Origin of the sequence: Bifidobacterium saguini DSM 23967 (genome assembly GCF_000741715.1) — a bacterium.
Taxonomy (GTDB): domain Bacteria; phylum Actinomycetota; class Actinomycetes; order Actinomycetales; family Bifidobacteriaceae; genus Bifidobacterium; species Bifidobacterium saguini.
Genome location: NZ_JGZN01000017.1, coordinates 1 through 57671 on the forward strand (window position 1 = coordinate 1; position 57671 = coordinate 57671).

Below are 57671 nucleotides of genomic sequence, written 5' to 3' on the forward strand. Positions count from 1 at the left end.
CTGCCCGTAGTACGAGAGGACCTGGGTGGACGAACCTCTGGTATGCCGGTTGTCGCGCCAGCGGCACGGCCGGTTGGCCACGTTCGGAAGGGATAACCGCTGAAAGCATCTAAGCGGGAAGCCTGCTCCAAGATAAGCATTCCATAGGCCCTCGGGCCTTGAACCCCCCATGTAGAACACGTGGTCGATAGGCCGGACGTGGAAGCCCCGCGAGGGGTGGAGCCGACCGGTACTAACGGGGAAAGGCGAAACCTTCACGCCGACACCTTCGATTGTCGGCGACCGTGCTGCGCACAGTGACACGCGGACGACAATGACGGCACTATGGTCGGTCACCGCGGTCGGAAAACGAATACCAATGACAGCGTCCACCATCCGGTCCCCAAACCACCACTAGGCCGGCCAAGACATGGTCTTGGACCGTATAACAGAAGATTTGCGGCGGTCATGGCCCAGGGGAGACGCCCGGTCCCATTCCGAACCCGGAAGCTAAGGCCTGGCACGGCGATGGTACTGCACCCGACAGGGTGTGGGAGAGTAGCACACCGCCGCATACACACGTCACACAGGCCCGGTAGAGCACACGCTCCCGGGCCTCAACTTATATCTAGACATTTGTGGTTCGTCCGTATAATGCACGAACCACAAATGTTCAAATGTTCTTTCTATATGTCAATGCGTTCTTTACACTAAGAGATTGCTATGCATTACTTCACCCCCAAACGTTGCGCCACCTCGAACAAAATCATGTACCACGACAAGGTACAGGCGCAGCGTGCCGCCGATCAAAGTTTTATTGAGCGCGGGGCGGAACTCTGGGTGTATCGCTGTGAATATTGCAATTGCTGGCATTTAACCCATCGTGATCCACAACTTAGCTACAAGCATGTGCCACTCAACCAAGAATTAAAGCCTCACAGCCGCAAACGTGGCTATAAGCCTCGTCGCCGCTAACTACGTTATCCTCTGATATGCAGCAGTTTTACCAATATTGCCAAACGAAACAGTCAGCGTATACGCAATAAATGTTTGCACCGATTGGTCGATTTCCACGCTTAAGGCGAATACAACAGCAACGGATTACTTAGGGAAATCGTTAGAACGCGGCTGAGGGGACATCCAGTGTGCGGTCTCACACAATGAGACCGAACACTGGAGCATGAGGTTACATTGTTGGGCTTATATATTATTTATCTCTCTACTTATCCAGTTCGAAGCCTTGTGCTGCGGCCTTTGGCAGCAGTGTCTGGCGGCTGACATCCTGACCGCTGACCGTGGCAATCTGATCACTGAATGCGTCCACCGGGCGGTCGGTCTGACGCAAATCGTAGTACTGATGCACTTCGGCATCGAAATCATCGAGTGCGGTAAGAGTATCAGTAGCTGCATCATCAGCCGGATACATGTTCTCGAAGAACTGCATCTCACGCGGCATACGCGGCTTCAATGCCGGCTCCTGATCAGGCTTGCCGATAGCCAAGCCCAGCACCGGATACGTGTACTTCGGCAGCTTCAGTGCGTCGATAACACCCGGAATATCGTTCAGAATCGAACCAAGAATCACGCAACCGAGCCCCAACGAATAAGCGGCAGTTTCCATCGCATGCAGTGCCAGCACGGCGTCATTCTGCGCCTGAGTGAAGCGATAACTGTACTTCAAGTGGAATGCATCAGACGCAGGATTGATGCCCTTGCGCTCAGCAATGCGGGCGTTGCGGTGCTCGTCGATTACGAACACGTACAGCAGTGGAGCTGTGGCGATATACGGCTGATGGCCGAATTCAGCCATCTTGGCCTTGAGTTCTGGATCGGTGATGCGAATGGCAGACCAATCATTCAGAAACTGGCTGGATGCAGCATGCTGGGCAACGGTTTCAAGAGTGGCAACGGTATCGGCATCGATGACCTCATCCTTGAACTTACGAATGGAACGACGGTTCAGCAGCGTCTCAATAGTGGAATTAGTAACCATACCTGCAATTGTTGCACGCAGGGCCGCGCCTGAACATGTGGATGCTCTCAGAGCGAATTACTTGCCGGCCTTGCGATGCATGCGGTCCACAAATGCTTGAGAACTATGATCGGAAAGCTGGGAAACCACGGCTCCAAATGCTGCAGAGATTGCAGCGAACGCCAAACTCAGCAGGAAGCCCTGAGGTGCATCGGCGGCAAGTCCTTTACGAATATTGCGGCGGGCCACACCCTTGTTCCACACCATTTGCAGCATTTTGCCGGCAATAAGACCAGCCACAGTCGGTACTGCGGACTTGATGAGCTTATCTCCCAATGAATCCGGGTCACTGAGCCTGCGCTCGCGTGCAGCGTTGACGGCATCGTCGACGCGGTGCAGCCCCTGGACCACCTGATCGGCTTCAGTGGAAAATGCGGAGTTCGGTTCATCACTCATAGTCACCAGTCTAAAACACAGTCGAATCATACTGAATCATAAAAGGCGTGTGGCGTGGGTAGAGTCTCGGCCTGACGAAGACTACAGTGGAGGCATGAGCGAACAGAATGTGAATGGCACCGTCGCCGTTGAATCATCTCGTGGTGGGTCAGGTTTTTTGGTGTTGTTGCGCCACGGGCAAACCGTGTGGAGCGAATCCGGGCAGCATACAGGTCGCACGGATATTCCGCTAACCGAAGTTGGCCGTCAGCAGGCCGTGGACGCGGGGGAGCGCTTGCGTGAGGCTTTCCCGGATGGGTTTGCGCCGGATTGTGTGTTCTCCAGCCCGCTTAAGCGCGCTCGCCAGACCGCTGAATTGGCCGGATTCGAAGGTTGTGGTGTGCTCGATGGCATTGCCGAATGGGATTACGGTCGAGCTGAGGGACGCACACGCCAACAGGTGAGCGAAGCCAGCGGCTTTACATGGGATATTTGGCGCGATGGGCCGCGCTCACTGAACCCTGATTTGGAGGGGGACTGGGTGGAGACGTTGCCTTCCGGCGAGCGGGTTCCCGTGCACAATGGCGAGGGTGAGACCTTGGACGAGGCTGCTGCTCGTGCCAAGGGCGCTATTGACGAGGTGCTGCCTCGGCTGGAGAGCGGCCATAATGTGCTGCTGGTGGCGCATGCCCATATTCTGCGTATTCTGACCTCGCAGTGGCTGGGTGTGGATCCGCATTTCGCGCGCCTGCTGCGTCTTGATACTGCGCATTATTCGGTGCTGAGCGTATACAAAGGCGATCATGTGATTGAGCGGTGGAACGCTTGATTGTGATGCTGCTATGTAGTGCTGCGCGCTGATCGGTGTGCGCGGCTGCTGCGCGCGCTAGTGTATGTGGCCGTTGTGCATTTGTGCTCGCGTGAATTCGTAAGCCCGCTGTATAGGCGGGCTTTTGCTGTATTGAGGTGGTTGTTTTCTGCATTTGCGCGAGGGGCAATGCGAAAGGGGTGCTGTCTGCAATGCTTCTTCTGTGCTCGTATGCGTAGGTATTGCTGGGATGTGACGGATTTTAGCGGCTTGGATTGCAAACGATGGCGGTAAGTGCCGATAGTTGACGAGAACGTAGTCATTTTTATGTGATTTGTCTATGTTTGCGCTCTCATTTATTGCGAACGCTTGCATTCTAGAGCTTTGTAATAAACCCTTGAAAAATTAGTGTTTCTTCAGTATTTATGCGTTCGCCGAGGTTCTTTAATGCAATTTAGGCGCGCCGGTAATGCCATCGTTTGCAAAAAGAAGCAAACCGTTGCACAATAGTGCATGTCGATAGTTGTGAAGGTGCTGCTAACGGCATCGCTTCTAACCGGAACCCGATTGGAAGCCTCGATGAAAGAGAAAGGTTCGAAGATGAATCGCACAATCAAGTCTGCGGTTGCAGTAGCGGCTATTGCTGCAATGTCTCTGGGCACTTTGGCTGCCTGCGGAAGCTCCACTTCCGGCGATGACGCCAAGGGCAAGGTCTACTACCTGAACTTCAAGCCGGAAGCCGCCGATCAGTGGGTTGCTCTGGCCAAGGAATACACCAAGGAAAAGGGTGTAGAAGTCAAGGTGCAGACCGCAGCCTCCGGCACTTATGAGCAGACCCTGAAGTCCGAAATCGCCAAGACCGAAGCCCCGACCCTGTTCCAGGTCAACGGCCCGGTTGGCTACCAGAACTGGAAGCGCTACACCGCTGATCTTTCGAACACTGACATCTACAAGGAGCTCACCAACCAGAATGTGGCTCTGAAGGATGGCGACAAGGTTGTGGGCGTGCCGTACGTGATGGAAACCTACGGCCTGATTTACAACAAGGACATCCTCAACAAGTACTTCGCTCTGGACGGTGCCAAGGCCACGTCCATCGACGAGATTGACAACTTCGATACGCTGAAGGCCGTGGCTGACGACATGCAGGCCCGCAAGGATGAGCTCGGCATTCAGGGTGCGTTCACCTCCGCTGGCTTCGATTCCAGCTCCGACTGGCGTTTCAAGACCCACCTGGCCAACTTGCCGCTCTACTACGAGTTCCAGAAGGACAAGGTCACTGAGCAGCCGGCCACCATCAAGGGAACCTACCTGCCGAACTACAAGAAGATCTTCGATCTGTACATCACCGACTCCACCACTGATCGCACTCAGCTGAGCGCCAAGACCGGCGATGATGCCAACTCCGAGTTCGCACTCGGCGAGGCCGCCTTCTATCAGAACGGTACTTGGGCTTGGACCGACCTGCAGAAGGCCGGTATGAAGGCCGAATCCGTGGGCATGATGCCGATCTACATCGGCGTCAAGGGCGAAGAGAAGCAAGGCCTGGCCACTGGTTCCGAGAACTACTGGTGCATCAACGACAAGGCTTCCGATGCCGACAAGAAGGCCACTGAGGACTTCCTCTCCTGGGTGATTACCTCCGACGCCGGCAAGAAGGCCCTTTCTCAGGACATGGGCTTCACCACCCCGTTCAAGACCTTCGATGATGTCAAGTTTGACAACCCGCTGACCGAGGCCGCCGTCGAGGACCAGAAGTCCGGTAAGACCCAGGTTTCCTGGAACTTCACCATGATGCCGTCTGAAGAGTGGAAGAACAAGGTCGGCCAGGCCCTGCTCGGGTACGCTCAGGGCACCGGCAACTGGGATGCTGTGAAGACCGCCTTCGTGGACGGTTGGGCTTCCGAGTACGCAGCTTCTCACTGAGTTTTTCACTGAGTTGATTGGGTGATTCCCCCGAATCGCCTAATCAACAACTGTGAGAGTCGCAATAACTGCAATAACTGAACATTAATAACTGAAAAAACGGCGGCACCTTGTGCCTTTCCCCTCCTTCGCATGAGATGCCGCCCATTCTCTTACTCCACTTCATGTGTCTCCTTCTCCTTAAACGTGTGGGCCCGTCGCTCTGAATGAACGACGGGCCCACACGCGTTGTTAGACGGGGTTGTTGGGCGTTGTTAAGCGGAAGAGCCAGATGAAAGACTGTAGGTTTTCTAACACTGACTGTAGGTTTTTGAACAAAAAACGTTGGAAATCCTACAGTTGGCGTCCAAAAACCTACAGTCTTTATATAAATCCCTACAGTCAGTGTTGGGAAACCTACAGTCAGCGTTCAAAAACCGTCAGTCATGGGAGGGATGGTAGGTTTTGTGCGTCTACTTAACGCGCGACGTTGACGCGCGAACCACCAGATGCGCCGGACAGCTTACGAACGGTTGCTCGATGGTCTTCTCCTCGATAAGATCAAGCGTCATGCGGGCGGCCTTGCGTGCCATATCCACTGGATCCTGTCGAATCGTAGTCAGACCAATGTCGTCGGTGTAGAAGCTGTCGTCATAGCCGATAAGCGATACATCGCCAGGCACGGAGAAACCGTTGCGTTCCAGCTGGAACAGCAGCGGAAGCGCAATACCATCTTCCTGACAGGCGATGGCAGTGGGCATTTCATCCAAACTTATCAACTGAGTGACCACATCGCTGATTTCATAATGACCGTCCGCATTCACCTTGCAGACGATGACCTGCGGCTCGATGCCTTCCTTGCGGCAGCAGGCGGTAAAGGCGTTGAATCGGCTCTGCACGGAGAAGCTCAGTGAAATCTCGCGATCCGTGCTGATATACGCAATGCGGCGGTGTCCAAGAGTAACCAGATGGCGCGCGGCCAGCGTAGAGCCTTGTGCATCATCAATGTTGACGGCTGCGGTGAATCCGCGGGCTTGTGCATCAACCGAGTTGATGCCGACAATTGGCACATCCACTGAAGCAAGCTGTGCGATTTCATTGTTGTCGATATCGAACGACACCACAATCACGGCGTCCGCATTGCGGCGCACGGGCAGCATTTCAAAGAATTCCTTGCGTTCCTCAATACTGGAGATCTGGAAGATTGAAATATCGTATCCCTCCGCGTGAAGCACTTCGTTGAGGCCTTCAATCACGGAAGCGGTGAACCACAAGCGAATGTGGCCGCTCATCAGCACTGCGATGCGCAGCGAACGACCGGATTTCAGTGCGGCTGCAGAGCGGGAGAGTGAGAAATTCAATTTATCTGCGATAGCCAGCACGCGCTCGCGGGTTTTGGCCGAGACCAGGTCCGGTCTGGTGAACGAGCGGGAGACGGTGGAGATGGAAACCCCGGCTTGTTGTGCGACGTCTTGGATGCTCGTGGACATTCGTGCCCCTTTGCGTGAGGAAACTGGTTTGGATTCGACTTCTTAAGTGTACATGTGATTTCCATACGACAAGAAGATGAAAACGATTGTATTGCAAACGTTTGTAATACCGAATCAATAATAAAGAAAATGGCTTAAATAAGCCGTTTTATGGACTGAAAAGGTAGTCTATGCAAGTGATTGACAAAGCTGGGAAACGCGATAAATGACAACGTTTGACATATTGCTGTGCAGCATTTACGATATTCGTAGGCTTGAACAAGGGCGAGACTGAGCGATCAGTACCCGTTCGGCGGGCTGATACTGAGAATGTTCCGCTTCGACGCACGATGTAGTGCAGCGGACTCAAGGAGGAGGAAAGTCATGATCAGCATGGCTGGTAAGGCGATACGCAGGTGGTGGGCGCTATTCGCGCTACCTACGTTTGCCGCATTCATTATCGGATTTTTGGTGCCGTTCATCATGGGCGTGTACCTGAGCTTCTGTGAGTTCACCACGGTTACCGACGGTGAATTCGTATGGTTGAAGAACTACACCAAAGCGCTGAAGGATCCGGAATTCCTGCATGCTCTTGGCTTTTCTACGGCGTTCACCATCGTGACCACCATTGTGATCAACGTGGTTGCATTCGCCATCGCCTACATGCTGACCAAGGCCATTAAGGGCTCCACAATCTTCCGTTCGGTGTTCTTCATGCCGAACCTCATCGGCGGCATCATTCTGGGCTACATTTGGCTGCTGCTCCTGAACGGCGTGCTCGCCCACTGGGGTCGCGCCCTGACCTACAAGGCTTCCTACGGCTTCTGGGGCTTGGTCATTCTGGTGTGCTGGCAGCAAATCGGCTACATGATGATCATCTACATCGCCGGCCTGCAAGCGCTGCCCACCGACGTGCTTGAGGCAGCTGCCGTAGATGGCGCGAACGGTACCCAGACTATGTTCCGCATCATCATCCCGCTGATGATGCCGTCCATCACCGTGTGCTCCTTCCTCACCGTGACCAACGGTTTCAAGCTTTACGATCAGAACCTCGCTTTGACCAACGGCGCACCAAGCAACATGTCTGAAGGTTTGGCATTGAACATCACCCGTACCTTCTACGGCCGCATGGGTTGGGAAGGCGTCGGCCAGGCAAAGGCTGTGCTGTTCTTCATCCTGGTGGCGATCATTGCACTTATTCAGAACAAGCTCACCACGAGCAAGGAGGTGGCAGCCTGATGAACGAGAACAAGCCCGTGAAGCATGGCCCGGTCTGGACTGCTCTGTTTACCGTCGTTTCACTCTTCTGGATTTTCCCGATTGTTCTGGTCTTGATCAACTCCTTCAAGCAGAAGGCGTACATCTCCAAGAACGCATTCTCCTTGCCGACCGGCAAGGCATTCGTGGGATTCGAAAACTATACGCGTGGTGTTGAAACCACACAGTTCTTCGCATCCTTCGGCTGGACCCTGCTCATCACCGTGGGCTCTGTGGTGCTGATTTTGGTGTGCACGTCGATGTGCGCATGGTGGATTGTGCGCGTGAACAATTGGGCAGCCAAGTTGCTCTACACGTTGTTCCTGTTCAACATGATTGTGCCGTTCCAGATGGTGATGTTCACCCTCTCCAAGATTGCCGATATGTTGAAGCTCAACACTCCGTGGGGTTTGTGCATCGTTTACCTCGGTTTCGGCGCCGGCCTGGCCGTGTTCATCTTCACCGGTGTGATTAAGGGCATTCCGCAAGAGCTTGAGGAATCCGCCATGATCGATGGTGCTTCAGTACCGCGCATCTTCTTCCAAATCGTGGTGCCGATTATGAAACCGTCGATTGTGTCCGTGGCCATCCTTGAAGCCATGTGGATCTGGAACGACTACCTGCTGCCGTACCTGACTCTCGACCTCGGCAAGTACAAGACCATCTCTGTGGCCGTGCAGTACTTGAAGGGTGGTTACGGTTCTGTGGATATGGGCGCCATGATGGCCTGCCTGGTGCTCGCCATCATCCCGATCATCGTCTTCTACCTCGTCTGCCAGAAGTACATTGTGAGCGGTGTTATGGCTGGGGCTGTTAAGGGATGATGACTAGTGTCATCATCCCTTAGGGGGAAGTCCGGTGGACTTTCCCCAAGCCCCAGCCTGAGCGAGGCGGTAGCCGAGCGAAGGTGATGTTGAGCCTCGCCATAGGCGAGTCCGTAATTGCAGGGCCGTCAAGGGCTGAGCTAAGGACTGAGCTTAGTCGTTGGCCGAGCGCAAGAAATTCGGGTAAATAGAGGCATCTTCCCGAATTTCTTGCGTTGAGCATTAGTCAGTGCAAAGAATTCGGGAGAATAGGGTTGCTTTCCCGAATTTCTTGTAGTGAGCGGCTGTCAGTGCAAGAAATTCGGGAGATAGCCAGTAATTTCCGGAATTTCTTGCGCGTTGATGATGTGGCGCTGACGTGTAGCGTCATAATGCAAGAGGTACGTATTTAATAACGGCTAAAAGGAGACTTGATGAACTGGCTTGCGCCCGATTCCAAATTTATGCGTGCGTGGGGCAATCTGGTGGACGGCGTACTCGTCAATCTCCTAATGTTGGTCACTTCCATCCCCATCTTCACCATCGGAGCTGCGCTCGCCGCCGGGCAGAGTGCCAGCCGCAAAGCCTTGGAGGGCGAAGGCAAAGGTGTCGCCGCAAACTACTTCAAGGCATTCAAATCGAACTTCGCTAAAGCCACACTGTTGTGGCTGCCGTTCTTAGTCGTACTTATCGGACTGGTTTATTCGTGGATTGTGTTGCAGATTACGCCACTGCTTGTGCCCAAGTTTGCGCTGAGCATCCTGTGGATTATTGGTTTTGAATGGGTGTTCGCACTGCAGGCTCGATTCGAAAATACGGTGGGCGGCACATTGAAGAACGCCTTTATCTTCGGTATCTCCCATATTATTGCCACGATGATTTTGGTGGCTATCGATGCAGTATTCGTGGCATTACTGGTCGCCAGCTGGTTCTATATGCCCGGTGGATTATTTCTGTTGGTGGTGCTGGGCTACGGATCAATGTTGATGATTCATGTGCCCATCACCGAACGCGTCTTCAAGCCGTATTTGACGGCATAATTGCGTATTTTGTCTCGGTAGCTTGTAAGCGCTGGAATTGCGTTACCGGGGCCGAAAATCTTGTCTCGGTAGCGCAACTCATCAGGCAATTGCGCTACCGAGACAAGAGAGACCCATAAATTACTTCTTAGCCTGCGTCAGCTGATAGGCCACGAACAGGATGGCCAGCCAGATCACGCCGGCGATGACGGCCACGCGGTAGCTGGCGGAGAAGCACATCAGCACCACCACAAGTGCGAGGAACGCCAATACGACCCACGGGGTCACTTTGGCGAACGGCAGCTTAAAGTGAATGGAATCCAGCGCTTCCTGGCCGGACTTGCCAGACAGCTCGGTATCCTCAGGGGCTCCACCAGCGGCAACCACCTTGCGGAACTTCATCTCCGTGAACATGATCATCGTCCAGTTGATGATGCCGGCGATCGTGGCGATTGACATCAGATAGTTGAACGCAAACTCAGGCCAGACGAACACCACGACCACAGCAATCGCGGTAATCACGGCGGACGTCAGCACGCCGGCCACCGGTACGCCCTTGGAATTCAAACGACCCAGGTATGCGGGCGCGTTGCCCTGCTTGGCCAGCGAGTACAGCATGCGGGAGTTGGCGTACAGGCCGGAGTTGTAGACGCTCATCACGGCGGTGAGGCACACGAAGTTCAAAATGCCGGCGGCTGCATGAATGCCCACGGAATCAAAAATCTGCACAAACGGGCTGGACTTGCCATCGATGGTGTTCCACGGCACCACGGCCATAATCACGCCAAGAGCGCCGATGTAGAAGACGAGGATTCGCCAAATGATGTCGTTAGTGGCGCGTGGGATCGTGGTGCGCGGGCCCTCGGTCTCACCTGCGGTGATGCCGATCAGCTCGGTGCCGCCGAAGCTGAACATCACCACGACCAAAGCCATCAGCAGGCCGGTCCAGGAGCCATCGGAAGCGCGTCCCATCAGACCATTCGGGAAGAATCCGCCGCCCACGGTGAACCAGTTAGCGAAGCTTGCCTTGATGCCAGATGCGGTAGGCAAGGCGAACACAATCACGGCGAGGCCGCCGATAATCATGGCGATCACAGCCACAATCTTGATAATGGCGAACCAGAACTCGAATTCGCCGAACTTGGAGACACCGAGCAGGTTCGCTGCGGTAATCAAAACCAGGAACACGGCGGCCGAAACCCACGTCGGGATAGCTGGGAACCAATAGTTCACGAAGCTGCCCACCACGGCCAGCTCCACCATAGACACCAGAATGTAGTTGAACCAGTAGTTCCAGCCGGAGATGAAGCCGGCTCGCTTGGACCAGTAGCGGGTGGCGTAGTAGCTGAATGCGCCGGCCTTCGGGTCTTCCACCGACATTTCGGACAGCGCGCGCACGATCATGAAGATTGCAAAGCCACCGATTAAGTAGGCCAGCAGAATGGATGGGCCTGCCAACGCGATGGATTCGCTGGAGCCGTAGAACAGGCCGGTGCCGATGGCACCGCCGAGGGCAATCAGCTGAATATGGCGGTTTTTCAAGGATTTACGCAACGTTGCCGGCACTGGCACGTCGTCGGTTTCGCGCGGCTTGGTGCTGGGCGCTTCATTCGTACTCATAGTGATTCCTGTTTCTCTCAGTTCTCATGCTCGCGTATATATGGCGCTATGCCATCGTGCAGCCCGCCAATATGCGCAATGCGGGCCATTGTAAGCCGATTTGATTACGATTGCGCGCCAGCATGGGTTGTCATGGACGGCGAAGATACGTTCAATCATAAAAAGTTCAATTTATGAAGCTGGAAATTGAACTTTTTGCAATTGCTGACATACGCCAATATCGCTGCTTGAACTCATGTATCGCACTGGTAAACGGCATGGTGCTAAAGTTTGAACTTGCATTGAACAAGCGGGCGAGGCTGGAACAGCCAAACGCCAGGAAGAGAAACATACGCATGGTCGAATCGAAAACAGCCGCCAGCAGCGGTACTACTAGCGCGGCAAACGCTCCGGGCAGCGGTTCTGGCGAGCTTAAATCCGTAGAAAGCTTGGATCACAACAATGAGATGGCTCGAGGCCTGAACAATCGCCACGTACAGTTCATCGCCATCGGCGGCACCATCGGTACCGGCCTGTTCTTGGGGTCGGGCAAATCGATTGCGTTGACTGGTCCGAGCATCGTGTTCGTGTACATCGGTGTGGGCATCATCATGTTCCTTTTGATGCGCGCCATCGGCGAGCTGATGTACCGCGACCCGAGCCAGCACACGTTCATCAACTTCATCACCCGCTACCTTGGCAACGGTTGGGGCAAGTTCGCCGGCTGGTCGTACTGGATTGTGCTTGTGCTCATCGGCATGAGCGAAATCACGGCCGTCTCGACGTATTTCATCACATTCTTCGATACGTTCGGTATGGATCTTTCGCATTGGAAGTGGCTGATTGAGCTGTGCTTCCTTGCGGCGCTCGTGACTATTAATTTGATTGCCGTCAAAGCGTTCGGTGAGGCTGAATTCTGGTTCTCGATGATTAAAATCACCCTGATTTGCGCGATGATTGCCACCGCTGTGGTCATGGTGGTGATTGGCTACCATTACGATGCCGTGCAAATCACTGGTCAAGACGGTGTTTCGCCTGCAGGCCATGCTGGACTCGACAACATCACCAATAACTTCTCGATTGCGCCGAACGGCTGGCTGAGCTTCCTGATGAGTTTCCAGATGGTGTTCTATGCCTACGAAATGATTGAGTTCGTGGGTGTGACCGTTTCCGAAACGCAGAACCCGCGCAAGGTGTTGCCGAAGGCTGTGAACGAGATCATTATCCGCGTGCTCATCTTCTACGTGGGCGCACTGCTGGCCATTATGGCGATTGTGCCGTGGACCACGTTCAAGCCGAACAAGGACGGCTCCTTCGCATCCCCGTTCATCATGGTGTTCCAGTATGCCGGCCTCAAGTGGGCTGCCGCGCTCGTGTTCTTCGTGGTGATCACTGCAGCGTCTTCTGCGTTGAACTCGCTGCTGTACTCCGCTGGGCGCCACCTCTACCAGCTGGCTGCAGACTCCGAATCGCCTACATTCCAGAAGATCGGCGTGGTCTCCAAGCGCCAAGTTCCGGCCCGCGCAATCCTGGTGTCTGCGGCACTGATTCTGCTTTCTCCGATCATCAACTCGATTCCTGGCATTTCCAGCGCGTTCGTGCTGTTCGCCTCCGCCTCCAGCGCCGTGATCGTATTCATTTACGTGCTCACAATGGTGGCTCACCGCAAGTACCGTCGCTCCGCCGACTTCATCGCCGACGGCTTCGTGATGCCGGCTTGGAAGGTGCTCAATACCTTGGCGATCGCGTTCTTTGTGTTCGTCTACTGCACGCTGTTCCTCGCGGACGATACGCGAGGTTCCGCCATCGCCGGCTTGGTATGGCTGGTGGTGTTCGGCGGGTACTGCCTGCTGCACGACCGCTTCCAGAACCGCGATTTGAAGGAAGCGTTGAGCAAGTAAACCTGCTAGCTTGTTACGCTCATAAAAATCGGCTTCACGTTCGTTCGTGAGGCCGATTTTTGTTTGCGATTGATATGCTTGCCGGGTCAGCTGTGTACTGGGCGAGCCGAGTACTGCAATGCTCCATGCACCAGTGCAGACGTGAAATGCATATTGCACATGCCTGCTTCTTCTGCTTCATGTGTGCAGCCGGCTATGCTGCAGAGCAGCACCTTATGAGTACGATTCATCATGGTCCCCCTTCATTGGAGATGGCTTCAGCGCCATCATGTAGCTTTCAGCATAGACGTAGTTCGTTACAAACGCTAGAAAATAAGGCGTTTCTGCCTTGGATGTGTGGTTGTGGGTGCTTATTGAGACATGCGGAACAGCAATGCTGCATCTTATACACTTTTGTTTATAGTGTGAGATATTATTGGTGGCGGTTGCGGGCGGTGTGGTGCTGAGCTCAGTAATGGCTGCGTCTGCATCTGGATTGTGTATTTACGGTTCTGTATGCAAAGGAGGCATACCGTGGGCTATGAGGAAGAGGCGGTGGATGAGCTGTGGCGCGATGTGTGGTGCCACCGGTCTCAGGTGCAGCGCGACCTCAATCATGGTGCGGGTGAGTCCTTTGTGATTCGCATGCTGGCCCATCGGGGCACCTCGTCTCCCTCGCAGATTGCCGATGCCATGCATGTGACGAGTGGACGCATCTCCGCGGTTCTGTCCGCATTGGAGAAAAAAGGCCAGATTGTGCGGTCTGTGGATCCTCAAGATCGTCGTGCAGTGCGCGTGGAGCTCACTGATGCGGGCCGGGAGCGTGGGCGTAAGGACATGCAGGAGATGCGTAGCGCCATTTGCTGGATTTTCTCGCAGATGGGGGAGCGGCGCACGCGAGAATTCGTGGACTTGGCGCGCGAATTCTCCGTCTACATGTCGCTATGCAAGCCGGGCAAGCCTCGGCCTACTCCTGAGGAAGTGCGCAAGGCGTTCGAGAAGGATTCCAGAGATTCGTAAAGCACGCGTAACGCCATTCATCGCAGGCTAAGCGCATCCTGATTCTGCTCATAGTGAATTTTTGGATGCCGTTCAGTCGCACATAATATCTTACAGTGTAAGTAATAAATACTAGAAATAATTAAGTACTTTGATTGCTTCCCTGGGGCAGCAATCTCAATAATCAACAACGCAAGGGGAAACAATGCTTCGCATCATGAAATATCTCTCCAAAGCGGAGATAGGCCAGATGCTGCTCGCACTGGTGACCATCGTGGGGCAGGTCTTCTTCGACCTGAAACTGCCCGATTACATGGCAGACATCACCACGTTGGTTGAAACACCGGGCAGCAATATGCAAGACATTTGGATTGCGGGCGGCAAAATGCTGCTCATATCACTCGGCTCCGTAGCATGCGCCATCATCACCGGCTACATCGCCGCACGCGTCGGGTCCTCGTTCACGCAACGTTTGCGCTCACTGGAATTCCGCCAGGTCGAATCATTCGGCCCGGCCGAAATGAACCACTTCTCCACCGCGAGCCTCATCACCCGCTCCACCAACGACATCACACAGATTCAGATGTTCATCACTGTTGGCTTGCAGCTGATCGTCAAATCGCCGATCATGGCGGTCTGGGCCGTGGCCAAAATCGCGGGCGAAGGCTTCGAATGGACGCTGGCCACTGGCATTGCCGTTGTGATTCTGCTGGCTGCCATCACGGTGATGATGGCTATGGTTATGCCCAAGTTCAAGGCCATGCAAACCCTCACCGACAACATCAACCTGGTCGCCCGTGAGAACCTCACCGGTCTCAAAGTCGTGCGCGCCTACAATGCCGAGGATTATCAGGAAACCAAGTTCACCAAGGCGAACAAGGAACTCACCGAAACCCAGCTGTTCACCAACCGAACTATGGCTTTCATGATGCCGTTGATGAACACCATCATGAACGGCCTGATGCTCGCCGTCTACTGGATTGGCGCCTATTTGATTAATGCCGCTGCACTCACCGACAAACTCACCCTGTTCTCCAACATGGTGGTTTTCTCCAACTATTCCGTGCAGGTCATCATGAGCTTCCTCCTGATGAGCATGGTGTTCGTGCTTTGGCCTCGTGCCGACGTGTCCGCACAGCGCGTGCTCGAAGTGCTCGATACTGAGCCGATGGTGGAAAACGGCACTAAGACCGCTGCCGACATCGCCAAAACCGGCCAGCACGGCACTGTGGGGTTCAAGAACGTGAGCTTCACCTACCCAGATTCGCGCGAAGCCATGCTTGAGAACATCAGCTTCAGCGCCAAGGCTGGGCAGACGGTCGCGTTTATCGGCTCCACCGGTTCAGGCAAATCCTCACTAATCAATCTAGTCCCGCGTTTCTACGACGCCACCCAAGGCCAGGTGCTGGTCGACGGCGTGGACGTGCGTGACTACGACCTCAAGACCCTGCGTGACAAGATCGGCTATGTGCCACAGCGGTCGGTGCTGTTCAAAGGCACTGTGGCCTCCAATGTGAGCTACGGCGACAAGCCGGGCGACTCCAAGGCTGCCGAACGTGCCGGCATATCCGCGGAACAGATGAGCCGCATCAAAGCGGCTGCCGACGTGGCACAAGCCAGTGAATTCGTCAACCGTATGGACGGCGGATTCGAAGCATCGATCGCACAGGGCGGCTCCAATGTCTCCGGCGGCCAAAAGCAGCGTCTCTCCATCGCGCGTGCAGTCTATCGTCACCCGGAAATCCTGATTTTCGATGATTCGTTCTCCGCGCTGGACTTCAAAACCGACCGCGAAGTGCGCGAAGCGCTTGCCTGCGAAGCCAAGGACTCCACCAAACTCATCGTGGCCCAGCGCATCGGCACCATCATGAACGCCGACCTGATCGTAGTGCTGGACGACGGCAAAATCGTCGGCCAAGGTACCCACAAAGAACTCATGGAAACCTGCGAGGTCTACCAGCAGATTGCCGAATCCCAGCTCAGCAAAGCCGAGCTGATGGCCTGACCAAAAGAGTCAACGAAAGGACTTACCAATGCCAAGAGGACCTATGGGGCACGGGCCGGGCGCAGGACGCACGGTCGAAAAGCCCAATGATTTCGGCAAAGTCATGGGCAAACTCGTTGCCTACTGCCGTAACTACATTCCAGTCATCATCATCGCACTCATCTTGGGTGCAGCCGGCACCGTCTGCCAAATCATCGGGCCAGACAAGCTCAAAGACATGACCAATGCCATCGTCAAAGGCCTGCCCGCCATCGTGAACGGACGTCCGGTCATGCGTGCGATCGACCTCGCTGAAGTCGGGCGCATCGCCTGGCTGCTGGTCGCCCTGTACGTGGGTTACGCCGTGCTCAGCTACATCCAAAGCTGGATGATGGCCAACGTCACCCAGCGCACGGCCCAACGTTTGCGCGAATCCATCTCCATCAAAATCAACAAACTGCCGCTCAAGTACTTCGACAAAGTCAGCTACGGCGACGTACTTTCCCGCATCACCAACGATGTGGACGCCATCGGCCAGACGCTGGGGCAGAGCCTCGGCTCGCTGATTACTTCGGTGACACTGTTCGTGGGTGCGCTCGTCATGATGTTCTACAACAACGTAATCATGACACTGTGCGCCATCGGAGCCAGTCTGCTCGGTATGGTCTTGATGATGCTGATTATGAAGGCTTCGCAGAAGTACTTCGCGCAGCAGCAAGCTGCACTGGGTGACGTGAACGGTCACGTGGAGGAGATGTACGCCGGGCACGTGATTGTGAAGGCGTACAACGGCGAAGCTGATTCGATTCGCCGCTTTGAGAAGTACAACGCGGATCTGTACGAATCCGGCTGGAAGTCGCAGTTCCTCTCCGGCCTGATGATGCCGCTCATGAACTTTGTGGGCAACTTCGGCTACGTGGTGGTGTGCGTGGTGGGCGCGGCGCTCGCTATGGATGGGCAGATTGAATTCGGCGTGATCGTGGCGTTTATGATGTACATCCGCCTGTTCACCCAGCCGCTCTCCCAGTTTGCGCAGGCCTTCCAGAATCTGCAGCGTTGCGCGGCCGCCGCCGAGCGCGTGTTCGGCTTCCTCGAGGAGCCGGAAATGGCCGACGAATCCGCCAAGCCGGCGTTGCTGGGGTCGGATGGGCATAAGGTTCGTGGCGACGTGGAATTCAGCCATGTGCAGTTCGGCTATGAGCCGGGCAAGCCGATTATCCATGATTTCTCGGCCTCCGTGGCGGCTGGCCAGAAGGTGGCCATCGTGGGTCCGACCGGCGCGGGCAAGACCACGATGGTGAACCTCTTGATGCGCTTCTACGAAATCTCCGGGGGCTCGATTTCCATTGATGGTGTGGACACCGCAAGCGTGCCGCGTTGGAATGTGCACGACCAGTTCTCGATGGTGCTGCAGGACACGTGGGTATTCCGTGGAACAGTTCGTGAAAACATCGCATACGCGCAGCCAGGCGTGACCGATAAGCAGATTGAGGACGCTTGCAAGGCTGTCGGCTTGGACCACTTCATCCGCTCCTTGCCGCAAGGCTATGACACGGTTCTGGACGATAAGTCTTCGCTCTCGGCGGGTCAGAAGCAGCTGCTGACGATTGCTCGCGCAATGGTGCAGGATGCCCCGATCCTGATTCTCGACGAGGCGACCTCTTCCGTGGATACTCGCACGGAAGAGCTGATTCAGAAGGCTATGGATGCGCTAACCGTGGGCCGCACGTCGTTCGTGATTGCGCACCGACTCTCCACCATTCGCGACGCCGACATGATTCTCGTCATGAACCACGGTGACGTGATTGAGCGCGGCACTCATGAGGAGCTGCTTGCGGCGGGCGGGTTCTACGCTGATCTCTACAACTCCCAGTTCACTCTCACCAGCTGATGGAATTTGTGCGCCACGGTAGCGCATTGAGGGCCGATTTGCGCTGCTGTGGCATTGCCGCGTGCCACAGCAGCGCCATTTGAGCCCTAATTACAGAGGCGTGGCGCAAAAATCGCTGAAATCCGGTGAGTTTATGCGGGCGGATGTGCCATGCGACTGCAATTTGGGTGTATTTGCATTGGTGTGACATTAAGACTGGGGATGAGGCCGCAAAACCGGTCGTTGCACTCTCGTTCCTCCCATTTATGCCGTGAAAAAGCCGCCCGGGAAGTTTGGGGACTGGGCGGCGGCGCGGTCAGCGCGGAGTATCGCGCAATCAAAATCAAAATACCGGCGTAATTGCTCGGCTGGAGTAGTGAATAGGGCGGTGGCCAAGCCGTCGGCGATGGCGGTTGGACGTGACACGCTGCCGTCGAATTGATTTACAGCAACCCATGTGGCCGCAACGTCATCGACAGGCAGCCCATCGATGGCATTGAGGAGATGATGCAGCTGATGCCCGGCCGCCTCGCCCCAATGGCGGCGGCTGGGTGAGCTTGCGCAGAATGCGCCATCGCTCACAGCTGCTGTGCCCACTGCACTACTCGGATCTGCCGGATCCTCAAGTGCAATGGTGACGGGCTCGGCCATGTGAATCAACAAATCGCCGCCCGCGTCAATCACAAAGGCATCAGTATGCGATGCCAGTACTCCCGCAATCAAATCCACTAGATATCCCTTTCCGCATGCGCCAAAATCAAGCGCGACCGGGCGGTGTGTGACCAGCGTAGTGCCGTGGCGTTCCACGTCATTGCGCCATGTTGGGCGGCCATGAATCGAGCCGAGATGCCCACCATCATTCCCCAAAGTATCTGGCGCAACGGTAAACGAATATTCGGCGTCATAGCCCAGACGAATCAAATCCTCGCCAACGCACGGGTCAATGGCCCCCTCGGTGGCTTCAAACAGTCGGTCATACAAATCGAACAAGCCGGTGCACCAATCGGGAAAATCAAACGCGCCGCCATGCTCGGCCGTGCGCATCTGAGACACCGGCGAATGCGGTCGGAAACGGGAAAGTGCGGATTCGTAGATGTCAATGAAGATGTCGATGGCATCGTACAGCGAGATAGTTTGGTCGGAGTTGGACTCTGATGCAGCCGCATCGTTGCCGCTGAACAACAGTGGGGGCACAGTAATGGGGGTTTCTGCGGATGCTGTGGATTGCACTATCAGCCCTGTGCCAAGGGCGTGCGGGAATGCCATCGTGTACGGCAGCTGTTCATCGAGACTGGTCATGGCTACTATCGTAATGGGCATGAGTGTTGGCTGAATTTGCAGTGATACACTGCTATTGACATAGCGTCAACAAGGAGGTTTGGCTATGAGCGGTTCTGATCGAATTTCCATTGATGCGCAAGCCGGTGCATCGGCGATTTCGACAATCAAAGACTTACCCATCGCCAAAGTATGGGCGTTCGCGGTCGGCCAGTTCGGCTGGGCGCTACTTTCTGGCATCATTTCAAACTGGCTTGTGTACTTCTATCAGCCTGATCAGGAAACCATCTCACAAGGCCAAACTGTATTCGTGCCTCAAGGCTTGGTAGTACTCGGCATCGTGACCGTGGTGGGCGGTATTACCGCGTTCGCGCGATTCTTTGACGCATTCGTAGACCCAGCTGTAGCCTCACTCTCCGACCGGTGCAATGCCAAAGCCGGCCGCCGCATGCCTTTTCTGAAATTTGCGGCCGCACCGCTGGCCATCATCACCGTGCTCGTGTTCTGGAGCCCGATTAATGGCACAAGCTGGATTAATGGCGCGTTCCTGTTCGTCACTGTGATTGGCTACTACATTGCGCTTACGTTCTACTGCACCCCATACAACGCGTTGATCGCCGAGCTTGGGCATGATTCCAAGCAGCAGCTCACCATCTCCACCGCGATTTCATTCACCTGGGTGGCCGGCACTGCCATCGCTTATGTTGCGCCAGTGATTTGGGGTGGATTGGTGCCAGATCTCGGTCGCATCACTGCCATTCGTGTGACCTTCACCATCATGGCCGCCGTGGCGTTCGTGTGCATGCTGGTGCCGCCACTCGCCATTCGTGAGAAGGACTACGTCAACTCCCAGCCAACCTCTGAATCCACGATTGAATCCCTGAAGCAGACCTTTGGCGACGGCGAATTCCGTAAATTTGTCTGCTCGGACGTGGTGTACTGGGTGGCCATCACCACCTTCCAAACCGGCCTGCCGTTCTTCGTCACGAGTTTGTTGAAGCTGCCGGAAACCACTACGACCATATACTTCGTACTGATGACTGGCGTTTCCGTGCTGTTCTATGTGCCGGTCAATATTTTGGCCAATAAGGTCGGCAAGAAGAGGCTGCTGCTGGTGGCCTTTGTGATTTTCACCTGCGCGTTTGCCTTCGCTGGCGCACTTGGTTCAGGTGCTCTCGGCTTCCTGCCGGCAATGGCGCAGGGCTTGATTCTTTCGGTGGTGGGTGCCATCCCGATGGCGGCGTTCGGTATTCTGCCGCAGGCCATCGTGGCGAATATTGCGGACGCCAGTTCGAAGACCACTGGTCAGGATCGCCAAGGCATGTTCTATGCGGCCCGTACTTTTGCGATGAAAATGGGTCAGTCTGTAGCCATGCTGCTGTTCACCGGTGTTTCCACCATCGGCATGGCATCCGGTGCCGGCTACCGTATCGCAGCCGTATGCGCCGCGGTATTGTGCGGCTTGGGCGGCATTGTGTTCGCGTTCTACAACGAGAAGAAAGTGCTCACGGTACTCGAACAGTAACACCGAGCCTCATACGGCTTCCCAGAACGTGCATGCCGTTGGGGAAGCCGCATGGCCTTGAATTGCGTTTGACGGCACATCGTACTATATTTATGCGAGTTGCTTTGCGCAGCAGGGCAACAATCCAAGGGGCTGTAGCTCAGTTGGTAGAGCGCTTCGTTCGCATCGAAGAGGTCGCGGTTTCGACTACCGTCAGCTCCACTTGGGTCGCTTGCATTCATTCCACCGCGAGCGGCCCTTTTCTTTTTTCTTCTGATTTCTGATTGTGATTGTCAATCGAGCGATTAACTCCGTGGGGTGGGGAATACTGGAGATATGACAAGCGCAGAGAACATGGCAGACGAGATGATTGAGCAGACCGCTGAGGAGCAGACGGTGCTGGCCACGGGAAATGCCGCTGAGAGCGCGGACTCTCAGGCTAATGAAACTAGTGCGGTGGATGCGCGTGCTGCAGCGGTAAACATTCCAACCGGCACTGTGGTACTTGCTGCTACGCCTATCGGCAATATTGGTGATGCTTCCGCCCGCCTAGTAGCGCTGCTGGAACGTGCGGATATCGTGGCCGCGGAAGACACCCGCCGACTCTACGATTTGGCCCGTCGCCTTGGCGTTTACGTATCCGGTCGAGTGGTGGCCTATCACGATCACAACGAACGCAGCAAGGCCGATGGCTTGCTTGATCAAGTGGAAACCGGCGCAACCGTGCTCGTGGTTTCCGATGCGGGCATGCCGACCATCAACGATCCCGGTCTTGCTATCGTGCGCCGCGCCATCGAACGCGGCCTGCCGGTAACCTGTGCGCCCGGTCCCTCTGCAGTATTGGACGCGCTCGCGCTCTCCGGTCTGCCTACTGATCGCTTCTGCTATGAAGGATTCCTGCCGCGCAAACATTCTGAACGTGTGCAGGCATTGCGCGCGTTGCTGCCCGAGCGTCGCACCATCGTGTTCTATGAAACGCCTCATCGCATCGCCGATTCGATGGATGACCTGCTGGATGCGTTCGGCCCGAACCGTCCGATGGCATTGTGCCGCGAACTCACCAAAGATTATGAGCAGGTGCGCCGCGGTTCGATTGGCGAGATTCGTCAAAGCGTGATTGATGAGCCGCCGCGCGGTGAAATGGTACTGGTGATTGGTGGTGCTTCCGATGAGGAAGCGGAAGCCGCCGCGCCTAATTCCTTAAGCGTTGAAGATTTGGCTGTGCTGGCCATCGACCGAGCATTGGAAGATGGATTGCGCATTAAAGACGCGATTGCGCAAGTAGTGCAGGAGCATCCGCTGCCTGACGGTTCATTGGCAAACCGCAAGCAAGTGTATGCGGCTGTGCTTGAGATGAAGAGCTGACAGTCGTTCATTCATCATCGCTATTATTTTCCAGCGATTCGAGCAGTACCTCCAACGCCTGCCGAACTCCTGGCCCACCTGCCTGCGAGATGAATTCGAGCAGACTGGCATCGGCGGCTGGATTCGCTACAATCCAGCGACGCAATTGCGGCACATGCTGTGCGATATGCCAGAGCACGTCAATATCCGTATCTGGCGAACAAGCCACTTGAGGATTCAAAACGATGGGTGGAGCCGGAGGCGTAGTCAAGTCTGCAATTGGTGATGATTGTGTCTCAGTTTCCGGTTCAGGCAACCGATGCGCGCGCTGCAGTTTGCGCAGTCGCCGGGTAGCCGGCAGCTGTTGTATGGTTTGCAGCCAACTGCTCATACATATCGTCCCGCCGTCACATTATTGATTTCCCGCTGAATCGCATCAAAAAATTCCCGCGCGCGGCCTGCGTACTTATGATGCCGATGTTCTTTGATGATCTGCAGGCAATCATTGGGGCGAAATTCATAAGCGGACATGAGCTGACACACCAGATTATTCAGGGTTGATGGATCCGGCTCATCATCAGGTGCCATAACAAGATCGCAAGCGGTTCGTGCCGGCGTGGTAATGGTCAACGGGCCGACTTTAATGATCTGTTCCGGCAATGTAAGCCGCTTGAATACACGAATTCGCCGCCCGGCGCATGATGATCGGAAATGAGACGTGGAAATAACGTCGATAGTGTCCGGGAAGTCGGTGCCGCCTAGCCAAACCCAGGCGGCCGTGCGTGTGCATGCCACAGTGCCGAATGGGGCGATTGCTGCGACGATGGAAGCGCGCCCATACAGTGTGCTGGCATGCTCAGACCAATACGCAGAGGATTCGTCGAGCTTGCTGACTGTGCCGAATTCAGCCAGCCAGTTCATGCTGAGTGGGCCAGGCAGGTCTCCGGTATGCAGCAATGGCGGAATGGTCGGCTGCGTGACTCCGGCGGAGGCGGCAGTTGACGCGATGATGCGTGCGGCGTTCGTCTTTGAACGAGATGTAGTGCTCATGCTCCTTACCGTGGCACAATCTCGTTGTAAGCGCCACCGACTTTGCGAAAACGGTGGATAAGTGGATAACTTATGCCAGTTCGCGCGGATTGTGGATAACGGTGGATAACTCGCGTGGTCCTGGGAGTAAGGACGGGCTTCGCCCGCGGCTTTCTGGCTTGACTGTCGTCGAGCACACGTTCGCTGGACAGCCCACTGGGCTGTCCCTAATGCGGCGTGGTCCCGCAATTATGGTCAGGCTTCGCCTGCGTTTTTCTGGCTTGACTGTCGTCGAGCACACGCCTACAAACAGCCCACCGGGCTGTTTGCTTAACGGCGTGTCCCCTGTACGCCCGATAATCGGGGTTTATGAGTCATGTTTTGGTGAATGTTGCTTGGCCGTATGCAAACGGCCCCCGTCATATTGGCCATGTCGCCGGCTTTGGTGTGCCGTCCGACGTCTACGCGCGCTACGAGCGCATGAAGGGCAACGACGTGCTTATGGTCTCCGGTACCGATGAGCACGGCACCCCGATCCTCGTGGAAGCCGAAAAGGAAGGCCTCTCCGCACAGGAGCTAGCCAACCGCTACAACCGCGTGATCGCCAAGGATTTGTGCGATCTCGGTCTGAGCTACGACCTGTTCACTCGCACCACCACCGGCAATCACGAGCATGTGGTGCAGGAGATGTTCAAGCAGTGCCTGAAGAACGGCTACATCTACAAAGGCACCCAGCAGGTGGCTATCTCCCCATCCACCGGCCGTACCCTGCCGGACCGTTACATTGAAGGCGAATGCCCGATCTGCCACGCCGAAGGCGCTCGTGGCGACCAGTGCGATGCTTGCGGCAACGAGCTCGATCCGGACGAGCTGATCAACCCGGTTTCCAAGATCAACGGTGAAACTCCGCGCTTCGAACAGACCGAACATTTCTTCCTTGACCTGCCGGCGCTTGCCGAAGCCAACAAGGCATGGCTGGAGACCCGTAAGGGCTGGCGTACCAACGTTATCAACTTCTCCCTTGGTCTGTTCAAGGAAGTTAAGCCGCGCGCCATTACCCGCGACATCGACTGGGGTATCCCGGTGCCGGTTAAAGACTGGATCGACAACCCGAACAAGAAGTTGTACGTGTGGTTCGACGCTGTGATCGGCTATCTGTCCGCATCCATCGAATGGGCCCGCCGCCAGGGCGATCCGGAGAAGTGGCGCGAATGGTGGAATGATCCGAGCTGCCCGGCCTACTACTTCATGGGCAAGGACAACATCACCTTCCACTCTCAGATCTGGCCTTCCGAAATGCTGGCCTACAACGGTCAGGGTTCCAAAGGCGGCGAAACCGGCCCGATGGGTCCGTTGAACATGCCTGAGCAGGTTGTGGCCTCCGAGTTCATGACTATGGAAGGCAAGAAGTTCAGCTCTTCTCGCGGCATCGTGATCTACGTGAAGGACATTCTCGCCCGCTACCCTGTGGACGCTGTGCGCTACTACATTTCCGTAGCTGGTCCGGAATCCTCCGATTCTGACTTCACTTGGGCCGAGTTCGTGCGTCACAACAACGAAGAGCTCGCCTCCTCTTGGGGCAACCTGGTGAACCGCGTGGCCAACCTGATTAACAAGAACTTCGGTGAGATTCCGGCTTTGGACGAGAACTCCATGACCGACGAGGATCGCGGCCTGCTGGAGGAAACCGCTGCCGCATTCGACGTGGTCGGCTCCTCCATCGAGTCCCATCACCAGAAGCACGCACTGGCTGAAGCTATGCGTATCGTTGGCGACATCAACAAGTACATTTCCGCCACCGAACCGTGGAAGATTAAGGACGACCCGGCTCGCCTCGGTACTGTGCTGCATGTGGCTGCCCAGGCTGTCTCCGATGCAAACCATCTGCTCGCACCGTTCCTGCCGCATTCCGCTCAGAAGGTGTGGGAGGCTCTTGGCGGCACCGGTACGTTCTCCCCGCTGCCTGAGTTGCGTGAAGTCGAGGACCTCGACAAGCCTGGCTTCAAGTACCCGATTATCACCGGTGACTACAAGCTCGGTGTGAACGTGCACCCGTGGAAGAGCGAGCCGATTGAAGTCGGCGCTGTGGTGCCGAAGCCGAAGCCGATCTTCGCCAAGATCCCGACCGAGGCTGTGGAAGAGGAGCTGGCTCGCTTCGACGAGGCACTGGCTGCTCGCCGCGCTGCCGAAGCCGAGCGCCTGGCTGCTGAAAAGGCCAAGCTGGCTGCCGAGCAGGCTCAGTGAGGATCAATATAACGAGTTCTTTGGAACTGAACTAGCGAATGCCGTGGATGCTGATACAGCTCCACGGCATTTTTGCTGATTGGGCAATCGGCGCTGTTGTGATGGGTAGCGTCACAAAGCCAACACAGTTTGCCAAGAAAACTCTCAGAAAAGCACATCGTATCGCCAAGGAATGGGCGGTTATATAGAACATGTCAACGGATGAAGTTCATACCGATGGCGAGGTTTTTCAAACCCCATAACTGAACCCTTCTTCTCTCTTCTCTCTCACCCGGCGCTTCTCACGCCGGGTTTCTTTTTTGGCATGAAGCCCGACGCGCTGCCGACGGTATCTAATACCCCCTTAGGAGGCAGATCTATGCTTTAAGGGCATAGGTTATCTGCTGAAATACGTGAGTGCTGTCTCGGTTGCCGAACGAACCGGTTTATGCGCGAACCGTGCCATTTTTCCTTGTCCCGGTAATTCATTTTGAATCTTTTTTGAGGAACCGAGACAGATTTCGACTTAAATCAAATCAACTCGATTACGCACGTCAAAAGAAAAAGCTTGAAATTTCAACGTTTTGGATTGTTGGTGTTCTCGTTGCTCAGGCAATATAGTCATATAGATTGTCTCGGTTGCTTGTAAAAGGGCGTAATTGCGAACCGGGACAGCAGGAAATGTCCCGGTTGCCCCGTTAATCGATTGACACAACTACCGAGACATGAACTTGGTCATATCCGGTCCTCGTTCAGGACATATACGGATATGCGCATTGAGATCAAGCCTGGTGCTCAAGTTTTGAGCTATTGCTTCTGCTTGCGCTGAGCAATTTGCGCGAGTGGAGTTTCGGTCACGGTGAAATTCGTGGAAGCCCCTCGTAACGTTAGTTGTCTGGCGGCATGATAAGCGAGCTCGGCTCGAGACGGCTCGTCGGCCAGATTCGAGGCGGTTGCGATAATGACAACCCAATCGTGATGCCGCAATTTCTCTCGTTTCTCTTGGTCTCGACGCCATTGTGCTTTGTCGGTGCGATGCTGGTCGCCGTCGTACTCGATTGCGACGCGGAACTCAGGCCACGCCAAATCTACCGTTATAGGCGAGCCGTTTTTGAAGGTTATGCCTGGAACCACATAATTGGTCACGGACTGTGGAAGTCCATATTTGGTGGTTGTGATTCGGATCTCCGATTCTTTTGGGGAGTCTACGTATGGTGCCGTGAACTTCAATGCAAGTAAACAGGATGATTTCGCATTGAACTTCGGCATGTTTCTTATGCATGCGGCCATGTCTCGCTGTATGCCTTCGGGGTTTCGCCCGTGAGCCAGGTTTGGTTGCCGTGCTATTGCGGTAATGATTGCGTCTGCGAGGATTATGAGAGATTCAAGTGAGCAATGCGATGCGAGTTGTGCCCAAGTGTGCACTAAATCTAATGCATATACGTATTTGTTGATGCGTACATTCCTGGCCATGTGAAGCGGCTTCCAAACATGTGGGACTGTTGGCAGACTTACAGTTCGCAATCTTTTCCTGTGGGAGCTGGATACGGTATGCAAAACGGTAGCGTCCATAGCGCATCCGCTTGGTACGGGTACTGATTGCAGTAGCAATGATGTGGTCATGCCGAAGAGCAAGGGTTGTTTGATTTGCTGCGCGGCGTCGGTGCAGCGCTTGATGGTGTCACGTTTTTGTTGAGCAAGATTTTCGTGCATGGTTGCACTTGAAGTATCGGTAATGATTGTGTGCCTCGGCTGGCGATACTCCGCCTCATGGCCGAGGATGCGCTCATCTTCGAATACTCCAGATGGAGGTGTGCTGTTCATAGTGCCACGCTAACGAAGAGCGAATTTCTGCGCCACCTGAATCGACTTATGTGGTTCGAGCTTCTGTGGATAACTCGAATGTGGATAACTGAAATATCCAGCCTGGCAAATAATGGCAAAGGGCGTCCGGGTGTCTGATGGCAAATTTTGGCAATTGCTCTGGGTAATAAGCTGAAACACAGGTGTATGGATGGCCTACCGCAATTGAAGCGGTGGGAACGACGAAGCCGTACGGAAAGGACGAACGATCATGGTAGATCAGGTTATTGTCGCGGGTGCAGTTCTTGCTGCAGATTGGCAGAATGCTTTGGTCTCTACCGGCAGTACGCTGGGCAAAGCCGCCGTCGTGATGGTAGTGGTCGGTATTGGTGGTGCTGTGATCGATGCCGTTGCCCGTTACATCAAGAACCGTTTTATGTGACATATATACGGGGTGCCGCCGCTGCTTTTACTTCGCACGCATACCGGCTCAGTCTCGGCGTATATGCGCGAAACTATCCCCTCCTATCGCAAAAAGCGTGCACTGAGCGATGTTTAGTACACGCTTTCTGTGATTATTAATTATTACTTAACTGTGAAGCCTTCCTGCTGACCGTAGGTCTTGAGTGAATCGCCCCACTGCACTAAGGCATTCTGCAGTGTGATTTTGCCGTGGTATGCCTGTCCGATGGAATCGACTGCGATGGAGTTCGCGTATGCCATGTATGGCAGGTATTCGAACTTGGTACTTACGTCTTTCGAAGCTTTGGCAATTACTTGATGCGTGGCCTGCCCGCCGAAGAACGCGTCCTTTTCATTCAGCCAGTCGCTGTCTGAGAGCACGGAATTGAGCGGCGGCAGTCCACCTTGTGCAAGATTGACTTTGACGCCGCCGTCATGCGCGAACCACTCGGCAAATTCGTAGGCCGCCTTTGCTTTGGCGTCATCGGTGCCCTTGGGCAGAGCCAGTGCGCCGCCGCCATTCTCTCCGTTCGCATGTTCTCCGGCTGCGTACTGTGGCATTGGAGCGATGCGCCACGAACCCTTGGTTTGCGAGAGGTTCTTCTGCATGGAAGAGACCATCCATGCGCCGGTGAGCAAGGTGGCGATGGAGCCGTCGTCCAGCTTGCGCCACCATTCGTCGCTCCAGCCTGTGGTGGAGGTGTCGATGAGGTTGTCATCCAGCATCGGCTGCCACATGCCGGTGAATTTCTTCACGTTCTTGCCGCTAAAGTTCACGCTTACGGTAGTGCCGTCCACGTTGAATGGTTGCGCGCCCGCCTGCCAGAGCATCGAAGTGATGAAGCCGCCGTCACCCGTATCGTTGGTGATGTGTGCGCTGCCGGGCAATGCTGCAACCTTCTGCGCGGCTGTTCGGTATTCATCCCACGTGGTCGGCGCGGAAGTTACGCCCGCTTTCGCTAGCACGTCTTGGTTGTAGAACATCACCATCGGGCCGGAGGAAATCGGCAGACCGTAAGGCTCGCCGCTCACGGATACGTTATTTTGCGCGGCCTTGGTGAAGTCTCCGCGAATCTTGCTGAAACCGTAATCATTCATCGATCGCAGCTGATCCGAGATGGCGAATTGATGCACGGCGTTGTAATCGAGGTAAACCACGTCCGGAATGCCGCGGCCGGCGTTGATTGCGTTGGTCAACTGCATGTATTCGTCTTCGTTTGCGCCGGCATTGGTTACTTTGACTTTGATGTTCGGGTGGTTTTTTTCGAATGCGGTGACGAAATCATTGATGGTGGACTGCCAGGTCCACAAGGTGATTTCTGTGGTTCCGGAGCTGTTCTGCTCGCCGTTCGCTCCCGAGATACTGCCGCAGCCGGTTGCGGCAGCAATCAGGCTGAGGGCTACGGCTGTAGCAGCGGCTGTGCGAATCCTCGATAGGTGAGAGGCTTGGCGAAGCGGACGAGACATGTGCAGACACTCCGATGTTGAACTGGACAATATGCAAACTTCCGAAGGCAGAGTTTACCCATACTGCGCTCGGAGAAGTGGCCAGAACTGACATTTCTCCGATAAATGGCAAAGACTGGCAATTCTTGGGCGAAAAACATGCAGCCGCATGTGGCAAGGAATGGCAAAAACTGGCAAAGTTGCGCAAAACTTGGATGGCAAAAAACGGCAAACAAAGTCGCGCCCCTATGGTGAGCCATGTGATTCGGCACAGCACAGCGAAGAAACTGTAGCAGGCCGATGCGAAGACCAAAGAATCGATGAGGAATCGAAAGGGATTGCAATGAGGCTCAACCTCAATGGTGTGTGGGACTTCTACCCGAACGGTGGGCAGGAGCGTTTTGACATCGTCGTGCCGACTTGGTGGGACTCGTTGCCCGCCACCACCGGCTACCCGGCTGAATGGGAGAAGGGCTTGCACCACGGTGTATACGTCAAGACCGTGGATCTGCCGGAGGACATCACCGATGAGGACGTATTCCTTCACGTTGGCGCACTTGCCACGCTCGGCAAGGTATTCGTCAACGGTCAGTCCGTCGGCCCGCTGACGACCAAGGGTTACCTGATGACCCTGCTGCCGTACGACCTCGATATCAACAATGTGGTCAAGGCCGGTGCCAACGAGATTCGCATTGAAGTCTGGTCCGTCAAGGCTTTGCCGGAGGACGCGCTGGCCACTGAGGGTGGCCCTGATCGCCTGCTCTTCCCATTCGGCGTGGAAAACATCGTCGGCCGTGTAGGCATCGGCGAGGACGTTGCCATCGTCACCAAGCCGAAACTGCGCATCGATGATCTGCAGATTATGCCGGACCTCAAGAAGAACGCCGACCCGTCCGACGACGAACTCGCCGTCAACGTGACCATCGTCAACCACACTGCAGCCGATGCCGACCTGAAGCTCACCGCCGCCGTGCATCCGTTCAAGGGCGATACCGATACCGCTGCGCTCACCTTCGACCCTGCCGACGTGCACGTTGCAGCCGGCGAAAGCACGGTAGTGAAGCTCGCCAAGGGTTGGTCGACCGCTCATTACTGGTCCCGCACCGACCCATTCCTGTACACGGTGGATGCTGCCATCGCTGAAGCTGATGCCAAGCCGGTGCACGAATACTCCGACCGTTTCGGCTTCCGCCAGTTCTGGCGCGAAGGCGACAAGTACATCATCAACGGCGTCAAGATTCGCCTGCGCGGCGACTCCCTGTGCCTGCTCAACCAGGGCGACCGCGATCTGATCAACGAGATCGGCGACTCCTACGGCGTGATCCTTGACGACAACCACGCAATGGACGAAATGGCCAAGGCCTGGCTCGATGCCTACCGCCACGCCAACTGCAATATCATCCGTAACCACATTCGTTCCGTGCCATCCCATGTGCTGATGGACCATGCGGACGAAACCGGCATGCTGCTCGAAGAGGAAACCGCGTTCTGGAACCCGGGTTCTACCTCCAATGTGTCCCTCGATCCGCCGTACTACCTGAACTACTCCGACGAGGCCATCGGCTACTATACCGAATGGGTTGAGCGTTGGGTGCGCGAATACCGCAATCACCCGTCCATCGTGCTGTGGTCCACCACCAACGAGGCCTGGAACCCGAACGACGCCGAGATTCTCATTCCGCCGCTGGAAGCTGCCGCCAATCGTGAGGATCCGACCCGTCTGGTGATGAACGACGGCTTCAACAAGCCGATCACCAACGAGGACTCCCGCCACTACTTCGGCGGTTACCCCTCCGGCATGACCTCCGCGCCCGACATCTATGATCTCTACCAGATCGACGGCGACCTACCGCTCGGCGCTGGCGAAGAGTTCTCCGTCTCCACCGCAGGCATCCCGCAATACGCCGAGGACGGCACGATCAAGGACATCTACCACGGCCGCCTGAACGGCAACCCGGACACCATCTCCCGTGCCGACTTCGGCCGCGAAGTGGGCCGCGTGACCCGTGGCGTTCGTACCACGCGTATGGCCAACTGGAAGCCGTTCTGCCTGTCGATGTTCATCTACGACAACATCGAGAAGGTCATCGAGCTCGATCAGGAGCACACCAAGCACGGTCTCAACCCGAAGGCTCTGCTGCGTCCGCAATTCGACCCGACCGCCGAAGGCGACGCCCGCTGGATTGAAGGCGATGGCTACCGCTACTTCGCCAACTCCTACGCCGATGTAGCCGCATTCGACAAGGAATTCGACAAGGAGCCGCGTCTCGGCCTGCCGCACCACATCTACCAGCTTGGCACCGCATCCCAGCGCACGCTGCTCGTCTACAACGACGAGGAGATCGACGGCACTGAACTCGAGGTCCGCTGGGCGGTCTCCGCTCACAACACGCAGGATGGCACTGTTCGCGAAGTCGAATCCGGCTCCAAGACCATCACCGTGGACCACGGCGAATTCACCGAACTGCCCATCACCATCCATGTGCCCGGCGAAGTGGAAACCTACGAATCCAAGCTCATCGAAACCCTGAGCGTGGTGAAGAACGGCAAGCTCAAGTTCACCGAAGACAACTTCCTCGGCTGGATTGGCCGCCCGGCCCCCGCCAAGATTGGTGCCAGCCGCGAAGTCATCGATCTCGGCACCGTGGACTGGGTGTCCCGCAACGTCAAGCACTGCCTGCACCTGAAGCAGGAAGGCGGCGCGCTGAGCGAAAAGTGGACCGCCCGCGTGGTGGATGACGCTAATGGTTCTATCAGCTTCGAACGCCTCGCCGGCAATCTGCGCCACGAGCAGGAGCTGTTCTACACCGTGAACGTGGCCAGCCTCGAATCCGGCAAGGCATACACCGGTCAGATCGAATACACCGGCGAGAACGGCGACACTGTCACCGTTACCGTGAAGTTCACCGCTGGCAAGATGCCATGCAAGTGCCAGGCCGCCAACAAGGCCTTGGGCGCAACCGTGCGCGTCAGTTCCTCCTCCGAGCGCTACGGCTGGACCGTGGCCTCCCTGGTTGATGGTGAATTTAACGCCGATTACAACCACTTCGGCTGGTCCAGCGAACCAACCAAGGAGAACCACTCCGAATGGGTTTCCCTGAAGCTCGCCGAGCCGACCACCGTGGCTCAGGTTGTGCTTGCCCCGCGTGGCGAGAACCCTGGCGGTACCGTTGCCGAAGCCTTCCACGGCGAAGGTGAAGGCGTCGGCGGTGTGCAGGAATTCGCCGCAGGCCACCGCGCCTTTGATCCGAACCAGGGCCAAGGCTTCCCGGTCGACTTCACTATTTCCGTCTCCGCAGACGGCAACGCTTGGACCAAGGTCGTTGACAAGCATGACTATGCACTGCCCGCCAACGGCAAGCCGCGCGCGTTCGACTTCGCCCCGGTAGACAACGTGCGTTTCGTCAAGCTGGAAGCCTCCAAGCTGCGCGCCAACCCGAACGAACACGACGAGTATGCGCTGCAGCTCGTGGAAATCGCCGTTTACGCTGATGCTCACATGCCGGCTATCCCGTCCGAACCTACCGACGTGAAGGCATCCGTGCAGTCCCACGATGTGCAGGTCAGCTGGAAGTTTGCTTCCGATGGTCGCTCGCCGATTCTTGGCACCAAGCTCACCCTGACCAACGCAGCCGGCGAAATCATCCCGGCCGAAGTCACCGGAACCGACACCTACGCGCTGATCAGCGACGTGCCGGCCGGAGAATGGACCGTCACCGTGCAGGGTCGCAACGAAATCGGTGAAGGCGAAAGCGCCACGTCCCAAGTCTTCAAGGTCGGCCGCGAAACCGCCAACGAAGTTGACGATCAACTGCCGCAGCCCAAGGCTCCAGTCGCCGAATTGCTGGTGGAATCCGGTTCCGTGGCTGTCTCCTGGAATGACGTGGACATCCGCTCCGGTTTCGGCAAGGGCGGCACCAACATTCACCTGACCCCGGCTGATGCTTCTGCTGAGGCCGCACTGCCCAAGCGCGTGGCATGGACCCCGACCGGCACCACCGCCTATACCTTCACCGATGTGGCGCGCGGTACCTATCAGGTGACCATCGAAGCTACCAATGGCGAAGACAAGATTTCTCAGCCGTGTGAACCGAGTGAGCCGATCATCGTGGCCGCAGTACCCGCCAAGCCGAACAAGCCGGGCGTAACCTCCACCGCCGACACGATGAACGTCACTTGGAAGGCTCCGGCAGACGGCGGCACCGCCATCACCTCCTACGTGCTGACCCTGCGCAACCTCACCGAGAACACCGTCAAGGTGGTCAAGGCCGAGGCCAGCGAGGAAGCCAAGAGTGTATCGGGCTTGACGGCCGGCAACTACACGGCATCCGTCATCGCAGTCAATGCGATCGGCATGTCCGCAGAGTCCAGCCCATCCCTGCCCTGCCTCATTAAATAATCAAGATTTTGCCGCTGCTTCGGCTGTGGCGAACGGTGTGATGCAAGGGAAGGCTTGCATCACACCGGAAATAAATAGAAAGAACTAAGGAGTTCTCAATAATGAGCACTGCAACAGCGCAACCGGCGAAGAAGACGCCGCAAAAGCTGACTTGGCTGAACATCGTTGGCTATGGTTCCGGCGATCTTGCCAACAACATCGGCTGGCGAATGATGTCCATGTTCCTGGCCACCTACTACATCTACATGGGCATCGACCCAGTGACCACGGCTAACATCTTCCTGTTCGCCCGTTTCTTCCAGGCTGTTGTCTACCTGCTCGCCGGCAATTATGCCGACCGCGTCAAGCCGAACAAGAACGGCAAGTTCCGCCGTCTGGTGGTCATCTTTGGCGTGCCGATGATGGTTGCCATCTGCTTGATGTACACCATTCCGGCCAACGCTGAGATGGGCGTCAAGGTGGCATGGGCCATCGTCACCTACCTGCTCTACCAGCTGTTCGGTGCCCTCGGCGGCGTGCCCTACGGCGCACTGCTTGGTGCTATGACCCAGGATCAGAACGAGCGCCAGCGCCTGTCCTCCTCCCGTATGGTTGGCGGCGCTCTGTTCGGCCTGATTGTCACCTTCACCCTGGCTCCGGCTATCAACAACGTCAAGGATCAGGCTGCACTCGCTAAGCTCATGCTTCCAATCGTGTGCATCTTCTGCTTGGTCGGCGCTCTGATTTATGTCTTCCTGTACAAGACCACCATCGAGCAGATTGATGTGCCGACCCAGCCGAAGGTCTCCTTCATCGATACGCTGAAGGCCATCTTCCAGAACCCGGCCCTGCTTATCCTGTGCTTCGCAACCGGCTTCTACCTGATCGCCACCTGCGTTGGCTCCATTGGACCTATCATCGCCAAGGAAGTGCTCGCCAACGGTGCTGACGCCGGTACGCTGGCCCTCATCACCACGCTCGTCACCCTGATCAACGCCTCTATTGGTGTGATTGCCTCCCCGTTCGGCCCGGTTATCGCTCGTCACCTCGGCAAGAAGGGCGGCTGGTACCTCGGCTGCGCACTCGGCATCCTCGGTGGTGTGATGTTCATCTTCGTCACCAACGTGTGGCTGTCCCTCGTGGGCCTGGCTCTGAACGCTATCGGTGCTCAGTTCTGCGGCAACTACGTCTGGGGCATGGAAGGCGACACCGTTGAGTATTACGAGTGGAAGACCGGTAAGCGCACTGATGGTGCTGCCATGGCTGGCCTGAGCTTCTTCCGCCAGATGTTCGGCGCCCTGACCTCTTGGCTCGGCCCGGCCATCCTCGCCTTCACCGGCTACAAGTCCGGCATGAATGTGGCTCAGGATCCGACCGTTGCCGAGAACCTGCGTCTCGCTGCTGGTCTCGTGCCGCTGATTGGCTTCGTGATCTCCGCCGCGATCATGTTCTTCTACCCGGTCACCGAGGAGAAGTTCAAGCAGATCAAGGCCGAGCTCGCCGAGCGTCACGCCAAGGCCGAGGCGTGAAGCAGACAATCCGGTGGATTGTCTGTAGCCGAGGCCGAACGACGGCAGTCGTGAGGTGATACTGAGCCTGGCCGCAGGCCAGTCAGTAATTGCTGGTTGAGGCTGTCGAAGCCTGAGCATGATACGTGCTGCCTCCCTCTGTTGAGGGAGGTGTCAGCGAAGCTGACGGAGGGAGAGTAGCGCGGCGAAGCCGCACAGAAACAGCGTCGGCGTTAAGCCGATACCGTATTCCAAGGCGAGCCGCTCTCCGCATGATTTCTCTGGCTCCCCTCTGAAGAGGGGAGCTATTCCTATATATAGTTAAATACATCAAGGAGGGTTGAGATGGTGCAGGAACAGCATAAAGTCAAAGCAACCGACCGCGTGCGCCTGGCCGATGTTGCCGACGCAGCAGGCGTCGCCATCTCCACCGTCTCCCGCGTTTTCAGCAATCCCGATCGCGTGAACTTCCAAACCGTGGAGCACGTGCGGGAGGTCGCGGAAAAACTTGGCTATCGCCCAAATCCCAAGCATGCGCGCACCTCTGCTGCAGTGCAGCAATCGCAGCCGAATCAATTCGGCCACACATTTGATCGCGCGTCCAATCACACATCATCAGCGCAACAATTCCAATCCAACCGCGCGCATCAATCGAATACTTTCCAAACTATCCCAAACCAAACCACCAACAGCGGCAGTCCTGCCGGCGCATCGATGCCGACGTCAACAACCAGCGGAGGAGTGATCGCTCTCGTAGTCAAAGACACCACGGACGGCATCTCCTCACAGATTCTTAAAGGCGCGCAAATCACTGCCATGGAATCCGGCAGCGCAGTAGGCCTGATCGAAGCCGGCCAATCCCAGCAGCGCACGCAGCAGCTGCTTACGCATCTCGTCGGCAAAGTCGACGGTGTAATTCTTGCCACCGATTCGCCCGGCATCGATTTCATCCGCGACTATGCCAAGCGCGTACCGCTCGTGGTTTTGAACCGCCCGGTGGATGGCGTGCCAAGCGTGGTGCCTGACCCGCGCATTGGCGTAGTGCGTGCGCTGAGCATGCTGCGCCGCTACCATCACGCTGCAATCACCTACATTTCGGGCAATACGTCGTGGGCAAATCAATCCCGCTGGTCCTGCCTGCATGACGTTGGCCAGCGCATGGGTTTCCGCATGAATCACATTGGCCCGGTGAGTCCGAGCGTCGAAGGCGGGTATCAGGCGGCGCTCGCGCTCGAAAATTCCAAACCCACCGCCGTCATCACCTATAACGATTTGATTGCGGCCGGTATTGTGCTGCGCTTGACCGCGGACGGCGTGCGCGTACCGGAAGATGTTTCGGTAATCGGTTTCGATAACACGCTTATTGCCCCGGTGGTTACGCCGCCGATAACTTCGATTCGTATTCCGCGCGCTCAGATTGGCCAGGAGGCCGTGCGATTGCTGCTCGGCCGTGAGCCAGGCTCGTTGCGTAATCCTGCAGACGCTCAACTGATGGATCGGCTCAAGGAACTGGGCGTGCGCAATGAAGATGAGCAGCTCGCCAACGTAACCTTGGTAGACACGTCTATTATTGTGCGCAGATCTGTTGGGGAGAGGCGCGCGGAATGAGCGATGGTAGTAGTAATGCACTGAGCGAAGCCCTCGGCAACCCGGGTGTGCGCAAAATAACGCTGCGCAATGCCATTGGTTTTGGTATTGGCGACTTCTATGGCGGCGGTCAGCTCACCATTATTGCTGCCTATCTTTCCTTGTTTTGGACTACGTTCTGCGGCATGTCTATCGCCACAGCGCAGTCGGTAATCGGCTTGAGCGCGCTGATTAGCGCGGCTGCTGCGCTGCTATTCGGTGTATTCGACGATAACCTGTACCGTTATCACATTGGCTTACGATTCGGCCGTCGCCGCTTTCTGCTGATGATTATCGGACCGCTGTTGCTGCTCGGCATTTTTCTATGGATTCCGGGACTTCCGCTCGCCGCTTATGCCGCCGCCTATGTGTTCTGGGTGGTGCTCGCACAACTGTTTCAAACCGCGTATAACCCACTGCCCGGCGAAATGACGCCCGACTTCAACAGTCGCACCAAACTATCCACCGTGCGTATGTTCATCTCCACGAGTGCGGCCACACTGATTCCGCTGGCCGGTGGCGCAGTACTTGCTATTTTTGGCGAACGCACACCGACCGGCTACATGATTTTCACGATTGCCACCACTGTGCTGTTCGCACTTGCCGTGTTCGCGTGCTGGCGCAGTACCTGGGAGATGAGCCCGGAAGAAGCCGGCTTTGGTGCGTACGCACGCGGTGAAAAGCATGAAGGGCGCATTGGCTGGGGCGGCTGGCTGAGGCGAGCCGGCAAAGTGATGCGCGAATATGCCACCACGTTACGGGTCAAGGAATTCCGCAAACATTTGGCCATTTACCTGCTCGTGCAGGTTTCGATGGACGTGTTCGGTCAGACGTTCGTGTTCTTCGTGGTCTACGACTGGAACCGCACGGCCGCGTTCGCCTCTCTGCTGCTCGGCTGTACGGCCATCTCCATGCCGCTGATGCCGGTATTCGGCTGGGCTATGACACGTATTGGGCCGAAACGCCTGTATGCCATCAACTTCGTTGGCTGCCTGATTGGAGTGGCATGGATGTTCGCCGCTTGGATGCTGGCCGATACCATGCAGCCGGCCGCGTGGACCGTGTTCGCCATCGCCGGCGCACTCTGGTTCTTTGCCTTCAAATCATTATGCGGATACCTGCCATGGGCGGTATTCCCCTATATTGCCGATATCGATCAGATAGTCACCCGCCGCTACCGTTCAGCCACCTTTGCTGGTATTCAAGCATCGTTCCGCCAACTCGGGTCGGGTATCGGCACCATTTGCGTCGGGCTTGTTTTGGGTACAGTCGGATTTGATGCAACTCTGTCTCAGCAAAGCGTAGCTGCCAAAGTGGGCTTGGGTGCAGTACTGCTCGGCTGGTTTGCATTTGCGATGATTATTTGTTGGATTATTTCAGCGCACTTAGTCATCAATAAGCGCACGGATTCCATGGTGCTGAGCGAAATTACCCGACTGCGCAATGGTGGAGCCAAGGCGGACGCAGACGCAGAAACCCGGCACATAGTCGAACGCTTAACCGGCTTGCCCTACCAACAATGCTGGCGGTAGGCATACACTGGAGCATCATGAGCAAGCATCATCGCGACCGTAGCTGGGCGCCGGCACCTGAAGCATTGCCGGAAGACGCCCAAGTCATCGATAATCACACCCATGTGGCATCCGTCGTGCCATTCGCGCGCGCCATGGATCACGAAGCGCAAACCAAAGGGCAGGATCCTGTGCCGGTCTACGATGTGGACCAACTGCTCGTACAAGCGCAAGCTGTCGGCGTTGGGGGTATTATCGACTGCGGTTGCGAGCTGCCGCACCTGATGACTGCCGTGCAAATGGCCCTTGATCATCCGGGTAATGTGCACGCGGCGCTCGCAATACACCCCAATGAAGCAGTGCTCCACGGCCATCGCGGGGTCCCCGGGCCGGATGGACTGCCGCTCAAATACAAGCCGTACCACGATGTGAGTTTCGAGGATGCGCTCGCCGAAGTGCATCGTCTGGCAACGCAATACCCGGAACAAGTAGTGGCCATTGGCGAAACCGGCATGGATTTATTCCGCACCGGTGAAGGGGCTAAAGAGCTACAACGCGAGGCATTCCGTGCACATATCGCATTGGCAAAAGAGCTGAATTTGCCGATGCAGATTCATGACCGTGACTCGCATCGCGAAGTCATCGAAACGTTGCTCGCGGATGGCGCTCCGGAGCGGACCGTGTTCCACTCGTATTCCGGAGACCGCGAAATGGGTGAAATCGCGCGCGAACAGGGCTGGTATCTGAGCTTCTCCGGCACAGTGAGCTATAAGGGCAATGAGGGCATCCGCGAATCGTTGCGGATTGTGGGTCTCGATCACGCGATGGTGGAAACTGATGCGCCATATTTGACGCCGATGCCATACCGCGGCCGCACGAATGCGCCCTACATGATTCCGTATACGCTGCGAGCCATGGCTGATGCGCTTGATCTGCCGGTGACTGAAGTCGCGCGTGGCACACGAGCCACGACGCGAACTGTGTACGGTATCTGAAGCTTGCCGCCCGACGTATTCCGGGGAATGTAGCGCGTGTGCAGCTCCTATGTGTCGCATTCCGGGTATTGCGTCGCAAAGTGCGCCTTTTCGGGTCCCTGAGCGACGCATTCTCCGGAAAGTGCTGTGTGTGCGGTGCGTGTGCGCTGCATTCCAGGTATTGCGTCGCAAAGTGCGCCTTTTCGGGCTCCTGTACGGCGCATTTCCCGGAATGTGGCGAGAATCGGTGGGGGACTCGTTACAATCCCCGGAATGCGCCGCGAGGAGATGGCTGGGGCGACGCAATCCCCGGAATGCGCCGCGAAAAATGTGTGGTAACTGACCGCTTGGCTGAGTACTGTGCGAGTAAAAAATAGACAGGCTGCCCTGTTTTTGTAAGTTGTGAAAAATCCGTAGGGGCGCTACCATGTCATTTCGATATTAAGAGAGATGGATAGTTCACGGGATGCAGTTGGGGCCCGTGTGGAGGACTGAACGTATGGTTGAGTCGAGCAAACAATCTTCGCGCGCCCGAAAACAAACTCAGGCCGAATCCGCCAACAAACAGGCGAAACAAACCAAACAAAAACCAACAAATACAAAGCGAGCAGCGGCAACTCAAGCTGAGCAGACTGCCATCGCGCTGAAGAAGGAAGAAGCCGCACTGCTCAGGGCAGACACCTACACCAATGCTCCCAAGGTGTCTCGCCGCACGCTGACCCGCGAAGAACGCGAGGCGCTCGCCAAACAACGCGAGGCCGAAGACAAAGAGGCAGAGAAACTCGCCTCCACTGCAGCAAAAGGCCGCATCGGCCGCTGGTGGGCGAGGCTGCAATCCGGCCCAAACAAAATCACGTGGAGTATGGCCATTGTGGCTCTCGGCGTGGTGTATGGCGATATCGGTACTTCACCGCTCTACACCGCCCAAACCTTCCTTTCCGGCCAAGGCGGCCTCGGCAATGTGGACCGTGCCGCTGTGCTCGGCATGTTATCGCTGGTGTTCTGGTCTATCACACTAATCACCACTGTGAAATATGTGCTCATCGCCATGAAAATCGATAACAATGGCGAAGGCGGCATTTTCGCACTGTATTCCCTGATTCGCCGCTATGGCGCATGGCTGGCAATCCCCGCCATGCTCGGCGGTGCAGCCTTCCTCGCTGATTCAGTGCTCACGCCAGCGGTTTCCATCAGCTCCGCAGTCGAGGGCCTGCAGACCTTGCCTCCGCTTGAGCAGCTTTTTGACGACAATCCAAGCCTCACCCTGATGATCACGGTGGTCATTATCGTGGTGCTGTTCTCCGTACAGTCACGCGGAACCGAATCCATCGGTCGTGTTTTCGGCTCGATTGTGCTCGTCTGGTTCAGCTTCCTCGCCGTTGTGGGCTTGTTCAACCTGTCCAACGATTGGACCGTGTTTGAAGCCCTCAACCCGGTCTATGGCATCCAATTCCTATTCAGCCCGCACAATGCTGCCGGTATTGCGTTGATGGGCACGGTGTTCCTCTCCACCACCGGTGCTGAGGCCCTTTACTCTGACATGGGCCATGTGGGCCGCGGCAACATTTACTTCACTTGGCCGTTCATCAAGGTTGCGCTGGTATGCAACTACTTCGGCCAAGGCGCATGGATGCTGGCTAACAGCCGCAACCCCGAATACAACACGATGAAGACGCTTAACCCGTTCTTCCAAATGATGACGCCAAATGTGCGCTATGTTGCCGTCGTGCTTTCCGTCACCGCCGGTGTTATTGCGTCCCAAGCCCTGATTACTGGCGCGTTCACGATGGTTTCCGAAGCAACGCGCCTTAACTGGATGCCGCATCTTCAGGTGCGGTACCCGGCCCGTACGCGCGGCCAGCTCTACATTCCTGTGGTCAATGGTGTGCTCTGCGTTTCCACTTTGCTGGTACTTGCTATTTTCAAGGATTCCGAGCATATTTCCGCGGCTTACGGTTTGGCGCTCACCATCACGATGATCACCACCACCGTGCTGCTCGCGGTCTACATCTGGCACGATGGCCATCGGTTCGGTGCTGTGCTGTTCACTGTGGTATTCCTAGCCATTCAAATCATGTTCTTCGTGGCTTCGATGGCGAAATTCCTGCACGGCGGCTGGTTCACGATGCTGCTCACGCTGGCTATTCTCTTCGTGATGTACACGTGGAACGAAGGCACAAAGCTCGAACGTGCTCAGCGTCGGCATATGCGTAAGGATGATTTCCTGCCGGCGCTCGATAAGCTGCACGGTGATTTCCGCATCCCGTATTTCGCGGATAACATCGTCTACTTGACTTCCGATTCGGAAACCAAGCGACTCGATACCGATATCTTCTTCTCCATTTTCGCTGACCATCCCAAGCGCGCCCGCGCATGGTGGGCGGTGAGCGTGGAAACCACGGACGAGCCGTTCACCCGCGAATACTCGGTGGAGAACTTCGGCACGAACTACCTGTTCCGTGTGCGATTCCGCTTGGGGTTCAAGGTTTCCCAATCCATTCCGGCGTACATTCACCAAATCATGCATGATTTGTCGAAAACTGGTGAGCTGCCGAAACAGCAGTCGCTGTACCCCAAGGTGGATGCGGATCCGGATATTGGTACGATTCGCTACGTGTTGATTCACAAGGCGCTTATGCCGGAATCCAAAGTGTCGGCCCGCGGCGCGCTGTCGCTGCAAGCCAAGTATGCGATTCGCCACATGGCCGGCTCGCCAGTGAAATGGTTCGGCTTGGCACCATACAATCCGCTGGTCGAAGTGCAGCCGTTGTTCGTTTCCACGCGTAGGCCTCCGCGTTTGAAGCGTACGGATGCGCCGCGTGTGGCCCCGGTGCCATCTCGCCACAAGGCCGATCCGGCTGCCATCCCTGATCCACTCGACACAACAGTCGGGCTTGGCGAACTGGTCAAGCAAGTGGAATCTTCGATGGAGGCACCGGAAAAGCGCCCTGTGCCAAAGTCCAGAACCAAGTCTGACTTCACTAAGGCCGACGCCACCGCAGTAGCCCATATGACCAATCACACGACCAAAAAGAATCGCAAATAACCATTGCTTCCCCTCTGGCTCCCCTCTCTGAGGGGAGCTGTCGAACGTAGTGAGACTGAGGGGAGCTGCGGAATGTCAGTCTCACTTTCCTTGTTCATCACGCTCTATAAGCAACACCTATAACCAAGCCCGCACGTCGCTGAGCTTCGCCGGTAGATTGTCATACTATGTGCAGATTACTGGGATACGCGACGGCAGGTGCTGACCTGAGCCTTAACGACATTCTCGGCGTGAAGAACGTCGAGGACTTCCGCGACCTCTCAGAAATCCACAATGATGGTTGGGGCGTGGCTCAACTGGCCAACCCCGCCGAAACTCCATACGTGCGCGACGGCGGCGCTCCCTCGCCTGAAACCGGCGTGAAGATTTACAAGTCCACGATTGCCGCCCGCTTCGATACCACATTTGACGCATTGGCTTCCGAGCCGGCTCGCGGTGCCATCTGGCACCTGCGCCTGGCCAGCTCCAATCTGCCGCTCATCATGGAGAACCAGCACCCGTTCTATGCCAACGGTTTGAGCTTCATTCATAACGGCGATATCTCCGATGCGAACGGTCGCAACATTGTGACCAATCGCTCCTACCCTGTGGATCACAGCGTGTTGCTTTCCACTGGCGGTCGTTCCGATTCCGCGATTTTCTTTGCGGTGATTCTGGAATACATCGGTTTTGGTTTCCCGCTTGATGAGGCGGTTGCTCAGGCTGTGCGCGAACTGCGCCAGGCATACCCGAAGTCCAGCTACAACTGCATCATCCAGTCCGAAGACCAGATGGTGGCATTGTGCGCGGCCGGACGCGAGAAGACCAGCCCGCGCATCGTGGAAATCTACGACGAATACGGCCGCGGCCATCAGGCCGCCGACTACCGTGTGATGCGCTACCGTGCACTCACCGATGCAGACGGCAAGCAGGCGGGCGTGGTGGTGTCCTCGTCCGGCTACGACCAGGATGGTTGGAACGAGCTCGAAAACGATCAGATGATCGTGGCATCCAACCGCAACGGCACCTTCCGCCTGCGCTCCATCTGAGATGTATTCTGGCTCCCACCTGGGGAGAGTTTACCCATAGGCTGATAGTTCTGGCTCCCCTCTGTGAGGGGAGCTGTCAGCATAGCTGACTGAGGGGAGCCAACTGAAAAAGACGGGGACTCAGATCATCCGCATGTGATACTTCTCGGCCAGCGCAGGAATATCCGGCACGCCATATTTGGCCACCAATTCCAGCCAACGCTGCTTGTTCTCCTCGCCATAGCGGGCGGCTTTAGCGCTGTACGCATCCACTTGCAGGAACTTCGGCGGGGTGGACTTGCTGTGGAACTTATCGGCGTACATCACGACTTCCTGTTCCAAGTTGACCGGCACATAATCATCTGGCGGCAGCGGCAGATTCTGCTTAATCACGGCCTCACGATTCAGCCCAACGCCGGTATGATTGCGCGCGAACTGGGCGATGGACTCATCCACGCCTTCGCTCAACAGGTATTCGTATCCCTTGAGCCCGTGCAGGATGTACTTCTTGCCGCTGAATTTCAACGGCTCGCCATCGGTGCCGTCATGCTTGAACACCTTATAAGTGCCAATGTCATGCAGCAAGCCGCCGATAAGCACCAGATGCTCGTCCAGCAGGCGCGGCGGCACTTGACCACCGGTTACGCCATCGGGGGAGGGGACTAAAGATTCACCGCCAGCCGGCAGCGTGCAGCGGCGCGTGAACAAAGCGTTCTGTCTGCGCACAATCTGGCAACCGATGGTTGCCACAATCACGCAATGCGTATGTACAAGGTCGTACGCCTCCTGAGAAGGGGCGATTTTCTTATGCAGCTCGTCAATCTGCTCCAGCGTAGGAATATATCCGCTCATAGTGCGCAGCTCCAGTCATCGTAGACGCATCCACACTAAGAATATCGCGGATAGCAGTGGAGGGCGGTAGTTTGCCGCCCTCCACTGGAATGATTACATGTGCCAATCAGATTTCAAACAAAGTGTCTGCTGCCTCGGCGATTTCGCGCGAAGCAGTCAGCACGATGACGCAATGCTTCGGATCGCCGCTGTGTGCCAGCTTGGCCAATGCGGCGAACACGGTAACCGTGTCATCATCGTTCAGGCCGCGGGTTGGCTCGTCGAGAATCAGCACCTCGGCCTCGGTGCTGATGGCGCGGGCGATGGCCACCAAACGCTGCTGCACTTCCGGCAGCTTGCCCACTGCCACGCCGGTCGTGGCCTCAGAGAAGCCGACCTTGGCGAGCAGTTCGCGAGCAATGACCGGCTTCGGCTTCAGGAAGTTGCGGTTGGAAGCCTCCATTGCATACAGCACGTTGTGCTCCGCGTCCAAGTACGGCTGCAAGGCGTGCAGCTGCGGCACAATACCCAAACGATGTCCGCGCAATTCCACTGGCTCGAGCTCGGCGATATTAGCACTCTTGTTCATCACTGCGCCGGAAGTTGGCTGCACGAGCCCGGTCATCACGCCCATCAGCGCGCGACGCTTAACATCCGCGGTCAGTTCGGAATCCGCATCATCGCTGATCAGTACGGCATACGAATGACCGGCATAGCATGCGAATTCCACACCGTCGAGCACATTGACCTTGCCCTTGGCCCCTGCCAGGGTGACCTTGTTCAATGCAAAGGTCGGATAGGTCTTGAGCAGCACGTCATCCGCGCCGCCGCCAACCAGCACGCGATCGATGCGTGAGGCCAAAGTCATGGCCGGTTCCGCCTTGCGGGACTTATCCTCGTGAGCGGACAAATCATCCTTGGGCTCAGACTTCGCCAAGTTAAGCGTCTCGTTTACGCGCTCGGCATTGCGAGCGGTGGCTGCAGCGGAAGTATCAGCGGAGGCAAGCGCATCGGCTTCGGCTTCGCTGGGCTCGGATTCTGCTTCGGCATCAGCGGCGGTCTCGCTGGAGTCTTGCTCGTCCGAACCAGTATCGGTCTCGTCTTCGGGCGCATCCGCTGCAACGGATGCCTCTGCAGCTGCCAGACTGCTGTAAATACTGTCTGCTGCACCCGCAGCTTCAGTATCCTCAGTAGCATCTGCTTCGTCGTCATCATCAAACATGACGCTGAACTGGATTGAATCGGCTGGGGCGGGCTCTTCAGCTTTGCCCTTAGCGTCCAGCTCCTCGGACTTTGCGTCCAGGTTCTCTTGATCCTTGATGTTCTTCTCGCTCATGCCTGTGCCTCCGCCTCATCGTGGTTGGATTCGGATTCAATCGTTTCGGTTTCGCTCACCGAACCCCAGTCGCCGTCAGCGGCGAAGAGCTTGTTGGAGCGGAAGAATGCCAGTCGCAGAGCAGCCAGAATAGCGAGCACCAGAATGGTTCCGAGGCCGCCCCAAACCATCTGCCAGATCAGCGAGGAGGAGGCGGTGACTTCGTGGCCGGAGGCGATGGCGGATGCCAACGGCTTGGTGCCGAATACGCCGGCCACCAGGCCAATCACATAGAACGGCAGTGTAACGAAGAACACTTCCAGCATGAACTGCCAGCCCAAGCGGCCGCGCGAGACGCCAGAGACCAGAGCCATGCCGATTTCATCGTCACGCTTCGGGCCCCACACGCCAACGAGCACCAAGGCGAGCAGTAGAATGCCGCCCACAGTAAGCAGCACCACTGTGCCGGTCTTGACGTTGCCGGCCACCGCATCAAGCGGTTCCAGCGACTTGGTGTAGGCCTCGAGCGAAGGGGAGGAGACGGTGTAGCCGGAAGCCGGTAGCTTGGACTTCTTGAACGTCTTGACGAGTTTCTTGTAGCCGGCAACGTCCGTGGCGTTGAACACCACGTTCAGATCAGGAACCTTCCAGCCGCTCACTGAAGAGTCGCTGGTTTGCGGATCCAGACCGGCCTTGGCGAAGGTCTGGTAATTGGTGAAGATGGCGTTCTCACGGTTGCGGGCGGTGACCACAGGGTTATCTGCATCGGCGGATGCCGTGTACTCGTAGATGCCGCGCACGGTGAGTTCGTAAGTCGTGGAAGCATCGGAAGCGGTGGCGACCTTGAACTTGTCGCCAACCTTCAAATTGTTGGCCTTGGCGAATGCGGAGGAGACCAGTGCGCCTGTAGTGTTCGGGTTGGAGGACTGGTTATTGTAGCTCAGGTTCTTGCCGCTCACGATTTTGAACGTGCCAAGGTCATTGGCTGCGGCGGCGTCCTTGGTCCAGAACGCGCGCCAGATGAGTTGGCCGCCGGTCTTGTCGTCGGAGGCGGAGCTGAGCTTATCGCCGCTCAGGGCCTTGAGATCGCCGGAAACGCGTGCCGGCACAGTTTCGGTCACGGTGAAGTCCAGCGTTACGCCAGCCTGCTGAATGATGGTGGCGTACTCGGTGTAGTCCGTCCACGTCATGTACTGCTTGGTGGTTGCCGAGTCCGTAACGGAGGCCTTCTTCCAGGCGGCCGCACTCGGGCGAATGGCCAGCGTGGCTTTTTGCACGTCATAATCGTCAGTGTGTGCAGTGTGGTTTTCTTGCACGATGGCCAGTCCGGCAACCGTGCCGAACGTGACTACCAGCGCGATAAGCGCAGTGAGGGCCGCGCGTCCCTTGGAACGCATCAAAGCCCGCCAGGCGTTGCTGAGGACGAACATATGTGTACCTCTCCCGTTCTCCTAAGCCGAAACTAATCAATACGGCTCCACTATTATTGCGCTTCGTGACCGTTGTCTTGCGCATTACTGTTATACCTCTCAATGAAGTCTGAGAATATTCTGGGAATTGAGTGACGCCTGTGCGGAAAATGTCAATATTGTGTGGGCAATAACGCCGAATGTAACGCAGATGATTCATTTTTGAGTATTTCAGGCGGTCAATACCCCCTACAAATACGAAGATTCAGCTGTAATTTGGCGGATTTCCAACGGTTTCAGCCCATTCTGGTACACTGACCAACGACGTATGAGCAAGCACCTGAAGCATTTGCGGGTGTCATGGTTAAAGAACAGTGAACTCCCGCCCATAAATCAGGAAGGCAGTGGTTATGGCAAAACGTAGTGCGCACAGAAATCGGCCAGCTCCGAATTTCGGTTGGCAGAAGGTGCAGGGTCCGCACCATACTGCGGCGTACCGCGTAAGTCATAAGGTCGCTAAAGGAGTGTCTCTGGGTGTGCTCGCGGTGCTGGCTTTCGTCGGCACGTTTGCCGGGGTAACTTGGGCGGATATTGCCAAGACTGTCGATCAGCAGGGCATCGATGTTATTGTGCAAAAATCCAATGGTAAAAAGGTTGATATTCTGCCGGTCGACCCGTATGCCAATACGCCGATTAACATTTTGCTCATTGGTCAGGATACGCGCGATGGTGAAGGCAATGCTGCAGTGGGTGGCGATGACGCCGGTGTTTCTGGCCTCCATAATGCAGATACCACAATGATTCTGCAGATTTCTGCAGACCGTAAGTTCGTTAATCTTGTTTCCATTCCTCGTGATTTGATGGTTTCCACTCCAGGCTGTGAAACTTCAAACGGCACCATGTACGCCCAGTCTTCGGTGATGTTCAACTCCATCTTCCCCAATGCGTATTCTCAGGGTGGCGATATTGCTTCTGCTGCGAGCTGCACGATGAACGAAGTCAATTACCTCAGCGGCATGGAAATTCAGCAGTTCATGGTGGTGGACTTCAGCGGTCTTTCCAAGATGATTGATGCCATTGGTGGCGTTGACATCTGCATTCCTACGTATACCCGTGATGGCTACACCGGTATTGAATTGGGCCAAGGCATGCAGCATCTCGATGGCAATACTGCTACCCAGTTTGCGCGTATGCGTCACGGTGCTGGTACCGATGGTTCGGATACTATGCGTACCACACGCCAGCAGTATCTCATCAAGCGTTTGATAAAGACTGTGCTGGAAAAGAATATGCTGACTCATTCGGCACAGCTTTATCAGCTGGCGAAGGCTGGTTTGGAATCCGTACAGATGAGTCAGGGCTTGGCTGATGCTACAGTGCTTGCTGGTCTTGCCGCCAGTATGAAGGACTTTAATATGAATCGTTTGTATTCGCAGACGATTCCGGTTACCGCATGGGCTCAGGACGCGAACCGCAGCCAGCTGGCCGCTGGTGCGGATGATGTATGGGAGAAGCTGCGCAACGCTCAGCCGCTTGTGGATGATGCCAACACTGGCTCATCCTCTAATGATTCCTCCAGCTCGAGCGACTCGAGCTCTGATTCCTCCAGCTCCTCTGACGAGTCCAAGTCGAGCGACTCTAGCTCGGATTCCTCTTCGAATTCCGGCACTGATTCTTCCACCTCGACCGACTCGAACACCGGCTCCTCCGATTCTTCAGATGGTTCGACTTATGATGCCGCCACCAACACCTATAAGCAGGCTGACGGCACCATCATCGATGCGGAAACTGGTGGCATCATTGATCCTGAAACCGGTGCCATCCGCAGTCAGGTTACGGGCCAGTACATTGGTCTGGCCAGCCGCTATATCGAAGTCACCTACTGCGGTGTGAAGTACTGACATGGTAGATGCCTCAATTGGCTTTTGCACGGTATGCCAAAGCGTACGCGTGAAAAGGTCGGTTGAGGCGTTTCTTATAGCACTGAGTTTGATACTTTTGATGCTTATTTGATATTGGCCTGAAAGAACGTATATGAGTAACATTGCCTCCCGCGCAAATATCATTCGTCGTGCCCCTGCTGCAGCCGTGCTCATCGGTACCGCCGTGGCATGCGGCATTGTGATTGCCTGGTTTCCGGATGCGATCTGGGATAAGCCGATTCAAGGTATTGATGCGCCTGCGCATTACTATTTCACCCGTGAAATTATGAATGATGGTCTCTCGGTGGCAACATCGTTGCTGCCGAATGGAGGCTTCTACCCGCCACTGTTCCATACGCTGGCCGCATTTGTGGCTACTGTTGGCGGTGCGCTTGGCATTCCGATGTTTACTGGTTCAGCTGCTGTAGTTGCCGCAGTGAACTGTGTGTGGATTTTGGGTGGCGGCATTCTTTGGCCGTTGGGCATGGCATTGTTCTGCGGCTACTTCTTCCGCAATGCTTCGATAGCGACTCGGTCGGTACTGTATTTCGGCATTCCGATTCTTGCCGTGAGCTCCGGCGCAAACCCCTTCCAGATGCTGTATGCCGGCCCGCTGATTGCGTATGCGTTTGCCAGCAATCTGTTGCCGTACTTGCTGCTTGCCACACTGTATTTCCTTGATGCTTTCTCCACTGTGCTGGAACTCAAGATTGGCAAAACAGCAGACAAAACAAAGGGTGCGGCAAAGCGCCAAAACCCAGAGATGCATGTGGCTGTCCGTCAGCTCCTTATTGCCTTGGGCTTTACCGCCGCTGCTTTTCTGCTGGTGATGGCAGCTCAGCCCAAGCTCGTATTCACGTATATCGTGATCATGCTGCCATATGCGGTGTTCCGCCTGCCGTGGAAACTCGTTGCAGCCATGTTTGGTTTGCTGGTGCTGGGTGCTATCGCGTTCTTTATTTTCGCAGTGAATATCTACCCTTCCGCCAAGTATTTCCATCCTGAAACCTGGTTCCATACGCATCGCCCGAGCATGGATTTGAAGACATCGCTCACCTATGCGTTCACCGATGGCATGGTATCCGGTGATATCAATCAAGGATTGACGTCGTTTAATATTCCCACGGTGGCCGGTTGGGCAATGCTGGTACTGCTGGTGGTATCGATAGCGATGGCATTGGTTCATGTCAATAAGCAAAGCCTCGCGGTACTGCTGTCGTTCGCACTGGTGCTGTTCGTGTTCGAATGCAGTGCTACTTTTACCGGAGCGATTCCCAATATTGTGACCGCAGTGTGGTACCGCAACGAAGTGCGCACGCTCACTATGCTGCCTTTTGTTATTCTTCCGGTGATCGCTCTTGCTGGTGCCCGGTTGGATGCTTGGCTACGCGATATGGCAGCGCGGCCAAGCATTGATCAATCCGTTAACGTCAATCAGACTTCGTTGCGCATGGTTGCGCGGATTGCGGCAGGGCTGTGTGCGGCCCTCATGGTGATGGTGATGATTGGTGCGCAAACAGTGAACCCAGTCAAAACCGCAATGCGAGATTCCGTCAATAATGCCGCATCTTTGGATAAGGCGGATCCTACTGAGCAGCTCACGCACGCCAAACTCGATATTCTGACCCGTATGGTGAAGCAGACCGGTACCAATGCGGTTATCATTTCCGATCCAATGAATGGTTCGATGTATGCCACCGCGCTGTTCAACGCCAACATGCTGTTCCCAGTGTACAACCCGCAGAACACTGGCAAGGGCGTGATTTTCAGTCAAGTCGAGCAGGCATTCGGCTCTGGCAATGGTGAGGAACTGCTGAACACAGCCTGCGGTATCAACCCGCAGCAGCCTACATATTTCCTGTCTATGGGTCCTCAGGCTCCGAGTCTGCAATTCTCGTTTGCCGCACAGTATGACCCGTTCCACGATGCCCAGCGCATCGAACAATATGTGGCAGACGGTACGATGACCAAGGTGCAGGATTACAGTTCGTATGGCGACTATGCCAAAGATTGGGCTTTATACCAGCTGCAGTGCCCGGCTCGCTAAATAGCGAAAGCTCAAGTGCTGAAAAGAGGCGATGGCAATGGAATCCACGACCAGCAAGCAGTCCTGCATGCAGACCCGCAAGCAATGGTGGCAACGTAATTGGTTCATCATGCTGCCGTTGGCAGTATATCTGGCAACCTATGCGGTTGTATTCCCTGGCATTGATTCGGTGGATGCCAATTGGCAGCGCCAGATGTTCGCCGACTGGACGTTCAGCAAACAGCATTCAGTGCTGAGCACATTCGTATTCGGTATTATCGGCGGCGATCAACTCTGGCTCTGCAATTTAACGCAATCGATTATTTTTGCCGCTTGCATTATTACTGCGCTGGCAGTGCTTGCGCCGCGAGTAAGTCGGCGTGCATTGTTGATTGCTTCATTGGCATGGTCGTTCTATCCGCTGTTCCCCGCGTATGCGGTCTCCTGCGTCAAGGATGTGTTGTGCGCGGGATTCACGCTGTTGTTGTGTGTGGAAGTGTTCGCCATCATCGACAGCGAAGGTGCGATGCTGCGCAATCCCTGGTTTTTGACAGGCCTGACACTCACGTTGTTCGTGACCAATGAATACCGCAAGAATAATTTCCTGTTCATCGGCATGATTGTGCTGTTTCTGCTGATTCGATACCGCCGTGAATGGAAACGATTGGTGGCGGTCTTAGTGGCTTTTGCGGCATTGACCGGTACTTGGGGCGCCTATTGCGATTATGGGTTGAAAGCCGAGCCTGCGGCTACTACGGAAATGCTGGGCGTGCCATTAATGCAGGTTTCCTATATCTACTATGAGGATTTGCATGGCAATCCGCAGCATCTACCCGCTCAGGCGGATGCGTACTTCCAAGCGGTGCGTCCGCAATCCCAATGGGCGGCAAACTATGAGAAGCAGCAACTGGTGGTGATGGATAACAAGATTGCTGACCTGACCAGTGCGGATTTGGGCGAATTCCTCGGCAATTGGGCAAGCCTGTGCTTCGCGAATTTCGGTACATGCGTCAAGGCTTATGTGTTGTTTGAAGGCTCACTAGTCAATCCATTGCAGGTGACTGACGACCAGTACAGCATTTTGGGTGGCGTATTGCACATGGATAAGGCCGCAGCTGGACAGTCTGCATTGGCATGGGTGCCGCGTGTGGTGTTCAATCTGGCGGTGATTGACTGGATTCTTATTGCTCTCGCTGTGCTCGCTTACCGCCGTGGCATGCGCGAACTGCTGCCGCTGTTCTTGATTCCGCTGGGTATCGCGATTTCGCTAATGCTTGCCGCTCTTGCCGTGCAGCTGCGCCTTATGCTTGGCGCAATCATTCTGATTCCATTCCTTGCCGCGCTGATTCTAGGCCGTGAACGTCGGGCATAGGCTTGCTTTTCCATTCCAGTGTGGAATTATTCCAGTATGACGACAACGATTCCGACGACAAAGGCATTTGCAAAAATCGGATGATAAGCTGTTCGGCTTCTTGGAGATGGTACGCTGCGGCAGGCGTGTTCCTTGCGGTTGTTTTGAATTGTGCTTCTGTCCATATAAGTAATAGCAATAGTGACTAAATCTACAAGGTCTTTGATTCGAGTGGATTCCCTGCCGTGAATGAGTTCGACGACTGCGCAGACCTTGTCTGCAATTTGGTTGGCTATAGGGTATAGACGATAAGGATACGTCTCCAGTTTTTCCAGTGTCGGTCGATTGCGCGGGTCTATAACTTCAATATCGGTCAATGACCTTGATGGGTAACCAGGTCGACATGAATGGAACCGAGGCTTTTTGTGCCTATGAATGCGTTGAAAGATACGCGGTAACCATCTAGATATGGTTGGTTGTCGCCTTGGGCGATTGGTTTGACGGAGTTAAGTGTGAACTTAAAGAAGTCATGCAAATTGAAGTGATTGTTCGAGATTATATCCATTGCGAAATAAATCAGCATCAAGGGTGCGTCTTGTTGTGGGGATGCGAGCGAGCATGGCACTACCGCCTTTGAGCACCCATTCGCTGTGTTCGCCTTCGCTAAAGATGCGACAGAGAAATCAATCGTAGTATGTCTGGCGAATAATGTCGTTGATGCTTCTACTGGGGCTGATTTGATGCTCTCGTTTGGCAGCTGATTTTATGGCTTGGTCGACTGCCAAGCTGTTTGGATAGGTATCGCTTGTCATGGTATTAGTCCTTTGATTGGTCTGAGCCGTGCTGGTTGTGGTATTGGGATGAGAAATTGTTTGGAAGACGATGAGAATGGAACGTATTTGTTATTGTTCGTGCTGCTTGTATAAGTGCGTCATTTTGCATGCTGGGTATATTTTTTAGCTCAGTCAGTATGATTTCTAATGCTTTTGCAGGCAATGAGATGGCTTGTATGGTTTTCTGCATTTCTTCCAGCTGAGGCTGCATGATTCCTTTGAATGCGTTTTGGATTAAACGTATGGTTTCGAGTTGCTGTTCATCGGCTGGAGCAGTGAGCATATGAAGCAGGCTTTTTCCGTCTCCACTCGGGAATCCGTAGCGTTTTGCATAAGGACAAAGTAGCTGCTCAAGATAGGAATAATTGATACTGCTCAATACGTCCGTGCCACTGGTGATGAAGATATCTGAAAGGAGTGAGAAATCGGTATTCTCGGCTACGAGGTCTGCGATGGTCTGCTCGACGGTGGTGATGGGCAGACCTTCACGAATGGTGAGTGACTCGGAAACGTATCTTTTAAGCCGCAGGACGATATCTGTCCGTTGCGTTTGTTTTCGAACGGGTGTGCTGAAGCAGTACGGTTCTGGAACGAAGTCACCAATGCCGAGTAACCATGCAGCTGTTTTTGAACTTACTACTGCATCTGGCGCTGCGCTCTGCAGTCGTTCTTCGGCTGTTTTTTGAGGGTAAAGCGATAGCCATGCAGCGTGTAATGCTTCGTGTTCTTCAGAGGGGGCGGAAGTGTTGCGGTATACGCCTTGCGATACCCGATCCAGTTTGCCGGAGGTCTCTAATTTATACAGGCTGGAGCGTGAGATGCCCAAGCGCTGGGCTTGTGACGTAGTTACAAGCCCCCATTGGGTTGATGTCAACGGAGATAGCTGCTGCATCGGTGATTCGCGCTTCATGCTTGGATTGTATCCTTTGAGGGATACAATCCAAGCATGAATGAACCTGTTGCGAGCTGCACTACGGGATACATATGCTATTGCTTTTTATCGACGGCCTGATTGTTGCTGCTGAGCTTGCTTTCTTCGATGAGGTAGTTGGGGCGGCCTTTGGTTTGCATGAAGATACGGCCGAGGTATTCGCCGATGATGCCGAGGCAGAGGAGCTGCACACCGCCGAGGAAGAGCATGACCACCATAGTGGAGGCATAACCGGGCACATCAATACCTGAAACCAAAGTGCGCACAATAAGGAACAGCGCATACAGGAACGCTGCAACAGAGACAATAGAGCCCGCCCACGTGGCGATTTTCAGTGGCGCAATAGTAAAACTGGTGATGCCATCCATAGCCAGATGGAAAAGCTTTGGATAGCTCCATTTCGTAGTGCCGGCTACGCGCTTATCGCGGTCGTACAGGAATTCGATTTTCTTGAACCCAATCCAGCTGAACAGGGCCTTAGAGTTGCGCTCGGATTCATCGAGCCGTTGCAGAGCCTCGATGCATTTGCGGTCGAGCAAGCGGAAGTCGCCGGTATCGCGCTGAATTTCCACGCCGGAGATTTTCTGCAGCAGGCTGTAATACCAGCGGCTGGTAGCCTTCTTGAGCCAGCTTTCACCCTCACGGCTGCGACGGCGTGCATATACATCCTCATAGCCTTGGAACCAAAGTTCAGCCATTTCGGGAATAAGCTCAGGCGGATCCTGCAGATCGGCATCGATAATGACCAACCCATCGGTATGCGTGTGCATAATGCCCGCGTACATGGCCTTTTCCTTGCCGAAGTTGCGTGAGAGGAACAGGTATTCCGCATAATCTGAATGTTTGCCGGCATAGTCGCGAACCAGCGGGCGCGTATTGTCTTTAGAACCGTCATCCACGAACAGGAGCGTGTACCGCAGACGAGCGGGTGCATTAGCTACGAGCTCATCCATGCGTGCGAATAGCGCGGGCAGAGACTCCTGCTCGTTGTAGCAAGGAATCATTACCGTCAACGTGCGAACGTCGGTATTGCTCATATACGTACTCCTCAGCTCGCGGAACTAGCCACATTATAATAAGCCACATGTCTTCAAGCAGTGCATCAGCGCCTACCCGTACCACTCGAATCGGTCTTACCGTTGCAGGATATCTGGCCTGTTTCGCGCTTCCCATCGTGCTGCTTATCGCATTATGCATGATGCGCGGCATCTACCCGTTTGGCAATGAATCGTTCCTGTCTGGCGATTTGCGCTATCAATACGTCGACTTCTTCGTCTGGTTCCGCTCAATACTGCTTGGCCAAGGTGGCAGCCTCATGTATTCCTTTGCGCAAGGCATGGGAGTTGGCACATGGGGACTCTATAGCTTCTATCTGGCAAGCCCGCTGAACCTGTTCGTCGTGTTTTTTGATACCGCGCACATCACCCTGTTTATTTGGTTGGTGGTAGCGGTAAAACTCGGGCTTGCCGAGATGAGCATGGTGTTCCTGCTGCGTCGCCGCTTCCAGCTCAATGGGGTGGTGGCCGCCGCGCTCTCGCTTGGATATGTATTCGGCTCATGGACGGTTTCCAATCTACGCAACCCCATGTGGCTGGATAATTTGGTGCTATTGCCATTGATTTGCTGGGCCACCTATGAATACATCAATCGCCGCCACTGGCGTATGCTGGCAGCCCTGCTCACGGTTTCCGTGATTATCTGCTGGTACACGGCATATATGACCATCTTCTTCCTCGTGTTCTACGCGGTATTGGAGCAGATGGCGCTCGCCGCCCGAACCGGCACTCGATTCCGTGACAATGATTTGTGGCGCAAAGTGCTGGGCATGGCCGGCTGTGGTGTGCTGGCATTGCTGCTGAGCATGTGGACATTCCTGCCCACCATCAAAGTGCAGTCCTCCAGCCAGGGCGCCATGTCTTCGCGCATTCGCGGAATTTTGGATCAGGCTCAGGGCATGGCTGGTGGGTTGATCACCAAGTTACTGCCGATGCTGGTGGTGGCCGGTGTGCTGGTTGTGTTGATTATCGTTGCGGTTGTGGCGCTGGTAGTGGTGCGTGCTCGGCGTAATGCTGCTGTTCGTCAGTCCGCTGAGCATGTGAAGAATAGCGCTGATAGCCCGACAAAAGTGAGGGCTATTGCCCCCGATGTTCGTGGCGCCGGTTCTTCTGCAGCGCTCGCAATCCCTGAGCCATACGCGCATACTGTTGCGTGGCGTGTGTGTGTGGGCTTGTTTGCGCTGGGCTGTGCAGGCATGGTCGCAATTTCCTTCGCGGTGCCCGTGATTGGCCACTTGTGGGATCTTGGCACTCATGCGGACCTGAAAGGTATGCTGCTGGGCTTCACGGCCACCGGCTGGCAGGAGCAAGAGGTTCCTCAGCTGTTTATGGGTGCCGTGGTCACAGTGCTTGCTGTGCTGTTCTTCCTGCTGCCTTCGATTAATCGATCGGTGAGAAAAACTGCTGCGGTGATACTGCTCTTTATCTTGGCCTCGACCACTATTGTGCCACTGGAAATACTGTGGTGTGGCCTGCGCTACCCGAAGGGTTTCTATTCGCGCCCGGCCATTTACGCGGCGTTCTTCATGGTGTTGTTGGCTGCTGCAGCATTGCAGGAAATTCTCAATGGTCGTGTGCTGATTACCAGACGATTGAGCGATGCCGGCAAACGTACGCTGACTCGAATTGTGGCGGCAGCAATCATCGTAATTGCCATTCCGGAGTTCCTGTTCGCCGCTAACCACACGGCGAGCGTTGCCTACCGCGATTACCAACAGACATATGCGGATACGTACACTGCCAATTCGCGCACGCAAGCTGATCGTTTACGTTCGCTGGATGGCAGCGTGTACCGATTCGAAAAGAACTATACGCGCGCTGGAGCTGCAGCTTTGAACGAAGGCATGGTCGCTGATTTCCGCCAGCTCTCCATCTATTCCTCCGCGAACAGTGCAGCTGCCGTGGATTTGCTGTCTCGCCTTGGTTACAGTCAGGTTGATGAAAACCTGACCCGCTATGCCGCACCAAGTTTGCTCAGCGATGCGTTGCTTGGCGTGAAGTACGTATCGTTGAATGATATTGCTGATTCCGATGGCAAGTACCCTAATCAATATCTTGGCATGCAGCGCGTACTGAATGCGAGCGGTGATGGTGCGGCTGCTGTGTATCGCAATCAGAATGCGCTGCCATTGGCATACGGTGTTCCTGCGGATATTGCGGATAGTGATATGCCGCAGTCTGCAAATCCGTTTGAGAATCAGAATGCGTTTGCTTCTGCACTGGTTGGGCGCAAGGTGACGCCGTTCAAGCAGGTCGAGGCCACGGCAGTGGATAACTCCGATGGTTCGCGCACTTGGACGGTTCAGGTGCCGAAGGGCTCGATTGGGTATGTGTATGTGTCGACGAGTGCGACTGTTGATTTCGGTTTGAGCATTGATGGTGGCGAAGCGATTACTGAAAACAACCGATTCGAGCACGCCATGCATCCGTTGGTGAGCGGATCAGCTGCTGGAGCTCAGGCGGCCGGTACTCACACAGTGACTTTGACATCACCCACCGGGGCTCCCGTAACTGGTGATCAGGCTGCTGCAACCTGCCTGTTCACCGTGCTGGATATGAGTGAAGTCCGTGCTATTACGAGCCAGCTTGCTCAAAACGAGTTCAACGTCCAAGAGTTCAAGGACGGCTATGTGCATGGCACGTTTACGGCACAGGATGATAACCAGTCGCTGATGATCACCACCCCGTACAGTGACGGCTGGCATGTGACCGTGAACGGCAAGAAGGTAGAGGCCAAGCCAGCCTTCGGCGGTGCCGTCACCGTAATTCCGGTTCAGGTTGGAACGAATGATGTTGAAATGCGTTTCACTTCGCCGGGGCTGGTGCCTGGTGCCGTGATTAGTGCCGTCACTGCCGCTGCATGCGTTGCCATTGCCGTAA

General features: G+C 55.6%; 43 protein-coding genes, 1 tRNA gene and 2 rRNA genes (1 of these 46 running past the window's edge). 29 read left to right on the forward strand and 17 right to left on the reverse strand.

Features of this window, described 5'->3' with window-relative positions; all coding sequences use genetic code 11:
- The 3 genes from BISA_RS10485 to BISA_RS12665 form a co-directional block, all read left to right on the forward strand.
- A 23S ribosomal RNA gene (locus tag BISA_RS10485) occupies positions 1-255 on the forward strand; the annotation flags it as partial.
- A 182-nt stretch (positions 256-437) separates the two neighbouring features.
- Positions 438-554, forward strand: a 5S ribosomal RNA gene (gene rrf, locus BISA_RS10490).
- 148 nt (positions 555-702) lie between these two features.
- A complete protein-coding gene (locus BISA_RS12665) occupies positions 703-954 on the forward strand; it encodes a hypothetical protein (protein WP_033891898.1) in 252 nt (83 codons plus the stop codon).
- A gap of 244 nt (positions 955-1198) precedes the next feature.
- Here BISA_RS12665 and BISA_RS10500 read toward each other — a convergent pair whose 3' ends face one another.
- Both BISA_RS10500 and BISA_RS10505 read right to left on the reverse strand, forming a co-directional pair.
- Positions 1199-1972 (reverse strand): nitroreductase family protein, encoded by a 774-nt coding sequence (locus BISA_RS10500; protein ID WP_033891899.1) that lies wholly within the window; start codon positions 1970-1972, stop codon positions 1199-1201.
- A gap of 57 nt (positions 1973-2029) precedes the next feature.
- The gene (locus tag BISA_RS10505; RefSeq protein WP_033891901.1) at positions 2030-2407 is read right to left on the reverse strand and encodes a DUF4235 domain-containing protein; all 378 of its coding nucleotides are present in this window, start codon (positions 2405-2407) and stop codon (positions 2030-2032) included.
- Positions 2408-2501: 94 nt separating this feature from the next.
- Between BISA_RS10505 and BISA_RS10510 the strand changes: the two genes are divergently transcribed.
- Positions 2502-3215: a histidine phosphatase family protein gene (locus tag BISA_RS10510; RefSeq protein WP_033891902.1), complete on the forward strand. Its 714-nt coding sequence runs from the start codon at positions 2502-2504 to the stop codon at positions 3213-3215.
- A gap of 558 nt (positions 3216-3773) precedes the next feature.
- Complete coding sequence (locus tag BISA_RS10515) at positions 3774-5120, forward strand: ABC transporter substrate-binding protein (RefSeq protein WP_033891903.1); 1347 nt, start codon at positions 3774-3776, stop codon at positions 5118-5120.
- 452 nt (positions 5121-5572) lie between these two features.
- Here the strand turns inward: BISA_RS10515 and BISA_RS10520 are convergent, their stop codons facing one another.
- Positions 5573-6589, reverse strand: coding sequence for a LacI family DNA-binding transcriptional regulator (locus tag BISA_RS10520; protein ID WP_033891904.1), 1017 nt, complete (start codon positions 6587-6589; stop codon positions 5573-5575).
- Between the two features lie 363 nt (positions 6590-6952).
- Between BISA_RS10520 and BISA_RS10525 the strand changes: the two genes are divergently transcribed.
- From BISA_RS10525 to BISA_RS10535, 3 genes are all read left to right on the forward strand, one after another.
- The gene (locus tag BISA_RS10525) at positions 6953-7807 is read left to right on the forward strand and encodes a carbohydrate ABC transporter permease (RefSeq protein ID WP_033891906.1); all 855 of its coding nucleotides are present in this window, start codon (positions 6953-6955) and stop codon (positions 7805-7807) included.
- Positions 7807-8649 (forward strand): carbohydrate ABC transporter permease, encoded by an 843-nt coding sequence (locus BISA_RS10530; RefSeq protein ID WP_033891907.1) that lies wholly within the window; start codon positions 7807-7809, stop codon positions 8647-8649. Before BISA_RS10525 ends, BISA_RS10530 begins: the two co-directional genes overlap by 1 nt.
- A gap of 413 nt (positions 8650-9062) precedes the next feature.
- The gene (locus tag BISA_RS10535; protein WP_033891908.1) at positions 9063-9668 is read left to right on the forward strand and encodes a DUF624 domain-containing protein; all 606 of its coding nucleotides are present in this window, start codon (positions 9063-9065) and stop codon (positions 9666-9668) included.
- Between the two features lie 120 nt (positions 9669-9788).
- Here the strand turns inward: BISA_RS10535 and BISA_RS10540 are convergent, their stop codons facing one another.
- Entirely contained in the window at positions 9789-11267 is a 1479-nt protein-coding gene (locus BISA_RS10540) for an amino acid permease (RefSeq protein ID WP_033891909.1), read from the reverse strand.
- Positions 11268-11602: 335 nt separating this feature from the next.
- On the opposite strand from BISA_RS10540, the gene BISA_RS10545 reads away from it, so the two are divergent.
- On the forward strand, positions 11603-13147 hold the full coding sequence (locus BISA_RS10545; protein ID WP_101625126.1) for an amino acid permease: 1545 nt from the start codon (positions 11603-11605) through the stop codon (positions 13145-13147).
- An 86-nt stretch (positions 13148-13233) separates the two neighbouring features.
- Here the strand turns inward: BISA_RS10545 and BISA_RS12995 are convergent, their stop codons facing one another.
- A complete protein-coding gene (locus BISA_RS12995; RefSeq protein ID WP_156099609.1) occupies positions 13234-13380 on the reverse strand; it encodes a hypothetical protein in 147 nt (48 codons plus the stop codon).
- A gap of 280 nt (positions 13381-13660) precedes the next feature.
- Here BISA_RS12995 and BISA_RS10550 point away from each other — a divergent pair, with 280 nt between their 5' ends.
- The 3 genes from BISA_RS10550 to BISA_RS10560 all read left to right on the forward strand — a co-directional run bounded on the left by BISA_RS10550 (position 13661) and on the right by BISA_RS10560 (position 18000).
- Positions 13661-14146, forward strand: coding sequence for a MarR family winged helix-turn-helix transcriptional regulator (locus BISA_RS10550; protein WP_033891910.1), 486 nt, complete (start codon positions 13661-13663; stop codon positions 14144-14146).
- Positions 14147-14330: 184 nt separating this feature from the next.
- Positions 14331-16130, forward strand: coding sequence for an ABC transporter ATP-binding protein (locus BISA_RS10555; RefSeq protein WP_033891911.1), 1800 nt, complete (start codon positions 14331-14333; stop codon positions 16128-16130).
- A 28-nt stretch (positions 16131-16158) separates the two neighbouring features.
- Positions 16159-18000: an ABC transporter ATP-binding protein gene (locus BISA_RS10560; RefSeq protein WP_051917543.1), complete on the forward strand. Its 1842-nt coding sequence runs from the start codon at positions 16159-16161 to the stop codon at positions 17998-18000.
- A 243-nt stretch (positions 18001-18243) separates the two neighbouring features.
- On the opposite strand, the gene BISA_RS10565 is transcribed toward BISA_RS10560, so the two are convergent.
- A complete protein-coding gene (locus tag BISA_RS10565; protein WP_033891913.1) occupies positions 18244-19278 on the reverse strand; it encodes an FAD:protein FMN transferase in 1035 nt (344 codons plus the stop codon).
- Between the two features lie 85 nt (positions 19279-19363).
- On the opposite strand from BISA_RS10565, the gene BISA_RS10570 reads away from it, so the two are divergent.
- The 3 genes from BISA_RS10570 to rsmI all read left to right on the forward strand — a co-directional run bounded on the left by BISA_RS10570 (position 19364) and on the right by rsmI (position 22126).
- Positions 19364-20782, forward strand: a complete 1419-nt coding sequence (locus BISA_RS10570) for an MFS transporter (RefSeq protein WP_033891914.1) — start codon at positions 19364-19366, stop codon at positions 20780-20782.
- Between the two features lie 128 nt (positions 20783-20910).
- Positions 20911-20983 (forward strand) — tRNA-Ala (locus BISA_RS10575).
- A 114-nt stretch (positions 20984-21097) separates the two neighbouring features.
- Positions 21098-22126 carry a 16S rRNA (cytidine(1402)-2'-O)-methyltransferase gene (rsmI, locus tag BISA_RS10580; protein ID WP_033891915.1) on the forward strand — a complete coding sequence of 343 codons (1029 nt, stop codon included), beginning with the start codon at positions 21098-21100 and terminating at the stop codon, positions 22124-22126.
- A gap of 7 nt (positions 22127-22133) precedes the next feature.
- Here rsmI and BISA_RS10585 read toward each other — a convergent pair whose 3' ends face one another.
- Positions 22134-22496, reverse strand: a complete 363-nt coding sequence (locus tag BISA_RS10585) for a variant leucine-rich repeat-containing protein (RefSeq protein WP_237746146.1) — start codon at positions 22494-22496, stop codon at positions 22134-22136.
- Positions 22493-23155 carry a hypothetical protein gene (locus BISA_RS10590; RefSeq protein WP_033891916.1) on the reverse strand — a complete coding sequence of 221 codons (663 nt, stop codon included), beginning with the start codon at positions 23153-23155 and terminating at the stop codon, positions 22493-22495. Before BISA_RS10590 ends, BISA_RS10585 begins: the two co-directional genes overlap by 4 nt.
- Positions 23156-23503: 348 nt before the next feature.
- Here BISA_RS10590 and metG point away from each other — a divergent pair, with 348 nt between their 5' ends.
- Complete coding sequence (metG, locus tag BISA_RS10595; RefSeq protein ID WP_033891918.1) at positions 23504-25378, forward strand: methionine--tRNA ligase; 1875 nt, start codon at positions 23504-23506, stop codon at positions 25376-25378.
- Between the two features lie 786 nt (positions 25379-26164).
- Here metG and BISA_RS10600 read toward each other — a convergent pair.
- On the reverse strand, positions 26165-27181 hold the full coding sequence (locus tag BISA_RS10600) for a hypothetical protein (RefSeq protein ID WP_081890116.1): 1017 nt from the start codon (positions 27179-27181) through the stop codon (positions 26165-26167).
- Positions 27182-27431: 250 nt separating this feature from the next.
- Here BISA_RS10600 and BISA_RS13000 point away from each other — a divergent pair, with 250 nt between their 5' ends.
- Positions 27432-27602, forward strand: coding sequence for a hypothetical protein (locus BISA_RS13000; RefSeq protein WP_156099610.1), 171 nt, complete (start codon positions 27432-27434; stop codon positions 27600-27602).
- Between the two features lie 143 nt (positions 27603-27745).
- Here BISA_RS13000 and BISA_RS10605 read toward each other — a convergent pair whose 3' ends face one another.
- Positions 27746-29089, reverse strand: coding sequence for an ABC transporter substrate-binding protein (locus BISA_RS10605; RefSeq protein ID WP_033891919.1), 1344 nt, complete (start codon positions 29087-29089; stop codon positions 27746-27748).
- Positions 29090-29103: 14 nt separating this feature from the next.
- Between BISA_RS10605 and BISA_RS13120 the strand changes: the two genes are divergently transcribed.
- The 8 genes from BISA_RS13120 (at position 29104) to BISA_RS10645 (ending at position 43139) form a co-directional block, all read left to right on the forward strand.
- Positions 29104-29361, forward strand: a complete 258-nt coding sequence (locus BISA_RS13120) for a hypothetical protein (RefSeq protein WP_033891920.1) — start codon at positions 29104-29106, stop codon at positions 29359-29361.
- 50 nt (positions 29362-29411) lie between these two features.
- A complete protein-coding gene (locus BISA_RS10615) occupies positions 29412-33467 on the forward strand; it encodes a fibronectin type III domain-containing protein (RefSeq protein ID WP_033891921.1) in 4056 nt (1351 codons plus the stop codon).
- 101 nt (positions 33468-33568) lie between these two features.
- A complete protein-coding gene (locus tag BISA_RS10620; protein ID WP_033891922.1) occupies positions 33569-34975 on the forward strand; it encodes an MFS transporter in 1407 nt (468 codons plus the stop codon).
- 324 nt (positions 34976-35299) lie between these two features.
- Positions 35300-36562, forward strand: coding sequence for a LacI family DNA-binding transcriptional regulator (locus tag BISA_RS12675; RefSeq protein WP_051917544.1), 1263 nt, complete (start codon positions 35300-35302; stop codon positions 36560-36562).
- Complete coding sequence (locus BISA_RS10630) at positions 36559-38112, forward strand: MFS transporter (protein ID WP_051917545.1); 1554 nt, start codon at positions 36559-36561, stop codon at positions 38110-38112. The genes BISA_RS12675 and BISA_RS10630 overlap by 4 nt, the downstream gene beginning before the upstream one ends.
- 17 nt (positions 38113-38129) lie before the next feature.
- Positions 38130-39086, forward strand: coding sequence for a TatD family hydrolase (locus tag BISA_RS10635; protein ID WP_033891923.1), 957 nt, complete (start codon positions 38130-38132; stop codon positions 39084-39086).
- Between the two features lie 478 nt (positions 39087-39564).
- On the forward strand, positions 39565-42111 hold the full coding sequence (locus BISA_RS10640; protein WP_051917546.1) for a KUP/HAK/KT family potassium transporter: 2547 nt from the start codon (positions 39565-39567) through the stop codon (positions 42109-42111).
- 167 nt (positions 42112-42278) lie between these two features.
- Positions 42279-43139 (forward strand): class II glutamine amidotransferase, encoded by an 861-nt coding sequence (locus tag BISA_RS10645; RefSeq protein WP_033891924.1) that lies wholly within the window; start codon positions 42279-42281, stop codon positions 43137-43139.
- Positions 43140-43259: 120 nt separating this feature from the next.
- On the opposite strand, the gene BISA_RS10650 is transcribed toward BISA_RS10645, so the two are convergent.
- The 3 genes from BISA_RS10650 to BISA_RS10660 form a co-directional block, all read right to left on the reverse strand.
- Positions 43260-43970 carry an HD domain-containing protein gene (locus tag BISA_RS10650; protein ID WP_033891925.1) on the reverse strand — a complete coding sequence of 237 codons (711 nt, stop codon included), beginning with the start codon at positions 43968-43970 and terminating at the stop codon, positions 43260-43262.
- A 106-nt stretch (positions 43971-44076) separates the two neighbouring features.
- Complete coding sequence (locus BISA_RS13125; protein ID WP_033891926.1) at positions 44077-45285, reverse strand: ATP-binding cassette domain-containing protein; 1209 nt, start codon at positions 45283-45285, stop codon at positions 44077-44079.
- Complete coding sequence (locus BISA_RS10660) at positions 45282-46694, reverse strand: FtsX-like permease family protein (protein WP_033891927.1); 1413 nt, start codon at positions 46692-46694, stop codon at positions 45282-45284. The genes BISA_RS13125 and BISA_RS10660 overlap by 4 nt, the downstream gene beginning before the upstream one ends.
- Before the next feature lie 389 nt (positions 46695-47083).
- On the opposite strand from BISA_RS10660, the gene BISA_RS10665 reads away from it, so the two are divergent.
- From BISA_RS10665 to BISA_RS10675, 3 genes are all read left to right on the forward strand, one after another.
- Positions 47084-48574 carry an LCP family protein gene (locus tag BISA_RS10665; protein ID WP_033891928.1) on the forward strand — a complete coding sequence of 497 codons (1491 nt, stop codon included), beginning with the start codon at positions 47084-47086 and terminating at the stop codon, positions 48572-48574.
- A gap of 133 nt (positions 48575-48707) precedes the next feature.
- Positions 48708-50642: a DUF6541 family protein gene (locus BISA_RS12335; RefSeq protein WP_033891929.1), complete on the forward strand. Its 1935-nt coding sequence runs from the start codon at positions 48708-48710 to the stop codon at positions 50640-50642.
- Between the two features lie 37 nt (positions 50643-50679).
- The gene (locus BISA_RS10675) at positions 50680-51993 is read left to right on the forward strand and encodes a DUF6020 family protein (protein WP_033891930.1); all 1314 of its coding nucleotides are present in this window, start codon (positions 50680-50682) and stop codon (positions 51991-51993) included.
- 26 nt (positions 51994-52019) lie between these two features.
- Here the strand turns inward: BISA_RS10675 and BISA_RS13010 are convergent, their stop codons facing one another.
- The 4 genes from BISA_RS13010 to BISA_RS10690 form a co-directional block, all read right to left on the reverse strand.
- Positions 52020-52349: a nucleotidyl transferase AbiEii/AbiGii toxin family protein gene (locus BISA_RS13010; protein ID WP_161786512.1), complete on the reverse strand. Its 330-nt coding sequence runs from the start codon at positions 52347-52349 to the stop codon at positions 52020-52022.
- Between the two features lie 306 nt (positions 52350-52655).
- Complete coding sequence (locus BISA_RS13500) at positions 52656-52784, reverse strand: hypothetical protein (RefSeq protein ID WP_272945253.1); 129 nt, start codon at positions 52782-52784, stop codon at positions 52656-52658.
- Positions 52785-52788: 4 nt separating this feature from the next.
- A complete protein-coding gene (locus BISA_RS12340; protein ID WP_051917547.1) occupies positions 52789-53715 on the reverse strand; it encodes a type IV toxin-antitoxin system AbiEi family antitoxin domain-containing protein in 927 nt (308 codons plus the stop codon).
- 77 nt (positions 53716-53792) lie between these two features.
- Positions 53793-54773, reverse strand: coding sequence for a glycosyltransferase family 2 protein (locus BISA_RS10690; protein ID WP_033891934.1), 981 nt, complete (start codon positions 54771-54773; stop codon positions 53793-53795).
- 47 nt (positions 54774-54820) lie between these two features.
- Between BISA_RS10690 and BISA_RS10695 the strand changes: the two genes are divergently transcribed.
- Positions 54821-57671 carry the 5' portion of a YfhO family protein gene (locus tag BISA_RS10695; RefSeq protein ID WP_081890118.1) on the forward strand. The gene runs 29 nt beyond the window's last position, so 2851 of the gene's 2880 nt are visible here — the first part of the coding sequence; its start codon is at positions 54821-54823; its stop codon lies off the right edge, out of view.

Coding starts and splice junctions, on each gene's coding strand:
- BISA_RS12665 (WP_033891898.1), top strand. CDS start 703: ATGCATTACTTCACCCCCAAACGTTGCGCCACCTCGAACAAAATCATG.
- BISA_RS10500 (WP_033891899.1), bottom strand. CDS start 1,972: ATGGTTACTAATTCCACTATTGAGACGCTGCTGAACCGTCGTTCCATT.
- BISA_RS10505 (WP_033891901.1), bottom strand. CDS start 2,407: ATGAGTGATGAACCGAACTCCGCATTTTCCACTGAAGCCGATCAGGTG.
- BISA_RS10510 (WP_033891902.1), top strand. CDS start 2,502: ATGAGCGAACAGAATGTGAATGGCACCGTCGCCGTTGAATCATCTCGT.
- BISA_RS10515 (WP_033891903.1), top strand. CDS start 3,774: ATGAAAGAGAAAGGTTCGAAGATGAATCGCACAATCAAGTCTGCGGTT.
- BISA_RS10520 (WP_033891904.1), bottom strand. CDS start 6,589: ATGTCCACGAGCATCCAAGACGTCGCACAACAAGCCGGGGTTTCCATC.
- BISA_RS10525 (WP_033891906.1), top strand. CDS start 6,953: ATGATCAGCATGGCTGGTAAGGCGATACGCAGGTGGTGGGCGCTATTC.
- BISA_RS10530 (WP_033891907.1), top strand. CDS start 7,807: ATGAACGAGAACAAGCCCGTGAAGCATGGCCCGGTCTGGACTGCTCTG.
- BISA_RS10535 (WP_033891908.1), top strand. CDS start 9,063: ATGAACTGGCTTGCGCCCGATTCCAAATTTATGCGTGCGTGGGGCAAT.
- BISA_RS10540 (WP_033891909.1), bottom strand. CDS start 11,267: ATGAGTACGAATGAAGCGCCCAGCACCAAGCCGCGCGAAACCGACGAC.
- BISA_RS10545 (WP_101625126.1), top strand. CDS start 11,603: ATGGTCGAATCGAAAACAGCCGCCAGCAGCGGTACTACTAGCGCGGCA.
- BISA_RS12995 (WP_156099609.1), bottom strand. CDS start 13,380: ATGATGAATCGTACTCATAAGGTGCTGCTCTGCAGCATAGCCGGCTGC.
- BISA_RS10555 (WP_033891911.1), top strand. CDS start 14,331: ATGCTTCGCATCATGAAATATCTCTCCAAAGCGGAGATAGGCCAGATG.
- BISA_RS10560 (WP_051917543.1), top strand. CDS start 16,159: ATGCCAAGAGGACCTATGGGGCACGGGCCGGGCGCAGGACGCACGGTC.
- BISA_RS10565 (WP_033891913.1), bottom strand. CDS start 19,278: ATGACCAGTCTCGATGAACAGCTGCCGTACACGATGGCATTCCCGCAC.
- BISA_RS10570 (WP_033891914.1), top strand. CDS start 19,364: ATGAGCGGTTCTGATCGAATTTCCATTGATGCGCAAGCCGGTGCATCG.
- rsmI (WP_033891915.1), top strand. CDS start 21,098: ATGACAAGCGCAGAGAACATGGCAGACGAGATGATTGAGCAGACCGCT.
- BISA_RS10585 (WP_237746146.1), bottom strand. CDS start 22,496: ATGAGCAGTTGGCTGCAAACCATACAACAGCTGCCGGCTACCCGGCGA.
- BISA_RS10590 (WP_033891916.1), bottom strand. CDS start 23,155: ATGAGCACTACATCTCGTTCAAAGACGAACGCCGCACGCATCATCGCG.
- metG (WP_033891918.1), top strand. CDS start 23,504: ATGAGTCATGTTTTGGTGAATGTTGCTTGGCCGTATGCAAACGGCCCC.
- BISA_RS10600 (WP_081890116.1), bottom strand. CDS start 27,181: ATGAACAGCACACCTCCATCTGGAGTATTCGAAGATGAGCGCATCCTC.
- BISA_RS13000 (WP_156099610.1), top strand. CDS start 27,432: ATGGTAGATCAGGTTATTGTCGCGGGTGCAGTTCTTGCTGCAGATTGG.
- BISA_RS10605 (WP_033891919.1), bottom strand. CDS start 29,089: ATGTCTCGTCCGCTTCGCCAAGCCTCTCACCTATCGAGGATTCGCACA.
- BISA_RS13120 (WP_033891920.1), top strand. CDS start 29,104: ATGTTGAACTGGACAATATGCAAACTTCCGAAGGCAGAGTTTACCCAT.
- BISA_RS10615 (WP_033891921.1), top strand. CDS start 29,412: ATGAGGCTCAACCTCAATGGTGTGTGGGACTTCTACCCGAACGGTGGG.
- BISA_RS10620 (WP_033891922.1), top strand. CDS start 33,569: ATGAGCACTGCAACAGCGCAACCGGCGAAGAAGACGCCGCAAAAGCTG.
- BISA_RS12675 (WP_051917544.1), top strand. CDS start 35,300: ATGGTGCAGGAACAGCATAAAGTCAAAGCAACCGACCGCGTGCGCCTG.
- BISA_RS10630 (WP_051917545.1), top strand. CDS start 36,559: ATGAGCGATGGTAGTAGTAATGCACTGAGCGAAGCCCTCGGCAACCCG.
- BISA_RS10635 (WP_033891923.1), top strand. CDS start 38,130: ATGAGCAAGCATCATCGCGACCGTAGCTGGGCGCCGGCACCTGAAGCA.
- BISA_RS10640 (WP_051917546.1), top strand. CDS start 39,565: ATGGTTGAGTCGAGCAAACAATCTTCGCGCGCCCGAAAACAAACTCAG.
- BISA_RS10645 (WP_033891924.1), top strand. CDS start 42,279: ATGTGCAGATTACTGGGATACGCGACGGCAGGTGCTGACCTGAGCCTT.
- BISA_RS10650 (WP_033891925.1), bottom strand. CDS start 43,970: ATGAGCGGATATATTCCTACGCTGGAGCAGATTGACGAGCTGCATAAG.
- BISA_RS13125 (WP_033891926.1), bottom strand. CDS start 45,285: ATGAGCGAGAAGAACATCAAGGATCAAGAGAACCTGGACGCAAAGTCC.
- BISA_RS10660 (WP_033891927.1), bottom strand. CDS start 46,694: ATGTTCGTCCTCAGCAACGCCTGGCGGGCTTTGATGCGTTCCAAGGGA.
- BISA_RS10665 (WP_033891928.1), top strand. CDS start 47,084: ATGGCAAAACGTAGTGCGCACAGAAATCGGCCAGCTCCGAATTTCGGT.
- BISA_RS12335 (WP_033891929.1), top strand. CDS start 48,708: ATGAGTAACATTGCCTCCCGCGCAAATATCATTCGTCGTGCCCCTGCT.
- BISA_RS10675 (WP_033891930.1), top strand. CDS start 50,680: ATGGAATCCACGACCAGCAAGCAGTCCTGCATGCAGACCCGCAAGCAA.
- BISA_RS13500 (WP_272945253.1), bottom strand. CDS start 52,784: ATGACAAGCGATACCTATCCAAACAGCTTGGCAGTCGACCAAGCCATA.
- BISA_RS12340 (WP_051917547.1), bottom strand. CDS start 53,715: ATGAAGCGCGAATCACCGATGCAGCAGCTATCTCCGTTGACATCAACC.
- BISA_RS10690 (WP_033891934.1), bottom strand. CDS start 54,773: ATGAGCAATACCGACGTTCGCACGTTGACGGTAATGATTCCTTGCTAC.